A 57,671-nucleotide genomic window follows, 5' to 3' on the forward strand; every position below is an offset into this window, starting at 1 on the left:
GCGGCCAGCCGTATCGGCAGCCGGCAATATGGTCTCAGGGACGTGAGCATCTTTCTCGAGCGCGGCGCCGACCGGCAGAATGATAGCCGGCTAATACAGTCGCTTCGCCCGCGCAGGCCCGGCGAGCAAATTCAGACAGAAGCCGTCGAGCTGGCGCGGATAGACGAGCTCCAGTTTCAATATTGGACGCAGGGCGATGCGTCGCAGGCTCCGGCCGGCGGCGCATGGCGCAGCGAATGGACCCAGACAGATAGATTGCCTGCCTCCGTCGGCATCACGGTTTCAATCACGCGTTCGGGACATAAGGTCTCCGCCGAAAGGATCCTTCATCTGTCCGCCGTGCCGGAATAAGGCTAAAGCTGGTCTGGCGCGCCTATGGGCTGAGATCGGCGTCCTGACCATCGCCGCCCGGCTTCCCGTCCCGCCCGAACGACATCAATGAATAGCCCGACAGACCCTCGGGCCCCTTATACTGGTACGGGTTGCCCCATGGGTCGCGGAGCGCGGCGGTCTGTTTCATGTAGGGACCGTTCCAGGATGTAAATCCGGCTGGGCGCTCCACAAGTGCCGAAAGACCTTCCTCCGTTGTCGGATAGCGACCGGCATCGACGTAGAGAAGTTCAAGCGCGCTTTCCAGGTTCCGCATTTGCGCTTTCGCCGCATCGACGCGCGCCGATCCGAGATATCGCAGCACCTGGGGTGCGGCGATCGCCGCAATGAGGGCGATGATTGCAAGCACGACCAAAAGCTCGACGAGCGTGAAACCATCGTCGTCGGCTCCGGTGTTCTTTTCGGCTATGATGTCTTTTTTCGTCATAGGGAACTCGCAGGTATCAATGAAAACAAGGATGTAACCTCGGATAACCAGGTGAGGACGAGGGCAATTCCGAGAAATGGCCCGAACGGCACCCTGAGATTGCGAAGGGCCGTCGATTTGCCTCGTAGAAAGATGAGCGAAAACAACAGAGCCGTGCTGCTGGCCAGCATGAAAAACAAGGGAAGGTTCCAGGGACTGAACCAGACGGCGGCGCTTCCGATGAGTTTGACGTCACCCAGCCCGAGCCCGATCCGACCGCTTATCCGTCGATGAACCCAGCGTAGGAGCGCAAAGGCCGCCATGGTCGCCAATCCGACCGCGAGTGCACGCAAGGTGTCGAGATCGCCGAATGGAAGCCTGTAAGCAATCCCCAGTCCTGCGAGCAAGACATTCCAATGGTCCGGAATACGCATGATTTTCAGATCGATCCAGGCAATCCGCAGGACCGTTGCGATCATCAGCAGAGCCGCGACCCATTGCTGTAGCGTCAACGGGCCGATCAATATTCCAGCCTCTTCAGGTCCTGCTCCAGCTCGTTGTTGCCGCCGCGTCGCTTCTGAACGGCCGAGCTCAAATTCAGCTGGTTTCGGAACTCTTCCGTCACATCCCTCGCCTGCCGCACGTCTCGAACGATACGAGGCTTGATGAAGATGATCAGCTCGGTCTTGTTGATCGTGTCCTCCTTGTTTTTGAAGGCATTGCCGAAGATCGGCATTTTCCCAAGGATGGGCACTTGCGAGTGGTTCAACGTGTTGCTTTGCTGGATCAGCCCACCGAGTGCAACGCTTTCATTGTCATCGACGATAACCTTGGTGGAGAGCTTTCTCTGCTGGATCGTCGGCGAATCGATACCCGAGGTCGTCGTCTTCACGACGTTCGAAACCTCCTGCTGAATATCGAGCATGACCCGTCCGGAACTGTTGACCCTAGGCAGGACCGTAAGGATCACGCCGGTATCTTTCAGGTCGATCGAGCTGACGATTGCGGTATTGCTGGTCGTCGTGGACGCCGACTGTTGCGTGACGATCGGAACCTGATCTCCGACCTGGAGCGTTGCCTTCTGATTATTCAGGGCCATCAGGGTCGGTGCGGATACGATGTTGACGTTGGTTATGCTCGACAGCGCGTTCAGGGTGGCGCCAACATTGCTGGAGGCAAAAGTCCAGGCAAAACCCGGAAAGCTGGCCCCGGTGCTGCCGTCGGAGAGGTCGGAAAGCCCGACACCGAACTTGCCGTTTTCGAAAAACCAGCGCAGCCCGAATTTCAACTGATCGTTGAGCGTCACCTCGGCGATGACGGCCTCGATGAGAACCTGCGTCGGCATCACATCCAACTGTTTCAAAATCTGCTCAATGTGTTCGTATTCGCGTTGTGTCGTCGATATCAGCAGCGCATTGTTTTCCACGTCGGCGACGACGGATGTGTGCGTTGAATCTCCCGCCGTCGTCGATGACGACGCGGTTGCGGCGGTATTGGTATTTGTAGCGGCAGGCTCAGTGGATGTGGCGTCTCCCGTCAACGTCGTCGGTGCCATGTCGGGCGCGACCGCGTTCGAAGAGCTTGGCGCGCTCTTTTCCTGGCCCGCAATCACGGACTGCAATACCTGCGCCAACTCTTTTGCCGGACGGTTCTGGATATTGTAGACGAAGAGCTGCTTCTCGTTGGTGCTGGCGATGCGATCAAGCTTGTTGATCCAGTCGGCCGCCTGCGACAGGTAGGCACGGCGGGAGGTTATGACCAGCACGGCGTTCAGTCGGTCGTTCGGAACGAATTTGATCAGTTTTGCATTGGGCCCGTCCTGGGTGCCGAATATGGTATTCAGCTCCTTTGCGACATCAGCGGGCTGCGAGGCCTTGAGCGGGTGAAGCGCCACCGACATTCCCTTCATCCAGTCGACGTCGAAGGTGGCGATCGCATCCCGCATGGCGGAGAGGTCCGCATTGGATCCAGCCAGCATCAGGAGATTGCGTGCCGAGTCGGCGCGCAGAATGGATCCCGGACGACTGATCGGCTCCAGAATGCTCTTCATTTCCTCCGCACCGATGAAGCGCAGTTCGATCACCTGAACCCGAACGCCCGGGCCGGACGGTGTCGCTGAAGGCACGGTGACTGCGGGCGTCGTCGAGAATGAATTGCCGATCGGGACGATCTGATAGGAATCGCCTTTGCGAACGATTGCGGCTCCATTGACGGCAAGGGCGGATTCCAGGATGTCGACAAGCGCGTCCCGGGATACCGGCTGGCTCGTTTGCAGCGTAACCTTTCCGTTGACACGCGGGTCCACGACGTAGCTGACTTTGAGAATGTCGCCCAGGATGCTTTTCGCCGCCGCGGAAATGGGGGCATCGACAAGGTTGAGGGTATATCCCTCGCCGCCGGATATTCGCTTTTCAACTGAAAACGCTGGAGCGCCTTGCGAAACGAAGCTCTCGTTCCCCTGCTGGGTCGCTCCGACAAATGCATTTGCGGAGCTCCCGTTGGTGAGCAGGGAGCTGGTTCCGCTCGTCGTCACCGGCAACGGCTTTCCTCGCGCGTCGAGCTGTAGCAGCTTGTCGGAAAAGACGTTGTCGACTGGATCTGAGGAGACACATCCAGCCAGCAAGAGCACAAGTGCTGCGTGAGCAGCCTTTAAAAATTTCATTGGAAAGAACACCTACCGAAAACACATTCTGCGTCTTCCCGCGACGAAGCACGAGCCGATTGAAACGGGCGAAAAACAACCGCCTCCACGGTTTTGGTGGTGCAACCTCCGCATCCGCCAAGATGGCTCGGAAGCAGTCGGCCACAAGGCATCAGCCTTTGTCTTGTTGTTAGGGCACTACCGCCAGGAGGTTACGTCTTTTCGTTTTCTCCTGGCGGGAGCGATACGATGAAGGGTGGATGGGAACGCTTCGGCTAGTCGTCGAAACCGACCGAACTATGCCATCAGGGCGGTGATCCCGGAGGAGTCCAGCGCACCATTGTAGATACGGAAGTCATCGATCAGACCGTTGAAATAAGGATCAGCACTGTATTGTGACCGTCCGATCCAGTTCTGTTTCGTCGGCCCGATATGGAACGGCGCGAAATACATCGCCGTGTTTGTTCCGACTTCGGTGCCGTCGATGTAGAGGGTGCCGGTATGACCGGACAAGGTCACCGCAACATGGGTCCAGCGCCCGGAAGGCATGACGATATTTGCGTCTATCCCCTGCTCACCATTCCCGCTGTTCAGAGTGATGGCGAAACGGGCCTTGCCCGTTGAACCGCGCGGCGTCAGGAACATGTAACGGCCTGTGCCGGTTCCGAAGTCGAAAATGCGCGCCCAGTTCTGATTGCCGTTCCAGAAGACCCAAGCCGCAATGGTGAAGTCGGCCAAAGGAAGCACGAGATTTTCCGGTAGCGAAACATAGGCGCTATTGCTGCTGATCAGCGAGACGGCCGTGCCGGTCTTGCCTGTCGCCCAGCTGGCATTGACGAGGGTGCCGCCGCCTCCGGTGGTGGTGCCGGTCCCCTCATCGAAGGCGAACTGGGTTTGCAGCGTTTTTGTCGTGGAGGCCGTCGCTTCGTTGGAGGCGGCACTTTCGCCCGAAGGCGTCTCTGCCGTGATTACATAATAATAGACACCGTCGGTCGGCCCCGTATCGGTATAGGTCAGCAGGTCGGTAATCCCGGTCTTGAGGGTCGTGTACGGGCCGCCCGATTGCGTCGCGCGCTTGACGCTATAACCCGTTGCATAGGCCGTGCCCCACCATGAGAGGACAATGTCGCCCGCGCTGAGCCTGGCGGTCAGGCCGCTCGGGGGATTGCCGGAGGCAATCGCTTCGCGGCTACAGGTGAGAGTGCCATAACCCAACTGGTCGTAGCCGCCGCTGTTGGGACCGTAATTGCCGCCGCCGCCTTCCGGAGCAATCTGATCCATGAACTTGCCAGTATAGGGCGCCGCCAGGCCCTGGCGGTTTACATAGTGATTGTAGACCAGCGTCCAGCATGGTCGGACCGTCCCCTGACTCGCTGTCGAGAAGCCGCTCTGATTGACCTTGTCGACATTGGTGTAGAACAGGTAAGGCACGGTGTAATAGGTCGTTCCGCTTTCGATCAAATTGCCTTTGGCGACGTATTCCGCCGCGGCGAGAACGCGGTTGTTGTCATAGCTGTAGAGATCGACACCCTGATTCCAGGCCATTTCGCAGATCGCCCCGACCAGGGCGATGCCCAGCGTATTATGACCCTGATCGCGTCCGGTCTCCTGCCATTGGCCCAGATAACCCGGATGGACGTAGTAGACGGCCTGCATGATGCAGCCATTGCCGGCGCCGGATTTGAAATATTCGACCGCTTCGTCGAAATAGGTCTGGTTGTCGCAGAGCACGCCGATGGCCATGATCGATGCCATGTTGCATAGATCCCAATTGGCCCAATAATGCGTGACCTGCGTGTTGTTGTGCCGATTGATGAAGTCGTGATTGATCGGGTAGAAGACGTTGACCATCATGGTCTGGAAACGCGCGAAATCCGCTGCCGCCCAGCCGGAATATGAGCGCATGATTTCCGCCGCATTGGCAAATTCGTAGCCGTAGATGCCCGCCGCCAGTGCGGCATTGGTATCGCCGCCGATGACCGTCAGGACCGCGGACCAGGCATTCATGATCTGAATCGACTTCTCGGCGTAGGCGGTGTCACCCGTTACCTTCCAGCGTAAGGCGTGCGCGTAAGCCGCAGCGATATCGTTGAAAAGCAAGGTGTAGTTTTGCGAATGAACGCCGTCGTTGCCGCGGTAGACCGCCGCCTGCGGACGCGGATTATAGCCCAGGCTGGCATGCGAATTTGCGGTCAGGACGTTCCAGCCGTTGATCCATGGCGACTCTGCCGCCTTGACCTTTGCCGCCATGCGGGTGAAATCGGCTTCGGTGTGCAGCAGGCCCGGATGGACGAACCCATCTTGGGCAGTCGTTGCGTCCGTGGACGAGGATGTGGCACCGTCGGCGCGAGCACCAACGGCAGACAGGCTAAGAGCGGCGAAGCCCATCAGGAAGCTCCGCCTCGAAAATGCATTTGCGATTATCTGGTCGTCAATTTGATCTGAAAATCCAGCCATACTATATTCCACACAGCTAAAATTGTAGACTACGACCAGGTTTGGCCGCGGACGAAATGTCAGTTTTAGAATTGGGTATCCCGCCTGGCGCGTGAAACGGCGCCAGCCCATAGATCTCTTTCGCTATCAAGAAGCGTTCTGCTGCTCTTCGAATCCCTGACCAGGTCTCGAAGATCGGTTCTGCTCGCCCATCGATTTGAGCGACGTTTTTCCGTGTGCAAGGCACCTTCAGTCCTGGGCCGACATCATGTCGCTACCCAAATGACGCACCTTCCGCCGCGATAGTCATATCGACGCAGAATTTACAGGCGGACGGACTTCCAATGAAATCACGCCTTCTATGTCCGTCACCTTTCGGCACTGATCAGCGTAGTATTAGGCACCTGTTCCATGTGGCATTTCCGCTGTCAATTTACCCTGGAGGCTCGACGCCAAAAGATGGCGCAAATTGGATAATCTACAGCGCAGCCGTCATATCCGGATGCCGCCAATCCTCAAAAAGTGGTGTTCTGGAAGCTTGGCTTTAAAGCGCCCTCTCGACGAGGTCAGCCGGCTTGCCCGCCAGGAGAAAATTGACATCGAGGGTGTAAACCGGCACCGAAGGTTGCCTCTCAGTCAAAAGGCAGCAAGTAAATGACTTTGCAAGTAGATTAACAAGCTGCGCGGGGTCGCTATCGGCACCAATCGGGACTCCCTTTGATTTCCATTCCGTACATGTAAATCAAGGCTTTATGCCGCAACGTTAGCAGGCTCAACCTTCGAAGCTGTTTCACAGATCGCGCACAATGCAGGCTCCAACCGTCCGTTCTGCGACGCTGTGCCAATAAGGCATGGGCCTGTTCGGTTTCCGAGATCGATTGGGATGCCCGTGGTTCCCAGGGCACAAAATTCGGATATCTGATCGGGCAGGCGGGCTATTTTCATGATGGTCATAGCGCCGTCGATGGCTGCTTTGCGCTGCTCGATCGAAGTATCGGGGAAAGTGAAGCGCCGTTCACGGAATTGATCCGCATCAGCGGGCAATCATATGTGCGAATTTTCGCCGAGTATGGCCCATATGAGATGAAAAATCATTTGAAGGGCAAGGGATATTGCTGATCTGATGGCAGTGATGGTCGACCGAAGTCCTAGTGGATAGAAGTCGGCGAGCAAGCCTCGTGCGATGAGCTTCATTGTCTGTGCTCAGAGATTTACAGTTGGGAGGTCGCAGCCCCGCGGGTTCAGCATCCGACAGCTTTCGATCGTTTCAAAGCATCACCAGATGCGAGATCAAACAGGGCTTTGCCGGGTGAGGTAAGGAGCATCGCTTGATTTCGATAGTCCAAGGACGACCGTCCGGTGGCGTGCGAAGGAAGTCGATCTTCGCACTCACCCAGGTCCGATGGAAGTCACGCTAGGTTCCGGCCGGCGCTGCGGCAAATCAATGCTTCGATCACAAATCCTTCCCAGCGCAGCATGTTGGGGGGATTGGATAAGCGTTAGACGACGGACTCGGCGGTGTGTCGCCTTTCATCTATTCATTGCAAAAAGATTTTCAAGTTGGGCGACGGGTTTCGTTCGATTGCTCGTTTAACCAACAAAAGCTCTGACGAAAATCCTGAATGACGAGGCTCATTGAGCTTGGAGCACACGATGGTCCGGTACTGGAGAGTGAGAATGGTTGCATTATCAAACATGCTCATGAACCGAAGTCGCAGATGCTCAGGCCCGCCGCACGGTATCGGCTCCTCATCAGCTTGCCGATCGGTAGCAACGTCACTGTAGCCTGGGGTCGAGCGTCTTGTCGGAACGATGACTCTCTTCAAGGACTGTCTGATATGTCAGCAATATTGAATCGCCGCGATGTCTGCTTCGGTCTATCTGCTTTAGCTGTCGGTACGCTCAAACCTAAATTCGTTTTTGCTGAGGAGAAGGCAAACGCGAATGTCACCTCGACGGCTTATTTGTATTTCTCGCAGCAGATTGACGACAAATCCACCCTTGAGCTGACCGGAGGATTGATCAATCTAAGATCTCAAGGTTATAAAACAATATATCTTATGATAAATTCTGCGGGCGGGGATATTTCATCAGGAATATCATTGTATCATTTGTTGTGCTCACTGGATGTAACAATTAATACATACGCGATTTCCAACGTTGAATCCGCGGCAATTCTTCTATTTTTGGCTGGGAAAGAGCGAGTTGCAAATAAAGAATCCATTTTTGCATTTCACTCGGGTCGACTGAGCTTCAATAACGAAAAACTTACCCCCGACGAAATTAATGAGAGATATACCGCGCTCCAAAACGACGATGATCGAATGAAGGAAATATACAAGGAACGGCTTTCAATCAGCGACAAGCAATATGGCGATCTTTTGGGTTCGCAACTTCGATTCGTAAGGGCACCCGAGGCATTGAATATTGGCCTGGTAACACGGATCGGCGAGATAGGCATGCAACCGCATGACGGCCTTTATTTTGTTCAGTCCTCCGCCGGCAAGTAGCTTTTGGTGAAATGAATCTATCGTTCAGCGACTGCATGAACGAGGCCGCTTTCGCTCGGCCGGCGTCCACCGCTTTAAAGAGGGTGCCAGACGTCTCGGCTTGGGGGCGTTGACACCTGTCGCAGGCCCAACGCGGCAAGAGCTTTCAGATAGGTGGGCAGGTCGCCGATATCGACATATCGTCTAATCGGGGAGAGCTGGCAAAGCGACACTGTTCACTTATATCAGGCTCACATACACATGATATTCGACCCGATCGAGATAATCGGGTCGAGCGCGATCCTTAGCGGTAGCGCCATCCACCATGCCACCACTCATGATGAACCCAGTAGCGGTGTCCGTCCCAATATCCACGTCCCGGATAGAAGGCGCCATAGGCCGGGCCGGCTGGTACGACGATAATGCGGGGGCCATCGGGGTGGCAGTAGCCATAGGGGCCTCGATGGAAGCCGATACCGCAGCCATCGCGGGCTTCAGCTGGTGCGACGACAGCAAAGCAAGCGGTGGCAGCCAAGGCCAATAAAGTGATCTTTCTCATATGTACTCTCTATTCTCGAAGAACCTGGTTGGTGTCCCTTCAGTGCTTAAACGGTAGGGATCGGCAAATCCGTCGCTGCTCGCGTTGATATTTGCGCTTGGCTATGAGGGAGGCTGCAGCGTGGATGTATCGATTGGATCGGGCAGGGGATCGGCATCCAGCGTCGCGTTTCTCAAGGGCTTCGATAACTTCGGGCAAATCGCTGACCGATCCCTGCACGATCGGGAACACAATAAACGAGCGGATCGTCCACCAAAATGCTGACACATCTGATCAGCTTTTTGGGGGAAAGCCACTGCACCGCGAAGCTGGTGGATCTTCCACAACCGACTATTGAACCTCGAAGCAAAATGTTTATTTTTCCGCGCTGTAAATGTGGGCGCAAAGTTGAACCCCCAGGATTTTGCGAAGCCTATGCTTCGCCCTTGCTCTGCGGATGCCTACGTAGTCACTCGGAGTTTCAGGCAGACAATGACATTCCCAATGATACAGCTTCCGCAAAGAGCTCTCATGCTTTCTCAGGGCGTAATCTCGGTGCCGAAAGCCCTCTTTTTCTCGCTGCCGATCGTGATCGGCCTCACTGCTTTCATGGCGGTTTCTGAAGCTCCGGGCATCTTGAGGGATTGGACGATCAACCAAAATCCCGTCACACTTGATAGCGGCGATATTCGCGACGGAAAATGCACGACCAGAAAGGGCTTCTTCACCACCTGCTCGGCCGATCTCAACTATACGTACAACGGTCAGAGTTATGACAAGGCCGTCGAGATCATGTTCGTCGACATCCATGACGGTGATTACGACACGAATCTCGTCATTTCCGCGGATCACCCGGATTTGGCAACCCTGAGCCTCGGGATTGAGAAGCTCTGGAACCGGATCATAACGCTCGCCGTGTTCGTCGCTCTTCTTGGCGGCGTCAGCATCGCCGCGATTTTCCAGATCTTGCGTGCCTGGCGCGTCCGCAGCCGATTGCGCCAACCTGCTCAACTCGTGCCGGTCCCGGTGGAAATCACGGCATTCGACCGGCGGCGCAAGCGATTGACGGTGACCTATGCGGACAAGATAGCCGAGAAAAAGACTGGGCGAGTGGGACATACTCGTTTCGAGCCGGGACAGGAACCGCTGCTCATCGGCGAAAATGGTGGCAAAGCCGTGGGGCTTGCCATCTGGCATGGAAATACGTCTCTTCCGGTCCTTCTGGATGAGCGGCTAGAGCGGATCGAGATGACGGCAGAAGAGCGCGCCAAAGCTCTCGCGCCGCTGGCTGCCGAACTGGGCGGGCATCCACCGGAACTCGTTGCGCGAGGGAAGAAAGGACCGTCCATCATGACGCGCCTCGCGAGATTCTTCCTCGTGATAATTCTGATTATCGGCGGCATTTTCGGCTACTGGCTTTGGTATGTGACCAGCGCAAGCTCGCAGTTTACGTCGCCCGCCATGGATATCAACAACATGATGCCGGCTCCTCTCAACCGCTGGGGTTGCGATCAGCTGAAGAAGCGTTTCGGCGATCAACATGCGCCCTTTGGATGCACCGCATCAGATTACACCAGCTGGAAGTGACGCCGAACAATGCGGGTTGAATTCTGATAGACGTGGGTTCCCAGTGGGCTCGCGTCTGTCCATTCGAGCCTCGCAAGGATGATACTTCCCGGAAATAGATGCCGGAGGCAGGCCAGATCTCGGCGGAAGCCAATACGGATTAGCGACAATGCATGGCAATGCGTCGATTATTAAGCGGACAGCGGAGCGCGGTACCGATCCTGATAGGCTCGCGCGCATTCTTTCGAGTTCTTCTTCATCAGTTACGGTCGAACCTACGGGTAAAGGCGGGCTGTCGTTTGACTGTAGCGTAGTCACTCTGGGACAAATGGCTTTCATCAGCGCAGCCTATGAAGGGGAGATGCGAAATCGCCGGCATGCGAGGGGCGACAAGTTGTTGATCGTCTTTCCCCGTCAAGGCATAGCGTTGGAGCGGTAAGGAGTGCCCCGTTTTTTCGCTTGGCGCTGACTAGGCCCGGCTTGAGACAGGACAATGAGAAACATTAGTTTCATGACAGTCGCTGGGTCACGCCAAGATGGCAAGCTGGGTGGGTTTTGCACGGAACTCAACAGACAATATCCGCGGCCGGTTCACAACCAGTGGACTGGTAACGGTTTCACGCGATGGCAATGCCGCCTCAAAGTCAACGCGTTTCGAGTATCCGCATCAACCGGCCGCGATAGCTGTCGAGAATAACGGCCAGCACGATAACGGCACCAATTACAATCGGCTTGATGTTGTCGTCAGCGCCCAGAAGCTGCAGACCGGTGGACAGTACCTGTAGGATGCAGGCGCCGACCAGCGTTCCGATGATCGAGCCCTTACCACCCGAAAGGCTGGTTCCCCCGATGATGACCGCGGCTATGGCATTCAATTCATAGCCGATGCCTGCGACCGGGCTGCCGACGTTCAGCCGGAGCAGATAGACCATGGCCGCGATGCCCGCTGTCAGCCCGGAAATCGTAAAGACCGCGACCTTGTACTTCTTTGGCTCATGCCCGGACAGCCGGACTGCTTCCTCATTGGTGCCGATTGCGAACACGAAGCGTCCGAAAACCGTATAGCGCAAAACGAACCAGCCGATGAGGACGACGATAATCGCGATCAAGAAGATCGAAGGGAATACGCCCCAGAAGATCAGATTGCCGAAATCGACGAAGGGTTGCGGCAGTCCGGTGATGGTGGAATTGTCACTGACAACGCGCGCCAGGCCACTTGCGACATTCAGCATGCCGAGTGTAACGATGAAGGACGGAAGCTTCCATTTTTCGCATACCCACCCGTTGACCGCGCCAAGGATAGCCCCTGTTCCCATCGATGCGAACGATGCCAGAACAATCGCCTGCCATGGGGAAAGGCGGGGATCGATCATGATGGTTGCGCCGATGACCGTGCAAAGGGCGAGCAGCGAACCGACGGACAGATCAATACCGCCGACAAGAATGACGAAGGTCATGCCGGAGGCAAGCACTGTGTTGATGGCGATCTGGACAAAGATTTTGAGGAAGTTCTCCGGCGTCGCGAAATAGGGTGCCGTCGCCGAGAAGAATGCGAGGATCAGAATGAGGGCGATGGCTACGCCGGCCTCTTTCATCGAGATCCGAATGAGCTTGTCCCAAAAGCGGCTCTCTTTCGGCTCGGTCTTGTTTTCAACGTTCCCGGACACGACTGTACTCCTTGTAAGCAAGTGAGAGGATCTTGCCCTCTTCGAATTGTTCCCGAGATATTTCGCCGGCTATCTTGCCATCCGACAACACGATGATGCGATGGCAGATGCTGATGAGCTCCGGCAGATCGGACGACACGACCAGAACGCCTTTGCCTTCAGCGGCAAATTTCGACAGGAGTTCATAGATTTCGGCCTTCGCGCCCACATCGATCCCGCGGGTCGGTTCATCGAAAATCAGCACCTTGGGGCCACGGAACAGCCATTTGGCAATGACCACCTTTTGTTGATTGCCCCCTGAAAACGTTCGAACCGCCTGACGGATCGAGGGGGTCTTGATATGCAGCTCGCGCACGAGACGCTGCGAATGATCATCCTCCGCCTTTCGGATGATCAAGCCGTTGCGGGAGACTTTGGCAAGGTCCGTTATGGTGGTGTTCTGCGCGCAGCTCATGTCGAGCATCAGGCCCTGCATCTTGCGGTCTTCCGTTGCCAGGCACAGGCCGGCGGCAACGGCGTCCTTGGGTGATCTGATCTCAACCGGTTTGCCATTGATGCGAATTTCGCCGGCAGCCTTGACGTCGGCGCCGAATATCGCCCGAACCGCCTCCGTTCGACCACTGCCCACAAGGCCGGCAATACCGACGATTTCTCCCTTGGAGACGGAGAAGGACAATTCCGGGCTATTGCGCGTCACCTTCAGACCGGAAACGCCAAGCGCCTCGCCAGGAACCACGCTGTCACCGCGAAAAAAGCCATGATCCGAGAGCGTTCGTCCGACCATGAGTTCGACTATTTGCGGGATGCCCAGTCCTGCAAGCGGGCGAGTGATCACATGCTGGCCGTCGCGCAGGACCGTCACATCGTCGCCGACCTCAAAGATCTCCTCAAGCCTATGCGAGATGTACAGGGTCGTAACCCCACGGCCCTTCAGCCGCTTCAGAATTTCAAACAGGCGGTCGACTTCCTTGGAGGTCAAGGTTGCTGTTGGTTCGTCAAGAACCAATAGCTTGCTTTCGTAGCAAAGTGCCTTGGCGATCTCGAGCAGCTGGAGCTGCGCGATGCTGAGCCGGCTGGCGAGCGTCGTCGGAGCAACGTCAAGGCCCACTTCAGCCAGGAGTTCGGCCGCCCTGTGGTTCAATTCCTTGTAGTTCACGAGGCCGTATCGGCGCGGAAGATGCTCAAAGAGCAGGTTTTCGGCAACCGTGAGATTGGAAAGAGGGTGCAGTTCCTGGTGAATGACACGGATTCCTGCCTTGAAGGCTTCCAGCGGCGACGCCGGATTGTAAGGCTTGCCGTCGAACACGATGTGACCGTCATCCGGCCTGAACAGGCCGCCGAGCAGATTGATCAGGGTGGATTTTCCGGCGCCGTTTTCGCCAAGTAGGACGTGCCCCTTACCGCGACCGATCTTTATGGAAACATCCTTGAGCGCGACGACGCCGGGGAAGCGTTTGCCTATGCCTTCCAGCTTCAAGATGAAGTCATCTGGTGTGCCTGACACGTCCACCTCATGCCTGTTTCAGTTTGTTTTGTATGGAGACAGCACCGCCCACGGCGCCGCAGGACCGGTTTGGATACGCCGCCCGCGAAGCGATCGACGAGAAAATCGGTTGGGCAGCGGATAGCGCCGGTCATGAACCGGCGCTTCCTTTAGCCTTGCAGTCGGTAATCCCGACTACTTGAGGTCCTTGGCGGCGATGAGTGTGACGTCCGTCTTGACCCAGCCGGTGAATTTCTCACCAGCAAGTTCGCGAAGGCCGTACTTGATGCCCATGGCCGCCATTTCCGCGCCATACTGTTCGACGGTGGCAAGCATCTTGCCGTCCTTGATCAAAGGCTTGACGGACGGAATATTATCGAAGCCGACGACCTTGATCTTGCCGCTCTGGCCGGACGCATCGAGAGCCTTGACGACGCCGAGAGCCATGGAGTCGTTTGCAGCCATGACGCCCTGAATATCCTTATATTTGGTCAGGAAATTCGTCATGACGGTATTGGCTTCCTCCGTTTCCCAATGCGCGGTTTTGCTGTCGAGAAGCTCGAGCTTGCCGCTCTTGATGGAGTCCATGAAGCCTACCTTACGCTCCTTGGCGTTGTCGGCCTCAGGATTGCCTTCCAGGATCACGACCTTCGCACCCGGGCCTAGATCCTTGGCAAGAGCATCGCCCGCGAGCTTGGCGCCCTCGGTGTTGTCAGGTCCGAAGAAAGCAAGGTCGATACCAGCTGCCTTCTTGGCGTCTGCATCGAGCGGCACGTCGATATTGATGACCTTGACGCCTGCCTTAACCGCTTTTGCAAGCGGAGTGGCCATGGCCTTTGAATCAGCAGGCGCGACAACGATGATGTCGTATTTCTGCGTCACGAAGTTTTCGACGGCATCGACCTGCGAGGCGAAGTCACGCTCGTCCTTCATGCCGACGGCCTTGAAGTCGAACTTGTCCTTGTTCTCCGCCGCGTATTTGTCGGCGCCTGCCTTCATTTGCTTGAAGAACTCATTGGACAGGGACTTCATGATCAGACCGACTTTGGGCTTGCTGGCCGCAAAGGCGGGCGAAACGCCACAGGACAGCGCAAGCATCAACGTGCCCGCAAGCCCGATCTTCAGCGCCGCGCGTCGCGGCATATTGGTCAAGACAGAACTAGGCTCTTTGGAATTCGACATTTCTTATCCTCCCGATAAACGGCTCAACGCTCAGCTCCACCTGAGTTGTCGACGACAATGAACCGTTTCCACAGCTATTGGGTATCAATGGCCCCAAAAAATGTCAAGGCGCCGTTTAAATGCCTAATATTAATCAGATTTGCTGCTTTGCAGCATGATCGTTTCTGCTCGTAATGAACCGTTTCCATTGCAAATTTCATTGCTTTCACGCTATAAAACATCAGCGATCACATTTGAGTGCGCCCCTTTGACTAAGGCGATAGAGACCGTTAGCTGAAATCCGGATCAGTGCCTTTGGTTTGTCGTTGAAGGCGAAATGAGAGGACATCAATTTTTGCCATGCCAAAGGTCGGAATTCGGGACGTTGCCAAGCTCGCAGGTGTTTCCACCGGGACCGTCTCAAGGGTTTTGAATGATCATCCTTCGGTCACGAAGGAATCGAGGGAGCGGGTCCGAGGGATCATAAAGGAACTCGGCTATACACCCGACCCGTCCGCAAGAAGCATGCGCAGCAAGGTCAGCCGTCTGATCGGCATCGTCATTCCGGATTTGACCAATCCCTTCTTCGCGGAGCTCGTTCAATCCGCCGAACAGGCGGCAGCAAATCACGGCTACAATATCATCGTCATGACGTCCTTTGATCAGGCGACGAAGGAAGTGAACCGGATTGGGCAGCTGACGAGCCGAAAGGTGGATGGCATTATTCTCGTTCCCAGCAACGATTTTCATACGATAACGCCGCCAAAGGGAGTGCCGATCGTCGTTGTCGACCGCCTCATGCCGGGATATTCCGGGATCGCCGCCGACCACCGCAATGGTGCCAGGCTTGGCGTCGAATATCTTTTGAAACTCGGGCATCGACGCATTGGCTTCATCTCCGGTCCCAAGCAGTCGGTTCCCGCCAATGATCGCCTGAGGGGCTATCTGGATGCGATGGAGCATGTTGAGGGTAGCAGACAGAGCGCAGGATCGCCCCTGATTGCCGAGGCGGCTTTTGACTATGAGAGCGGTCGCTCCGCCGGGAACTATCTCCTGGCGCGTGCCCGCAATGAGCGTCCGACAGCCATATTTACGAGCTCGGATCAGCAAGCGATCGGCTGCATGAGGGCAGCTCATGATCTCGGCATCCCGATACCCGCGGCCCTTTCCATCGTGGGCTTTGACGGCATCCCGCTTTCAAGCATGACGACGCCGCGCCTGACAACGGTAAAGCAGCCGATTCAAAAGATCGCCGCGGCGGCGGTGGCGGCTTTGTTGGATAAGCAACCGGCACCCAGCGCTGATAGCCCGGTCCTGTTCGCTTGCGAGCTTTCGGAGGGCGAAACAACCTCCGCCCCTCAACCCGACTAGGTTCTGTCGCAAACTTTCCGTTTTGCCGCGCCGATCAGATAGTCGTTCCGGACAGCGTGCTGCAGGCGACCCTGTTGCGGCCATTTTCTTTGGCGCGATAAAGCGCGCGGTCGGCATTGTGCAGAAGCGTTGCAGGCTCGGTGACCGCCCCTTCAGTCAATGCCGCGGCGCCTACGCTGATGGTGGCGACCTGGTTCGGGCTAACCCTGTGTTCGATTGCAAGCTCGAGCACAGCCTGCCGAATCTGTTCGGCGATCGCCGCGGCTGCCGGCTCGTCCGTATCTGGCAGCAGTGCGGCAAATTCCTCTCCGCCATAACGTGCGGCAACATCGCCAGGCCTACTGACTATTTTTTGGATTGTCCCGCCAATTCTCTTTAGGCATTCGTCGCCGGCCGGATGGCCATAGCAATCATTGAAAGCCTTGAACCAATCGACGTCGATCATCAGCAGTCCGAGGCTCGTCTTGTCCTGGCAGGCCCGACCAGCTTCGCGCAAGAGCGCGTTATCGAAAAATCGTCGGTTGGCCAAGCCGGTCAATCCATCCTGTTCAGCAAGCGCTTGCAGACGCCGATTGGCGTCCTGCAACTCGTCCTCGATAGCCTTTCGCGCCGAAACGTCTCTCAGCGTTCCGATGATGCCCGTCGGTTTTCCTGTCTTCGGGTCCTTCAGCGTCTTTAGCTGTGCCTCGACCCAAATCCAGTGTCCGTCGCGGTGGCGAAAACGATTGATGACCGACCGGCGCTCCACGCTACCGTTCAGCAATGCTTGAAAAGCAAGAATTATTTGCGGGCGCTCGTCCGGATGGGCCAAGTTCATGGGCTTGTTCCCTATCAACTCCTCCGGCTCGTAACCCAAAATTTCGCGACAAGCTGGCGAAACATAACGGCGCACCAAATCGCGATCGAGTTGAAACACCATGTCGGAACCGTGATCCGCCAACAGACGATAGCGTGCCTCGCTCTCCTTGAGACGCTGCTCTGCTGCCACGCGGTCATCAATATCGCGAGCGACCGAATGAATAGCCACGACGTGTCCGTCGGCGTCGGTGAGCGCTCTGTTTCTCCAAGCCATCCAGCGGGTTTGGCCGTTTGGCAGAATGACCTGGTTTTCGTCTTCTACACTATGATCGACGCTGCATACGTACCGAAGATGTGCAGCTACTGCGGCGCGGCTGTCTTCCGGCACGAAATCGAAGAGACTTCTGCCGATCATTTCATCCGGCTGCAGCCCATAGTGACGCGCGTAGGCATGATTGACGAATCGCAGCACGCCTTCAGGGCTGGCAAGGGAGATCAGCTCTGATTGGTCTTCTACCAGGCCTCTATAGCGCGTCTCGCTGGCAGCCAATTGCCGTTCGACGGTCTTAAGCGCGGTCACATCCGTGACGACAGCCAGAGAGACACCGCCGATTTCAGGAGAGCTATCGTCCAGCACGGCTGACAACAGGACGTCGATGATCCGTCCGTTCTTGCACACCATCTGATATTCCGCATCATCGATGTGACCGGTTTCGAAGAAGGCCGGCAGGACTTCATTGATCGCGTGAGCGCGGGATTCGGGCGTCAGAAAATCCGAAGACGGCCTGCCAATCACTTCTTCGCGCGTATAGCCAAGTTTGGCGAGCCAGGCATCGCTGACCGATATCAGCCGGCCTTCCTTGTTGATCGAATGGAGCATGGCGGGGGTGACTTTGGTGCGATGTTCGAGTTCCGCCCATAGTCTGATGACATTGCTGTCGGTTTCTACGTGTTTTGGCGAGGCGTTGGTCACTCGGGAAACCTACCTTAAAGCACGTCATCGTACTTGCGATTCGTTATAATACGGTTGCCATATTCTGACATCGTGGCAAGTCCATGAATGCTGCCTTATCGAAATCTCGTCGCGGAGCTTTCTGCCGCCGTCGATCGCAGCTAGCCCCGATCATTCACTATGATTTGGATGGAGAGCAAGCCGTAAATCGGTAAGACCGCGATTCCCGTCCTTGCTGCCGGTCGCGGCCACGGCGGTGAATATGCGCTCGGCATCGTCGTACATCTTGAGATTGAGATAACAATAACCGCGAAGCACCATCAAATCCAACCGCTCCTGCTGGAGTTGCGCGCGTTGATCAAGATAGATCAGGGTCTCCTGATAGCGCTTGGCGGTGAATGCGGAAAGCGCGCGGTTGGCCAGGATCGCCACCTGCAGCTCGGCGGCGCGCTGATGGCTGAGAGGTGCCTTGGTTGCGGCAACGGCTGCATTGTTGGTGAGCCCGGCACGCAGATAGGCAAGACTTTGCCCGTAAGCGGCATCCTCCCGCATTTTGCCGACCGGAGCATTCATCGCCGTTTCGAAGGCTGCAATCGCTTCCATTGGCCGGTTGAGATCCATCAGGCACCAGCCGCGCGATAGAGCATCCCCCGGCGTGAGAAGCTGGGAATTGATCGTCGTGGAGCAGCCGCGAGGCTGGCGCGCGTTGCGCCGTACCGGCGGCGTTCGCCTTTCCGATTGACCATATTCAATTCGTGGAGAAGAGCCTCCGCCTGCGATCACGTCGGTCTCGAATTTTGCGGGCGGTGTGGCAAGGGCCGGTGGCGAGGCCGCGGCCGTTTGCGATGCCGTTTGGTTTGGCGAAGGCAGTGGTGCGGAGCCGACAGGAACTTGAGGCTTGACCTCGTTGAGCCTGGCAATGCGCTCGGATCGTCCCGCCCAAAGTCTTTGGACCTCCGCCACGCCTTGCCGGTCGTTCAGCTGATTGCGGGTAACGGCCAGCCCATAGGCCGACGGTTCGTCATCAGGCTTCCAGTTGAGTGCCGTCTCAAACCAGCGTAGCGCGGTTTGCGGCTGGTTCAGAGAGCGTGCAAACCAGCCGAACTGCTGTGCGGTCGGCACGTATTTCTGCGCGATGACTTCTGTGGCGATACGGCTAAGCACATTTTCGCCAAGAGCGGCCGGCGGCTGCAACGCCATCAGATTGGCTGTCGCCGCGAGGTAGGTCGCCGTCGCGTCCTTGGAGACACCGCGCCATTTATACATGACGTCTTCTGCCTCTTGGGGCTTGCCGTCGGCAATCAGGACCAGCGCAAAGCCTTGCGATGCTGTTGCCGAGTCTCCTTTGTCATGCGCGATCCGGAACCATTTTTCCGCGTCGCCATAGTTCTGGCGGCGTAGATAGTACCAGCCGAGAAGAACGGCGTCGGAAGCAAGGCCCTGGCTTTGGCCGACGCGTTCGACCTCCGTCAGATAATTCGGCGCGATGTCCAGCTTCGGATCGTCGTTGCCCTCGGCGAGAAACCGTCGCGCGAGGTCGGTGCGGATGCTGTCGAATTCACGCCCGTTATTGCCGTCCGGCTTCTCAAGCGCCAGGATATCCTGCATGGGTTGGTAGGGCAGCAGGGCTGCGGCCTTCTGCACCGTCGCAAGCCTCTCTTGAGGGGCGACACAATTCTTCAGAATATAGGCATAGGTGTCCTGGCCGCGGTTGGCCCGATCCGTTCGGATAAAGGCTTCCGCGACGCGCCATAGAATATCGATGTCGCTGCAGGTGAGCAGGCTTGGCGTGCTGGCGCCAATCTCGACGACGGTCGCGTATTGCTTGAGATCGGAGGCATTGATCAGGCGGGTGCGGGCTTCGGCGACATCCAGGCGCTCCAGCAGATCCGAAGGCGGCTGCCATCCGGATTCCGCTGCCTGCCTATCCGTGATCGCCTTGCGCAGCTCGGCATAGCGGCCTTCGGAATAAAGCTGCCACATGGCTTCAAGTTGCTTGTCGCTATTCTGCGGTATGGCCAGTGGATCGGTGGGCGGCACCCAGTTCGGATAAAGCGCCTGAAGTCGGGATATCTCGGCTTGAAGCCGCGCCTTGTCGCCACGACCGGCGAAATAGCGCAGCGCACTTTCGTCGACCTTCGGTGCCGCGGCGGGTTGCGGCGCGCCGGACTGGGGAGTGGCCTGGGCAACGGCAGCTGGCGTATCGGTGGTGGTTTGGATCGCTGTCGGAGCGTTGGGCAGGACTGCGGAAGGCGCGCTTGCCTGGATGCGATCGGCAATAGTTCCCATCTCGCCGGCTGATGCATCGAACGCCATATCGGCTTGCTTGATGCGTGAGGTTGGTCCCGACGGCATGTCGGAATGATGCACCGCTGATACTCGCAGCTTGTCCTCCATCGTCTCACGGTCTCTCACCGTCATGACAACTCCTGTTGCCGCGACTGCCAAGGAAACCGTAATCAGAGAGGATTTTATAAACACTCCGGATGCTTCTCCTCGATGAAAGCCAGGCCCAGCAATTGTAGGGTCGACGGGTAATAGAGGGACGGTGCGAATTGGCGAACCGACGCGGGTAATTTCGTCCCACTCGTCACACACGCCACAACATCGTTAACAATTCGATAACCGGGCTCCGTCAGCGGCTGCTTCGATCTGCCAGTCGCAAGGTCGATTATGGCTGGGGCATCGCCGTCGCCGGTTATGCCCGCTTGCAATCGTGTCAGCAGCGCTTTGTCCGTTATACCCGCGCGCACGAGATAAAGCGGGATGCGGATGGCATTGTAACCGAATTCTGCGTCAAAACCTTCCGCCGGGCTTGGCTTGGCATGCAGGCTCACCCAGTCCGCCGGCAGCTTTCGTGGTCCGAACTGCATTGACCGCAGTAGCGAGAGACCGTCGTCCTTCAGCTTTTGCCAATTGTCGGAAGGCGCCAGGACCGCCATGACGGGGAGTGCCTCATAAACCCAGTATGACGGGTTGATCACCGGGCCGTCGTCACGATCGGTGGCTCCAAAGCCTTCGGCGCCAGGAAGGAGGACAGTCCGGCCCCCGACCTGGACGACGGCATGGGAAAGCAGCGCCTGCGCCATATGCGATGCCTCGCTCAGATAATCCTTTTTGCTCCAGGCCGATCCCGCCAGCGCCAATGCATAGGCGATCAGTATGTCACCGTCGGACGCATTGTTGGTGTCAGCGACGTGAGGCGTCGTCGCAGGGTCCCATTTCCAAGCCGCAAGACCATCGTCGCGCAGGAGCAGCTCCGTTCGCGTGAAATACCAGATCTGTTCGAAGTCGGCCGGACTGTTTGAAAGGTAGGCGAGCAACAGGCCGTAGCCTTGCCCTTCGCTATGGCTGATGTTGCCGTTTCCATTGTCGACAATCCGGCCACTTGCGTCGAGGAATTTTGCTTTGTAGGCCTCCCAGGCCTGTGGATCGATTGCGGCATGTTGAGCCGCAAGCGGCTGGCTCATTGCCAAGAAAACAATGCTGCTTAAAGCGGCCATGATGCGCCAGTGCCTCATCCGCGCCTGCCGATCTTTGCGAGAATGCCCGCCGTCGTTATGCCGATCAGCAATGAGGACGCAATCAGCAGCAGCGCATAGGACAGGATATTGCTGGAAAGCCAGTTCGCGGCGATCAGACGATAGTTGGTAAACGACCAGGGTTGCGTCGTCACAAAATCGAAACGGCTTACGGGCACGGTATCGATCTTTCCGGTCTTGGCGGAATAAACGGTAACATGACCGGCAATCTGCGACCATTCGCCCAGCGAGGTGATGGCGTTGGCGCCTGCGCGCAGATCCTTTGCCGAGGGCGCCGCCACGATCGTCCATGTGGAGTTTGCCGTCGCGCCTTCCCCCTGGGCAATCATGAAGCTGTTGAGATTCGAAGGTGTGAAGATCTGCTCGGCCCCTGGAATGAACTGCAGCGAGCTCCAGGAGATGTCGAAATTGCGATGCATCCAGTCCTGGAACGACTGGAGCTGCAGCTGCAACAGGCCGCCTCCAATTCGCGAACGCCATTCGTCGACGGTGGCAGCACTCTCCTGCTGGGCCACTTGTCCGGGCAGGGGAGGACGCCAGGATGCCTGGCTCGCTGCCGCGATGTTCATTTGCGATAATGTCGTGACCGGTATTTGCGAGATGGGACCGATAAAGATCGCGTTGCGGTCCCCGGCGCTGCCCGGTGATGCGATAAGGTCGACCGCGATTGGATGTCCCGCGACGATTGCCATCTGGCCCAACAGCGTTGCCGTTGCGGACAGGGTATCGGTGTCGGTTCGGTCGATGAACAATGCGGTGGAGGTACTGCTGCGGCCATAGGGATAACCCGTGCCGGCGAAAGCCGCGAGATTCGGGCGCTGGGCGACCCTGGCGAAATCCGGAATCTGAAACGTACTTGTGTCGAACAGCGCGAAACGCGCTGTTTTGTCTGCCGTCGTGCCGGGCGTGCAGACGTCGTCGTCATTGGTCAGCAGCATGGCTTCCAATGTTACCGTGTTGAGGCCAGGCTTGAAGTGACGCATCGTCACGCGAATGGGCAGCTTCCGGAAAATACCGCCGCCAGGCGAGGTAATCGGCTTGGTCGTGGCAATGCTGCCGTTGACATAGACATCGATATGACTGCCGGGCCGCACATTCTTGGCATAGGCTGCATCGAGATAGATGGTCGCCTCTCCATAGGCATTGGCATAGAAGTCCGCCGGGATCGCCACATTGAAACTCGTATGGAAACGGCGACCTGAAAACTCCGTCGTCTCTATGCCCAATTGCGAGAATGAAAGGTTCGTGTCCGACAAGATCAACGGTGCATCCGGAGCGGACCATCGCTGGGTCACCAGCAAGTCGCGGCGGATACCTGGATCCCGGTCGGTCGGTGACACGACGATATCGATCGCAGCCGCGACCGACTGCCACGACGGCCCGCTGATGAGAAGGACTGTCGAACCGGTGCGTGGATCCCGCACGAAGGTTGCAAGGGCCGCATTTTGCGCGGCGGCGGGCGTTGGAAATAACGGTTGCAGTTCGGCGGGCGTACCGACGACGACAGTCATCTTTCCGGGGCCTGGTGGCGGCAATGAATCCGTGCTGAAGGAGAAGGTCTCATTCGGCATTCCGCTGAGTACCGAAAGACCTTGTGCCAGCCTGAGCAGGGGCTTTGTGGTGCCGGGCTGGGCCAACGCCGGTACCACAAGATTGAATTCCGTCTTGCCAGCGCCATCGACGCCGATGGCGCGGATGGCGTCCGTGCCCGACAGCTTTTGCGAATTCTCTTCGGTAAAACTCAAATAGGTCCTTGCGGGATCGATATCGGACCAGAGTTCATAGGTCGATTGAATATTGCAGTCGGTGCGATGACGCTGCGTCGCTTCGAACGACACCAGGTTGGCTCCCGGTTGCAACAGACCGCGTGGAACGTCGAAGCTGACCGTCGACGGATTGTCCGATGATCCGATTTGCTGCTGGCCGATCGGGCGGTTGTTGAGAAAGATCGTCAGTTGTGACGCCTCGGGCGCGACGACCACAGCATTTTGATAGGCGAAATTGAATTTAGCCGCCGCCGCCGCCTGTTCGGGGGTAAGATAGATCGACCATGACTTTCGATCATATTCGCCTTCCAGCCGAAATTTTGCGAAGGGTACGACATATCGCTGAAAACTGCTGTTGGCGGTTGTCGCGGCTGCCGTACTAGGCGCGGGTGTGTTTTGCGCCGGCGCCGGCAGGACTGCCTGCGGTACGGTCGGCGCCGATGTTTGCGGCCGCTCTCGCGACATGTCGAAAGGCAGGGTCTGCGCGGAAGCGAGCGTGGCGGCACCAATCGCCAAAATGACAGCTGAAAGGATCGCTTTCATCTGTTACCTGCCTTTGCCTTTTGTTGCTCTGCCTCGCGCTCCGGACGCATACTGCGGAAGAAATAAAGCAGGCCGCGGCTCGTCTGGTAGAGCGACAATCCCAGGAACCAGATCGTCCCGCGGATAATGCCGGGATTGCGGCGGCGGCCCTTCTGGAATTGCGTCCATTGATCGGAATTTGCAAATACCAGATCCGCGATCAAACGGTGATCTGATGCGCCTTTGGGCACATACTGGCACCCGATCGTCGTGATGTCGCCGGACGGATGGATATTGCGCACCACGACCGGCAACGTTTGCACCTCGCCACCGCCATAGGGGTGGAAGCGGAGTGTCGCCTCCGCACTGACAACCAACGCATCAAGCTCCTTGTTGAATACATTCAGCCGCGCACCATGGACTGAAACGTCCTCGATTGAGGCGGAATGCCACTTGCCGTTGACGCCAAGTTCGCTGCGACGGTCGACCCTGATGCGACGGGAGGAGGATCGTTCGCCACGTTCCGACACAACGCCCAATGCACAACCGGCCAGGATCAGGTTGATGAGGTTCCAGGCACCAACGACAAGCGTCACATCGGCCTTATAGGGCTCGGCATAGATGCGATATATCGTGATCGCAAGCGCGATGACCTGTACCGCAAAAATGACGAAGAAGGGACGGCTGATCTCGGAAAGGCGGCTGACCGCAATCGATTCATCCTTGGCGGTGACCTTGAAGGTGGGTTTTCTCGGATTGAAGATGACGGAGATGACGGCAGGCAGCAAATGCACCATCTGCACATATTCGTAGAGTTCCGAAATCCACGGCCAGCGGAAGGATCCGTAGAGATAGTTCTGCATCATCAGGTTCACGAGCATGTAGGCAAGTGTGTAGGCGAGGAATTCGCTGCCCGACGCGGTAAAGATCTCCAGATCGAAGAACAGGTAGCAGAGAGGGGCAAACAGAAAGATGGCGCGTGGAAAGGGGAAAAGCCAGAACAGCGTCGAGGACATATAGCAAAGACGCTGTGGCAGGGTGAGGCCTCGCTTCAGCAGCGGGAAGCGAAAACGCAGGATTTGCATCATGCCTTGCGCCCAGCGACTGCGCTGGCCGATGAAGCTTGCGAAAGTGGCGGGTTGCAAACCGGCAATGAGCGGCTTGTCGACATAGATGCTGTTCCAGCCGGCGCCATGCAGCGCAAGCGCGGTCTCGCAATCCTCGGTGATGCTGATGCCGCTGAAGCCGCTTTGGGACTCAAGCGCCTTGCGGCTCAACACCGCCGCTGAACCGCAAAAGAAGGCCGCATTCCATTTGTCCAGGCCGCGCTGAATGATGCCGTAAAACATCTCATTCTCGCTCGGCATGTTGTCGAAGGTTCGCAGATTGCGTTCAAGCGGGTCCGGATTGATGAAGAAATGCGGCGTCTGGACGAGAAAGAGCTTCGGGTCGTCTTCAAAATAACCGACGGTTTCGAGCAGAAAATCGCGAGCCGGCGCGTGGTCCGCGTCGAAGACGGCAATCAGGTCGCCGTTCGAATGCTGAAGGCCGTTGTTGAGGTTTCCGGCCTTGGCGTGTTCGTTGCGTTCACGCGTCAGATATTTGACATCGAGCTCCTGGCAAAGCTGTTGGAGCTCGTTATGACGCGCAATTGCCGCCTGCGATTCCAGGACCTTGGTGGAGTTGCGTTTCTGCAGTGTGCCGCCATCGTCGAGCAACCAGACTGTGAGCTTGTCGGCCGGATAGTCCATCGCCTTGGCGGACGCCAATGTATTGGCCAGAAGGTTGATGTCTTCATTATAGGACGGGACGAAAACGTCGACGGAAGGAAACTGCTGTACCCTTGCTGCGCGGGCGGGGCGTGAAGGTAGGGGCGTTGCAACGATGAACAAGCTGAGCATCAGCATCGCCACGTTGTACATTTCCGCAAGATAAAGCAGCAGGCCGGGGATGAAGTTTTCGGGCTGGTTGACCGGCGGCAGGGTGCTGGTCGTGCGCCAATAGACATAGCGGAGCACGATCGAAGTGCCTAAGGCGAGCGCAACCAGCCGCCAGGTGCCCTGGCGCTTCAGGACTTTGATCACGGCCATGAAGGTGACGGCAAAGACGCTGGCAATCAGTTGGGTTTGCAGGTTGACCGGCAATGTGATCAGCACGATGCCGCATAGGGAAACGGCAGCCCATATCAAGATGCTTCGTGCTGTCTGCATCGGTGTTCCTTCAAAAGGTATTCGCCAAGCGCCATCCTGGCGCTCCAAATGATTAAAAAATCTATTTCATACAGGCAGCGTTGGCCACTGCACCAATACAATCCGGTGAGGGTACGATCGTGCTATAGGTTTGTGTCGCTGCTGGCTGCGCTTGTCCTGTTGTCGTTGTCGGCATTGGGACCGCGTTCGCCTGGCCCTGGTCGTATTGTTCCCCCGGGAATGGCACTCGTGGCCCAATTGCCTGCGGAAGGGTCGCGGCTGGTAAGGCTTGCGGTGAGGCGACGACCTGGCGGCGCACGACCACGGTACGCACAGCAGGAGGGGCGGCTTCATAACCGATCGGCGTCGCGTTGCTGCGATAGCCGCTTGTGTCCGGATAGACGGGATCTCCGGGGCGAACAAGCACCGCGTCGGCTCCGCGCACCGTTCCGTATGGATTGAGTGCTTCGTTCACAAATCCCCCGGCAATTGTATAGCCATAGACTGTACTCAGAAGCTGACGCTCGTTTGCGTGGGCGTCGCATAGTCGGACCCGAACCTGAACCATGCTGAAGTTTTGCAATTGTGCCTGCGTGGAGTGACCGGCCCGAATTTGCTGCCAGGCGTAGAGGCAGGTATCGCCAGCGCGGCTTTGACCGGAAGCATAACCGAACGGACCATAGGTATTCTGCACAAAGGTCGCCGAGCGGGCGAGCCTGACGCCCGGTGTCGCCGCCGCCAGTTCGCGCGCTATCGCATTTTCGCTGACAGCTTTGTAAGGCGTGCTGCCCAGCCCAGGGCTGCCTCCGGATACACCAAGGAACTGTATTTTCAGAAAATTCTGGCCGACCACCGACGAGGACGTGGCAAGTGAAATCGTCTGCTCCACATCGTCCTTGTGCTTCCGCTCGATCACATTGACGATGGCGGGACCGCCTGGCGGCAGAAATGCCAGCGCTTTTTCGTTAGCAACCGTTTCCGGACCCGTCGATTGCCGTACGCCGCCCGTCGTTGTGCAACTGGTCGCCAGACCGGCCAACGTCAGCAGCGCTATTATTTTGAATAGGTGCATCTTTGTAATCGCGGTCGTCGTCTATCGTCATATTGGCGGGAAAGTTACCCGATGGATTTGAACAGGGCCTTCATCAGAATTGAGATAAGCGCTATTATGGTTAACCATTGGTTAATGGATCGGAAATCCCAGAAATCTAGGCATAAGAGGGGGACTCCGTTGTAGGGAATGACAGTGGATGCGGGACGGAGTTGCTGTTTAATTTCGCATGCTTTTCGCCCAAACAGGATCACGATGCTGCTCCCTCCCCAGAAGCTTTTTCTTTACATGCATGTCAGCAAGGAAGCTGTTCTATCGTCGCCGATCGAAGGAACACAATCGGCGTTCTCTGAGCTCCTTCGTTTTGAGACGAAAGCGCAGACAGCATCCGCAACCGCATAGAAAACTAGGCATGGAAGTCCGCTATGCAAGAGCAGCGGGCGATTTCGTGGATGATTCGTAGGGGGCGTTGCCTCGGGCTAGCCTCGCTTTCGAGTCAGAGTTTACGGTATTTATATACCGTCATATGTTTTGCCGGTAATCTCTTTGTAGACATCCAGCAATATCCGACCTTGGCTGTTCTTTACGCTTTTATCAGCGCCGTGGGCGATCAGTATTTTCGCCATCTCAATCGTTGCGCCTTGATCTTTACTGGCGAGGGCAAAGGCAAATGGGGTTGCGCCCTCGGCGTCTTTGGCATTCGTATCGGAACCAGCTTCTATCAGTCTCTGCAGGATTTCCACGAAACCATACAGTGCAGCGGCATGAAGTGCCGTCAAACCTTTTGGACCACGGCTATCCACGTCTGCCTGCTGACCAATCAGGAAGTTTATCATATCAAGATCGCGTGTAACCGCCGCGCGTAGGATGATTGGACTTCCGTCTCTCCTATCTGCGGAGTTTGGGCTGGAACCTGCGAGAATAAGCTTCTTCATCGTGTCAAAATCTTCGACGACGAAAGCGTCCTGCATTTCATCACCGATGTCGTTGCTCATGCGGACGCTTTCTCTGATAATGCGTTAGATGCCATCCGCCAGTTGCTGGAACAGGCCCGCAACGACCTGCGGATTGATGATCTTGCGTTCGTCGATCGTATATTCCTTGCGCAGTGTCCGGATCTTCAGCTTGCGATAATCATCGCCATTGTCGGTACCGTCGATGAAATGAAAATCCGCAATGGTCGTCAGCGGCAAGGATCGGCGTCCGATGTGGATTGATGTCCTGTCCAGCGCCAGCTTTCGGCCAAATGTGACGCGCTTGCTGGAGAAACGTAAGACGCCATTTTCATAACCTGTCAGCAGAGACCATCGGTCAGTTATCTTTGGTTGTAGGCGTTTTTTCATGCGGTCGAGCAACTTGTCAATCGACGTGAATTTTCCTCCATGATTCTACTGCTGAAGGAACGCCCGCCTGCCTTTGCGTTTGCAGTTGGCATTGAGCAGCCGGAACGTCTGAGAAAGCCGCTCCTTAAAACCACCGCGGAATGATAGTTTTCATAGACCGGCAATCCGGCGCAGATCATCGATCGCGCCGGGTGCTGCGGCCAGGACGACCGACCCCTTGGTCAATCTTTCGCCTTCGGTCGGGAAGGGGTGATACCAGCCGCCGGCCTCCTTGACGAGGCAGTATCCGGCCATGCAATCCCAGGCGTGCATATAGGGCTCGTAGTAGCCGACGAGACGGCCGGCGGCGACATAGGCCAGCATCAGGGCGCCGGAACCGTTGCGGATGAAATTGCCGCCCGCTTCCAGCAAGTTTTCGACCATTTTACCTACAAAAGCCGGGGTGACGTAGTTGTTGGCGCCAATGCCTGTTACAGCGTTGCGAATGTTGCGAGCGGCGTCCAGCGTGAGCGTCTTGCCGTTCAGGGTCGCGCCCATGCCAAGTGCGGCGGCATAGAGTTCATTGTGGCACGGCGCGGAGATGACGCCGATGACGGGGACACCGTCATGCAGCAATGCGATGGAAACGCACCAGTTCGGCATGCCATTGACGAAGGGACTTGTCCCATCGATGGGATCGATAACCCAGGTAAAGCCGGACGTACCGGTCTCCAACCCATATTCCTCGCCCAGGATGCCGTCATTCGGATAGGTCTCGTGAAACCGGTTGCGAATGAGGTTTTCGACATCCCGGTCGGCGATCGACACCACATCCTGCAGGTCACGCTTGGTTTCGATGATCAGCGTTTCGCGGCGGTTGAAATAATCGATCGCCAGCGCTCCCGCTTCACGTCCAACCTCTTTTGCCCGCGCAAGACGCGCTTCCAGGCCGGCGACAACATGCTCTGTCATGCAAGTTCCTCTTTAGAAATGGCAGCTTTCAACCGCCGATGATGGCGATCCCGCGATCCTTGAAGCGGATTGCAACGTCGGTCGAAGGCTCAAACGGTGTCTCCACCGCGGGATCGACGACGAAGAGCGTGCCGCTGTTGATTTTGACTTCATATTCCACATGGTCGCCGAGATAGGCGGCATGGGTGATCCGGCCGTTAAACGAGCTTTCCGGCGCGTAGGGAGCCAAGGTTACGGCATTGGGGCGGATCGCCAGTTGCGCCGGCCCCATGCGCAGATTGCGGCCGGGCACGCGATGCTCCAGGCCCTCAATATTGATGGTGGCTCGGCCGTCTTCTATGCCGATGATGTCGCAGGGCACGACATTGGCCTCACCCATGAAGTCCGCGATGAAGGCGGATGCCGGCGTGTCATACAGTTCCCGCGGCGTACCTTGCTGGGCAATCTTGCCTTCCTTCATGATGATGATGCGATCGGAAACGGCGAGAGCTTCGTCCTGATCATGGGTAACGTAGACCGCGGTGAAGCCGAGGCGTTGCTGCAACTCGCGGATCTCAGTGCGGACGCGCCGGCGCAGGCGGGCGTCAAGGTTGGAGAGCGGCTCGTCGAGAAGCAGCACCTGCGGTTCCAGCACAAGCGCGCGGGCGACCGCGACGCGCTGCTGTTGGCCGCCGGATAGCTCGGCGGGAAGGCGCTGCCCCATTCCGGACAGGCCCACGAGCTTGAGCCCGTCTTCGGCCCGCTCGCGGGCCTCCTTGCGTCTGATCCCTGAGGATTCCAGCCCGTAGGCGACATTGTCCAACGCCGTCATATGCGGAAAGAGCGCGTAGGACTGAAAGACCATCGACACATCGCGCTCGTTGGCCGGCAACATGGTGACGTCCTTGCCGCCGATCAGGATGCGGCCGGCGGAGGGATGTTCGAGGCCTGCAAGCATGCGCAGCGTCGTCGTCTTGCCGCAACCCGAAGGACCGAGCAGCGTCACGAGAGTACCCGGCTCGATGGTCAGGGACAGGTCCGGTATGGCGGTGAATGCCCCGAAAGTCTTGGCGACGCTCTCAAAGACGACGGAACCGGAGGAGTTCATGTTCATGCGGTTTTCTCCTGACGGATAGGTGCGGACGATACGGCGGTCGCCGTGGTCGCGACGCGGTTCTCGCGCCGCAGACGCCGTTCGCCGACCAGAAGCTGGAAGCTTGCGATAATGACGATCATCACGACGATGAGCGCGGAGGAGTAGGCGATGGCAACGCCGTATTCGCCGTTTTCGACAAGGCCCACGATATAGGCGGTCGACATGTTGTATTGCGCGCTGACCAGGAAGATGACCGCGCTGATCGAGGTAATTGCCCGCACGAATGAATAGACCAGCGCAGCGGTGATCGCCGGTCGCAACAGCGGCAGGATCACTTTCCGGATCGTCCGGAAGCTGTCCGCGCCGAGCGTCAGCGATGCTTCATCCAGGCTTTTGTCGAGCTGGCTCATGGCCGCGACGCCACCGCGCACGCCGACGGGCATGTTCCGGAACACGAAGCAGGCAACTAGGATCAGCGCCGTTCCCGTCATCTCCAGCGGCGGCAGGTTGAAGGCCATGATGTAGCTGATGCCGATGACGGTGCCGGGGATGGCAAAGCTCATCATCAGCGCGAATTCGAAAAGATTGCGGCCGACGAATTTCTGGCGGACGATCAGATAGGCGGTGAGCAGGCCAACGGCGGCCGTCAGCGGCGCGGAGATCAAGGCGATTTCCATCGTCGTCCAGAAGGAATTCCAAGCAACGCCCGTCCAGGCAATGCCGCCGTCATCGCGCCAGCCGATCGAGAACGCCTTGACGTAGTGCTGGATCGTCAAGCTGTTATCCAGACCCCAGGTCCGCACGAACCCGCCAAAAAGGATCATCGTATAGACGATGACGGTGAAGAGCATCCAGGGGATGACGATCGCATGGACCGCGATGGAGAGACCGCGAGGCAGGGCGATATGGGCACCGGAATCGCCCTTGCCGGTGACTGTTGCGAAGCTCTTGCCCGCCAGCCAGAAGCGTTGGGCGATGAAGGCCGACATGGTGAAGAACAGCAGGATCATGGCCAGGACGGCTGCCCGCGACGGATCGTTCTGCGAGCCGACGACAGCGAAGAATATCTCCGTCGACAGCACGCCATGGCTGCCGCCGAGAACCATGGGATTGCCGAAGTCGGCCATGCTTTCGATGAAGGCGATCAGGAAGGCGTTTGCGAGGCCGGGCTTCATCAACGGCAGGGAGACGCGCCAGAACGTGCGCCAGCGATCGGCCCTGAGCGTTTGCGATGCCTCCTCCATGGACGGGCTGACACCTTCGACGACGCCGATCAAGACAAGGAAGGAGATCGGAGTGAAGGACAGGACCTGGGCGATCCAGATGCCGGTCAGGCCGTAGAGCCAACGGCCAGGCTCCGTTCCAAAGACAGAGGCGAGGGTTTGCGTGACGACACCGGCACGCCCGAAAAGCAGGGTAAGGGCAAGGCCGACAACGAAGGGCGGCGTGATGATGGGAAGGATCGTCAGGAGCCGAAGCCCCTTCTTGAACGGAAAACGGGTCCGCGTCGCGACCAGCGCAAAGCAAAGACCCAGCAGGGTCGCGCCGCTGGCCGTCATGATCGCGAGCCAGAGCGTACGCCAGGCGACGCCGCAGCGGTCGCCGCCGACGAGACAACTTAAGCTCCAGACCGAGGGATCCTGGATGTTGGTAATGAAGCCATCCGGGTTGAACGATCCATCGAAAGCCTGGAAGGCGCCGACGAACATGCTGCCGACCGGGTAGAAAACGAAGATCGCGACCAGGATGATCAGCATGGCAATCGCGCTGACGACGAAGGCATCGCCCTTCATGACGCCGCGTTCGGCAAGGCCAAAAGAGAACAGCAGGACGAAGACGATGCCGGTGAGGACAGCGCCCGCGCCCATCGGCGGCTGCCCATCCGCAAGGGCGCCGAACAGCGTTTCACTGATCGTCCAGCTCCAGCCGGAGGTGACGATTGCAAGGCCCTGCAGCGTCAGAAAGAAAATACCGAGGCCCCCCGCCCAGGCAAGCAGCGCACCGCGGTGCATCGGATTGGACAGGAAGCGCGCGACGCCGCCAAGCAGAAGCAGCACAACGGCTGCCGCGAGCCACCACCGACCGTGCTGGACGATTTCCAATAGTCCGGGTGCTGTGGAGGGGTCGCCCGGAAAACTGGAAAGCCAGCCAAAGCCGAAGAAGCCGCCTTCTATCCGATACCATGGGAGTAGTATCAGGGCGGCTATACCGAGGAGAAGCACGATATCCAGCCGGCGATTGCTTTTGGTCATGGTTGGATCCCGCGTCCCGTTCTCTGTCCGTTGGAATTGACGCCGGCCGGAGGAGTTTCGCTCCGGCCGCGCAAATGGTCGAAACAGGGCGTCAATTCGCCTTTGCACCGATTTCCTTGTCCCAACGTCCAAGAAGAGCCTTGCGAACCGTGGGGTCGCCATACTTCTTGAAGTCGTAATCGATGAGCTTGATGTCCTCGAACTTCGGCGCCTCCTTCGGAATTGCCGCCGATTTGTTCGATGGCAGCTGGTAGGACTTTGCGTCCTTCATGTGCGACTGCGCATCGGCGCCGAGCGCCCAGTCGTACCATTTCTTGGCGTTCTCAAGGTTTCTGGCACCCTTGATGATCGACATCGAGCCGATCTCGTAGCCGGTGCCTTCGCAAGGCGCGACAGCCTTGATCGGGAAGCCCTCGACCGTCTGTGCGACGGCATCGTGCATGAAGACGACGCCGATCGTCGCTTCACCGCGCGCGGCTGCCTTCACAGGTGCCGAGCCCGACTTGGTGTATTGCGAGATGTTGGCGTTGAGTTTTGCCAGATAATCGAAGGCCTTGTCTTCGCCCATGATCTGCACCAGCGTTGCCAGCGTATTATAGGACGTGCCCGAGGAGTTCGGATTGGCGATCTGGATCTCGCCCTTGTAGGAGGGGTCGAGCAGGTCGGCCCAGCATTTCGGCTCCTTCAGACCCTTCTTCTGCAGGATCGCGGTATTGTAGCCCCAGCCGAGTGCGCCGGCGTAGACGCCGACTGTCCGGTAATTGGCGCTTTCGGCCTGCTTCTTCGCCCAGTCCTGAAGCTGGTCGAAGAGTGGCGATTTATACTCCTGGGTCAGGCCTTCGGTCGCGGCCTGCAGGTGAGGGTCGCCCGTACCGGCCCACCAGATATCTGTCTTCGGATTGCGCGCCTCGGCGCGGATCTTCGCATAGGTCTCGCCTGCCGAGAGGCGGACCATGTTGACCTTGATGTCGGACTGTTTCTCGAACAATCCCTTCATCAGATCGCAGACCTCGGGATCAGCAGAGCAGATGACGTTGAGATCGCCTGCGGCATGAGCGGAATAGGCAGCAAAAGATACCCCCGCGGCAAGCAATGCCGCGGCCAATTTAACCGATCGCATAATGTCCTCCTGGTGACGACGGCGCCTCCACGCCATCCGCTTTTGCAAGCGTGTGCAAATGCTGCACGAGCTAGTTATCCGTGTCAACCACTAATGTCCTAAAGCTGTCACATATGATAACTCACAAAACTTGCACACGATTGCAAATCGTGCACAATCGCGATCGATATGTTGAGGACAGCTTGTGTCGGATAAGGTCTTTGTAAGCGCCGATGAGGTCGCCAGGAAAGCGGGCGTTTCGCGCTCGGCCGTCTCCCGTACCTTTACTCCGGGGGCGAGTGTTTCGGAAAAGACCCGGCAGAAGGTGATGGAGGCCGCCGAAGAGCTCGGCTATCACGTCAACCAACTTGCACGCGGTTTGATGCGCAATGAAAGCGGTATCGTCTGTCTCATCGTTTCAGATGTCGCTACGCCCTATCGCTCCGCCCTACTGCGCGAATTGACGCTACAGTTGCAGGCCGCCGGCAAGGTTGCCATGCTCGTCAATACTGACCGTTCCGATGGCAGTGTCGATCGCGCACTGCATCAGGCCATACGGTATCGGGCCGATGCCTCGATTATCCTGTCCGGCCTGCCGGACAAATCCATCACTCAGCTTTGTTTGCGCAATGGTCAGCGGCTGGTTCTGATCAACCGCGACGATGATCAGCCGGGACCGCTGCGCATCAATCTCGATGACCATGAGGCGGCAGGACGCGTGGTGACTGCCTTTGTCCGCGCCGGCTGCACCCGGCTTGCATTTGCCAATTCCGAAGCGGGTACGCCCAGTTTGATGGCCCGGGAGACGGGCTTCATAGCGGCGGCCAAAGCACATGGTCTTGATGTGATCGTAGAGCGCCATGGTTGGACGGGATATGAGGCCGGGAAGGTCGTTGCACAGCGGATGCTGACCAGGAAGGAAAGACCCGACGCGGTATTTTGCGCGACCGATCTGCTTGCATGCGGGTTCATGGACGCAGCGCGCCACCAGTTTTCTCTGTCGATCCCGGATCAGCTTTGTATCGTCGGCTTCGACGACATCGAGCAGGCATCGTGGACGTCATACCATCTGACGACGTTTGCGCAGCCGGTCGACACGATCGCGCGTGAAGCCGTCACATGGCTCGTGGACGGACGAAAGGATGCGCCCGATGGCCAATCGTTGAAACTGCATGCTGATTTGGTCTGGCGTGGCTCGGTGCGGGGAGGATGAGCCTTGCCTGTGGATACAGGGCGTATTGTTGCCGCGCGGGATGACGAAACCGCATAATCGGTGTCATGGGAACCAATGTCTGGGAAGAAGAGCAGAACATATCTGGGGCAATTGGCGAGCGAGGCCGCGAAGCTTTTCAGCGGGCGAACGATCGAGCAATATGCCGCGCTCTGCTATCGGAGGCAGCCTTCAGGCGATAGCATCGAAGTCCTGCTGATCACGTCACGCGACAGCGGCAGATGGATCATCCCCAAGGGATGGCCGATGGACAAAAAGCTTGCGCATCAGGTTGCCGAGCGGGAGGCCTGGGAGGAAGCAGGCATCAAGGGAAAGGCGAAGAAGAAGCCTTTTGGTTACTATACCTATCTCAAGCTGTTGGATTCCGGCGAAAGGATACCATCGCTTGTGCAGGTCCATCTTCTTGAAGTCTCGGGGGTCTATGCTGAATTTCCGGAAAAGGACCAGCGATCAATCGCCTGGTATCGGCCATATGAGGCGGCAGCTCTTGTACGGGAGCCGGAACTCAAAAGCCTTTTGCGCATGATGGAGGATGGATTTCATAAATCCCTTCAAGCGCACAAGAAGATTTGCTGACATCGGCGACCTTTTTACTGAAACTCCCATGGCGTCGACAGCTGAACTACATTGCAGAGCAGTGGCTTATGCGATGATGTCTGAAATCGAATGCAAGTTCGATTTTTTCAAGAGCGACAATGGTATCTCTAGCAGGCTTCAAAAGGGCTTCCCAATCTCGTCGCTAATCCGAGTCTGATTATTGAGATAAGTGGGACTTTGGGGTTGCGCCCCGTCGGGTGCGTGGAACTGGCGCCTCGCTTCGCAAGTTTAAGGTCGGATTTCGAACCAGCCTCTCGTGGCACGAATAATGTTCCAGAGCTTGCCTGGAAGTACAATCGCCGAAGCCATGGACGGGCTCAACGCAACAGCGATTTCATGATCTCGTTCGCTTTGCGCCAGCTCAACCCATTCCGGATTCATCACCAGCCCCTGTCCGACGGCGATCAGGGAGAGACCTAACTCCAGGGCTCTTTGGGCCTGTTCAGGTGCTCTGACTTGGCCTGCGGCGATGACGGGTATAGCGCTGAAGACATGTGGTCAGGCTATAACGGCAAACAGGGCGGCGATCCTGCGAAGCTGGCTGATGTCCTTGTAACGTTCGTCGGCTTGGAAAATCCGCCAAAGCAGTTCGTCGCTGGAAGCGATACTCTTGCGGCCTACAAACCGGTGCTTGAAGGACGGTTAGATGAACTGCGCGCATACGAGGAGTTGTCCAAGTCGACAGACGGTTCTTTCTGAAGATCGAGTGACTGGCCCACTGCGAGTGGCACATCGCTTCAAGGCGTTGTCGTAATGATTATGATTTAAAACTCGTTTTCGATCGATAAGCTTGCCCGGTTGCGAATTTCCGTTCACGCAACCGAAGCGGTGCCGATTGAGGTGTCAGAAAACCAATATCGTTGCAACAACCCCAGATATGCCTTCGGCAACCACGGTGGGTCCATGAGCAACGTCCGTCCAATGTGTCGTATTTGAGTGATAGAGGAAATTATCATCTATATATCCCAGTCGCCCGACGCATAGGAATCGTGGGGTCACATCCGTTCAAGACCCCTACAGAATGTCTCTCATGCGAGATAGTCCTCAAGCAATGGCTTCGCCAGTCGACCTGCGGTAAGATGCGCCGGAGGGGCCATCGCGGTCAGCGGGGAGGGGGCATGGAGCGCCGTCTTGCAGCAATTCTGATCGCTGACGTCGCAGGCTACAGCCGCCTGAGCCAGATCGACGAGGAAGCAACGCGCCGCAGCTTCAAGACTGACCTGGATGATCTCATCGAGCCCAGAATCGCTGAACATCACGGCCGGCTGGTCAAGACCATGGGCGACGGCCTGCTCGTCGAGTTTCATAGCGTCGTCGACGCCCTGCACTGCGCGATCGCAATCCAGCGGGAGAAGGCGAAACAGAAGCAGAACCTGGCCTCCGGCGATGCTGTACCGCTGCGGTTCCGCATCGGGGTTAATCTCGGCGACATTATCGTCGAGGACGAGGATATTCATGGCGATGGCGTAAACATCGCCGATCGCATGCAGACGCTAGCCGAACCGGGCGGCATCGCCATCTCCGGCACGACATATGATCAGGTAAAGACGAAGATCGATGCCGGTTTCATTTCGCTCGGGCGGCAGAAAGTCAGGAGCATCGTCGAGCCAATCCGGGTCTACCAAGTCGTTTTCGATCCGGCGGCTGCCCGCCGGTTTCCGCGATGGTCCAAGCGCGTCCGACGCGGCGCCATCCTGGCCATCGTACTATCTCTGATTGCCGGCGGCGGCGCTTATCTCTGGCAGAGGCTGGACATCGGTGAGACGCCGGCACTCGTCCGCCGCTTCGCCTATCCTCTGCCAGATAAGCCTTCGGTTGCCGTCCTTCCTTTCATCAACGTCAGCGGCGATTCAGAACAAGATCATCTGGCCGAGGGGCTGACGGACGATCTGATTACCGAACTTTCCAAAGTGTCGGGCCTTTTTGTCATTGCTAGGCATTCGGTCTTTGCGTTGAACGCCACGGGCAAGACTACGGAGGTAGCAGCTGAGCTCGGCGTGCACTACTTGCTCGAAGGCACGCTGCAGCGGGCGGGGCCACAGTTGCGGATTAACGTCAAACTGATCGACGCGCTGACAGGGCTCTCCATGTGGGCGGAACGCTACGACCGGCAATATGCGGATCTCTTTGCAATTCAAGACGACGTGACGGGCAAGATCATCTCGGCTCTGAAGGTGGAGCTTAGCGAAGGCGAGCGCACGCAGATCGAGAAGATCCCGAGCGACAACCTCGAGGCTTACGACTATTACATGCGCGCGGAGCACGAAGGGTTGCTCTACAGCGACGTGGAGACCTATCGCCGAACGCTTTCCTATTACCAGAAGGCGATCGATCTCGATCCGAATTTTGCCGACGCGCATGCGGGGATCGCACGTGTTGCAGTCGATGTCTGGCGCAACGATTACAATTTTCTCTGGTCGGCGGCGGTGGCGCGCAAGATCGCCTATGACGCGGCGGGGCAGGCGCTGAAGCTCGACCCGAACAATGCGCGCGCTCATACCGTGCTCGCCTTGTTGCAACTGGTCGACGGGAGGGAGGCCGAAGCCCGAGAGTCGGCAAACCGGGCTGTGGCGGCCCAGCCGAACAGTGCTGAAGCTGCAGGTAACTTGGCACTGATCCTGTCCCATACGGGAAACCATGACGAGGCCATTGCCGAAATCGACCGGGCGCTCAGGCTCGATCCGTCGCCATCGCCGAGCTTCCAGCTGCTGGCGGGCATCGTTCTCTACACGGCGCGAGACAATGGCCGTGCCGTCCCTCTAATAGAAGCGGCGCGCGACGCATTGCCGAACGTCGAACCGGCGCGCGAATATCTGACGGCGGCTTATGGCTTTGATGGCGACCGGGTGCGGAGCGCGGCGGAGAAGACTAAGCTTCTGGAACTCTTTCCGGAAAGCAATCTCGCCTATTACGGGTATCTCTACGACTACTGGCGTCCAGCCGAACTGGAACATCACCTGACCGGGCTGAAGGCTGCGGGCATTCCGGTATGGCCTTTCGGATTTGTTGGGAACGATGCCGATCAGCTCGACGAGAAGGCGCTGCGCGATCTCATCGACGGAAAGACCTGGGCCGGAAAACACAAGAACGGAACGGCCTTTGTCCAGTATTTCGACAAGGCAGGCAACACCGCCTACAGGAGCGCCAATACCAATATTACCGGCACGGTCGACGTGAAGGGAAACAGGCTGTGCGAGAGGTTTAGCGGGTACTTCCTGGATCGCATGGTCTGTGGGCAGGTCTACCGGAACAGGGACGTCGGACAGCTCGACGCCCAATATGTTCACGTGACCCCTCAGGCACTAAGCTTCTTTTCGCCGGCGCCATGAGGGTCAGTCTGCCGGCATGTGCTGCCAGTCCTTTTGCATTTTGTCCGAAATCAGCGTGTTCTGGACTTCCGACCAGTGTTGCTTGGAGTCGACGACCTTTGTCGGCTTTTTCTCGAAGCCGTCGGCGGCGCCCGGATCGTAGCTCAGGTACAGCTTGCCATCGATGATGCGCCAGGCATTCGGATCGATATTGGTGGTCACCGTGCCGAACGAAACGCCGTCTGCACAATAGCCGCCGTATTGCGGCGCGTATTTGCCGGGATCGGCGATGAACAGGTCACGATTCCTGGCGCTGGCGAAATGCCACTCGGCACCAAGCCAGCGGTGCGAATAGGCCGCGGAACCTTCGATGGCCTTGTTTTCAGTGAAATATGCCACCGGATCGTATCCCTTGATCGCGACGTCACCGAAATAGCCGGTGTTGACCGGCTCCTCGGCACAGACCGGCGCGGCAAAGGCGATTGCCAGGCCTGCGAGGATCAGCGCGGCGGGTCCTGTCTGTTTGCGAGACATGTTTCGGTCCTCCCTTTTTGGGCAGTGAATATGGCGCTATTGACGCTTGGTGCATTCGGCAAAGAGCCATTCGCCGACGAGATCAGCCTTCTGGCAGACCGCTCCGGCTTTCAGCAGTAGTCCGACCGCATCCCAATGGGACCGCCATCCGGCCTGGGTCAACGGCGTGTAGCCGTTCCGTTCCTTGGCTTCTAGGTCGGCCTTGTGCGCCACCAGGAAGGCCACCACATCGGCGTGTCCTTCCTCCGCAGCAGCATGCAGCGGCGACATATGATAGAAGTTCTTATCATCATTGACTTTCGCACCTTTCGACACGAGCAGCTCGACCACGTCGAGATGCCCGCCGTAGGCGGCGGCGTGCAGTGCGGTAAGGCCGCCCTTGTTGCGGCATTCGATATCGGCACCGTTTTCCAGCAGTAGTGCGACGATATCCTTCTGCCCGGCGAGCGCAGCAATTAGCAGGGGCGGCTCGCCGGACTCGTTTGGTGCGGCGATATCAATGCCGGTCGCGATCAATCGGGTCACGCTTTCCCGATCGCCGGTCCGGGCGGCGTCATGCAGCGGCCCTGCGTAGACGAGCGGCGTCCAGAGCAGAAGGCATGCTATAAATCCGCTGACGACCCTCATCGCATACCTCGTCCAATAGAATGGAACTCACCGGCGCGAAAGAGTACGCAACGTATCACGAATACGGGCTCTGTCGCAAACTCGAAGTTGAGACGGGGAAATGCTTCTGCTCAGCTTTTACGCGGCCAAGATTTCAAACTGATCGACAAGTGACGGTGCGGAATTGTCTGCGTACCTGGCTTGTCATTTCCGCATCATGTGAACCATTTCAATGCCGCACAGGATAGTTGTTGCGCAGGTGATCGATTTGATGCCGAACATAGACCGGATCCGGCGCTTGATTCGGCGATGGTCCTGCTCAATCCGGTTATCGAGGTATTGGCTCTGCTGGATGCGGAGCGGCTTTAGTAGCCGTTGCGATTGGTCTCGAAGCCAGCTCTCGCCATCGCAGGCAAGATCGCGATGGCTGCGATGAGAGATTTGAAACGCACGGTTTTCCCTTTCGGTCGCTCCGGTTAAAATTTAATCCGGAGGCCGATATTGCCCTCGAGTATCCGTGTTTTCTCATCACCAAGATTTGTCGTATAGTCCGCTGTTGCGAAGATGCTTACCTTTTCCGTCAGATTTGCGGTGATACCGCCGCCGACTTCCAAAGATGTCCCATCGAGTGTCGTTACAATGGGATTCCCTCCGAAGCTGACTGTCTGATCGGAGGAGAAATTGTGCCAAAGGTTCGCCTTCAAATAAGGCTGCAGCGTTCCCGACGCCGTCTGATAACTGCCCTGAAGCCGCAGGCCAATTCGTCCAGTCACAGCGTTATCGGCGTCGAATGAGACCGGCGAAAATCGATCGGATTGATCATCAAGCGACAGGTGTTGCAAGATCAGCTGTGCTTGCGGTTCGAGTGCCCACTGTTCCGTGAGGATGACGGGGTAACCGCCTTCAAGGGATGCGGAGACGGCCGTTCCGTCGATACGAATGCTTTCACCAGCATTCGAGCTGGCATCACCGCTGAACCAGGTGCCCATCACAGCACCATCAATGTACCAGCCTTCCGGCGCGACATGAGTCCAATAGCCGCCGAAACTCGTCCCGTTGACATGCACATCGCCGACCGCAAGATCGTTCCAGCCGAGAGCTCGTCCTTTGACATCACCCTTCATGTTCGCATAGCCGAAGAACAGGCCGAGGCGATCGACATGGCCACTGTCCGATTCATGGCCAAAGAGATCCTGTCCGGCTTGGAGGCCGAACAGATGACCGTCGAAGTTCGGATCGACCGTCCCTTCCCATTTCGTGTCGACAGACTGGCCGAAAACACGTCCCCACGCCGCCGGCAGGTAGCCGCCGCCTTGAAGCAGCATCTGTTCTCCCCGCCGCTCGTGAAACGTTCCGAGCGTCGATAGCGCCAAGTGGTACGCGGCAGGCGCGACGACGGAATAGGTCGGCACTTCGACACGATAAAGAGGAACCACATCTCCGGTCACAGGCGTTGCTCCCGGTGTGGGCGGAGCGACCGTAGTGCCCGGAACCGGCACAGGCGCCGCCTGGGTTGACAGCACAGACGATTGTGCGGGGGGATCAGCCGGTGCTGCAGACGGCGGTGCAGGAGGAGCCTGCGCGGCGGGATCGGTTTCCTGCACGCCCGATGACGTATCCTCGGGTTCAGGATCGTCAGGATCGACAGGAAGAGGCGGTACGGGTCGCGTTTGTGGTGGTGGCGATGCCGCTGTTTCCGGTATTTGCGGCTCGGGTCCTGTGAGCTGGGGAGACAACGGATTGGGGGCCGGAGCAGGTATCGGTGATGGGCCGGCGAGAGGTGTTGTGATCGCTGAGCGCAGATACCAGTTGTCCTGCGTGTTGGCGGAAATGCCGCCCTTGAACAGGTAGTATTCGTAGGCGCCGGCGGCGACGCGGCCATCAAGCGAGAAGGCACCGCTTTCTGTACGGCCGCCGTTCACCGCTTCAATGACCATAATGCCGTCTCGGGTCGTGGCGGCGCCGGTTCCGCCGACGTTCACAATCCCCATGCCAGTTGTTCCTGAGGCAGTGCCTCCGCTGATCACCAGCTTGTCGGACGCCGACGCATCATTGCCAAGGACGGTGTTCAGAAAAATAGTACCGTTATTGCCGGCATAATTGCCGGCGATTGTGAATGTGTCGGTAGCGCCGTTGCCCGCATTCGTCAAATCGATGCGGCCGGCATTTAGAACATTGGCAAGCTGTCCGGCGGTGAAGGCGGCAATCCCTCCATTGGAGCCGCCGCCAAACAATGTGCTCGATGAATCTACAGTCAAGGTGCCGCTGGTCGTATCGGCGTCGCCAAGCGTCAGAGTACCGTCAAAGGTAAGCTCTGTATCATTGGTGAGATCGATCGTTTCCCAGCTGTCGAAGCGGGCAACTTCACCAGTGGAGACGTTGTCGAAAGTCAATCGATCGATGCCGAGGCCACCGGTAATTCGCGTGGAGGCACCAATATTTGAATTCGTAAGATTTCTAAGCGTGGCCGTGTCGTTATCACCGCCGAGATCGACGGCGCCATAAATGATACCGCCGCCGTCCCAGGTGAATGTATCGGTGCCAAAGCTCATGGTCACGTTGCCACCAACCGAACCCCCCGTTACCGTCACGCTGTCGGCGCCGCCGCTGACGCTGACATTGCCGCCTATCGCCCCGCCCGAAAGAATGACAGTGTCGTTGCCGAATCCGGTTACGAGATTGCGATCGATGGTCCCGCCTGACATGTCGAAAAGGTTGTCATCAAGCTTCATGTTGACGCGCCCGATGCGGCCACCGGTCATGACAGCGCGATCGCCATCATCGAAAGCGTCGATGATGCGTCCGTCGGACATGAAGAACGTGTCGAGATTGTCACCCTGATTGAGCGACCCAACCTCGCCGCTCGTCATTCGGAAATCGTCGACGCCGCTGCCTTGCTGGACATTGCCAGTAACTTTGCCGCCGGAGATAATGAAGAGGTCGGCTCCATTGCCTTGGTCGACGCTTCCACTGATCGTTCCGGAATGAAGCTCTATGATATCGGAACCGGCGCCGAACGAGACATTGCCATTGATGGTGCCGGTCCCGCCTTGAGGCATGAGCAGCGAGTTATTGCCCCCCGAATCGGCAAGGCCGCCAATCGATATTCCACTGTCGCAGACGTAGGTATCATCACCGGTCGGCGCTGCAAAAGTGCACGCCGCGTTCACGGAACTGGAAAAGAAAATGACGGTCCCAAACGTCAGTGTCGTCCCGGACAAAAGGATTGCCCGCGATTTGGCCGCGATACGATATTGCATTGCCCCCTCCCGTCTTTCCACAGCACTGCCATGGAAAGTTATTTTGCCCCTCTAAAACAGTATTAATCTATTCAACTACTGGTGGGCAACCCGGAAAGTATCAGGTGGAAATTGCTCGATTAAACGCAAGTCCGTCAGGTGAACGCGGGCGACAGCGGCGTGGTTTGCGTCGCGATCTCACTCAGTTTTACATTTCGTCGTGACCCTACTTCGATATCGAAATAGCAGATTCATCAATGGGTTAATGGCGACTGGATGGATCAACGTCAAATGGAAATGCGGGTCGGAACGTTATGAAACTCGACACTCCGCCCGTGGAGGCATTGGTGTCCTTGGTCTTCCCAAAGAGAAGGTCGTGCTGACGGGCGACCAGGAATGCATCAACCGGCTTGAGAAGAACAACGTAAGTTCGCAGGCCTATCTCGGCACGCTCGCTTCGGTTCTGGGGCATCCGATATACGGCGTTCTCTTCCGATATACGGCATTCGATATCAGTTTGCCGCCGGACGCCAAAAGGATTGACGAAGACTGGCAGGCGAATAGGAAGACGAATGCGGAGTTCACCCTGAACGACTTGCCCTCACGGGAGGGCGTGGAAGCCTTCCCGCAGACGCTTTCTTTGCTGAGGCGATTCAACCCCGGTGGTATCGCCAACATCGATCCGAAACAGGTGATCGCATCGGGAGCCGCGGAACGGCACCAGATCCTTCCGCAAGAGGCCGGGCTGTTGAATTCCGCCGTTATTTGACCCGTCTTTCCACTTGGCGCTGACCCTGCTAGGCGGAGACAGACCCATGAAGGGCTTCACTATTTTGAACTAATTGTGGACTATCGTGAAATGGCAAACGAGGTGAGTTTCGTATGGAATTCAACATCCCGCGCACAGGTCTCATAACTGCGGTGGTAATCCCCCGTTTCTAACGGGGGATTACAATGAGAGGGAGAACCAGGCTCGGCTTCTCGTCGAAAGTAGTTGCAGGTTGGTGATGAACTCGCCATATAATTGAAATATGAGCGGCCGGAAGTCAGTGTGGCAAAGTGGATACACTTGTCGCTGGCTAAGCAGAAAGCCGTAATTTCCTAAAAATAGTCCGTAATTTTCTAAAATACCGCTGTCACGAATGGAGCGATGCTCGCCATCGTAACCATTCGGTGCGCTATGGACACTCAATTCTCAGGTTTTGAAATCTTTGCTCCGAAAGTCGAGGTAGCCCGGACTGCCTTGCAACGGCAATACGCCGACCGCCTACCTGCGCTGAACTTGATCATTTATTTGCCTGCCTTGCCTATGGGTTGACCTCCCCGGCCTATGCCGAACGGGAACCGGCCCTTCATTTCGATATCTGCCGCGCTCTGGTTGCGGAATGGAGTTGTTTGTCCGGTTTCCAGCATGCTGGCAAAGCCAGGACCAAACAGGATCAGATCTGACAGGACTTCTATCGCGTGATGGATTTCGCCGCCGGCATCGAATGTGCCCGAGGCATCGATCACCCGTGACTTGAGTGTAGTGCCATACAGCTAACCCTTACGAATTCGGCGATGCCGATGCTTCAATCGATCGGGAGAGTCCGCATGAACACTGACAAGATTATTATCTTTGACACCACATTGCGTGACGGCGAGCAAAGCCCCGGGATCAACCTTGACGCCAGTGAAAAGGTCGAGATCGCGCTCATGCTTGAAGGGTTGAAGGTCGACGTAATCGAGGCCGGCTTTGCCGTCTCCAGTCCCGGCGAGTTCGACGCGATCAAAGCCGTGGCGCGCGTCGTCAAGGACAGTACGATTTGCAGCCTGAGCCGCGCGGTCGAGCGCGATATCGACCTGACGGCGGAAGCTGTTTCCGGTGCGGCGTCGTCCCGCATCCATATCGTGCTGGCGACCTCACCTATTCACATGAAATACAAGTTGCAGATGACACCGGAAAACGTGCTCGAACATGCCGTTCGCGCGGTGCTCCACGCGCGGCGCTATTCTGAGGATATCGAGTTTTCCTGCGAGGACGCGAGCCGGTCGGAACCGGAGTTTCTCGCGCGCTTCGTGGAACAGGTGATCAAAGCCGGTGCGACCACGGTCAGCCTGCCGGACACGGTCGGCTACGCGACGCCGCACGAATATGGCAAGCTGTTCACCTATTTGCGTAATGTCGTGCCGAATGCTGACAAGGCCGTGTTCTCCGCGCATTGTCACAATGATCTGGGCATGGCTGTTTCCAACTCGCTTGAAGCGACCCGGCAGGGCGCGCGCCAGATCGAATGTACGATCAACGGCATCGGCGAGCGCGCTGGTAACGCGTCGCTGGAAGAGATCGTCATGGCGCTGCATACACGCGAGGATTTCTTCCGATGTCAGACGTCGATCGAAACTCGCCGGTTGACCGCTGCATCCCGGCTCGTCTCGGAGATCACGGGCTTCGTTGTGCAGCCGAACAAAGCGATCGTCGGTAAGAACGCCTTTTCGCACCAATCCGGCATTCACCAGGATGGCATGCTGAAGAACCCGTTGACCTACCAGATCATGACAGCCGCGGAGGTCGGCGCCGACGAGTATCGGCTGGTGCTCGGAAAGAATTCGGGCCGCAACGGTTTTCGCATGTGCATGCGCGCTCTGGGCGTCGAGTTCGGCTCGGATGCTGATCTTGATCTCGCTTTCTCCCGCTTCAAGGATATCGCCGATCATAAGGCATCGCTTTGTGATGAAGATCTTCTGGCGACGGTTGCGGGTATGGAGGCGCTCTCCAGGGAAAAAAGCATCGCATAATGCTGCTTCCAGAACATGGCATCGGGAATGGCTGTGTGTCGGAACCGTGTTTGCTTCGGATCCGGGGAAGCGGGCGTCAATGTTGCGCAGAATTGAGGAACAGGGGTCATAGCGGAGAGGCGAGCAAATGACGGTGAATCTTCCGGTCGAAACGACAAGCGATGTTCGGGCCATCAAACTGAAAACAGGATATGAATTCCTGATCGACACACTCAGGACCTGGCATGTGCATCACTATGCCGGCGTCACGGGGGGAGGGGTCATCCATTTGCTCAAACATCTCGAGCCGATGCGTATCCCCGACGACGGTGCCGAAACCCCGGTTTTCTTCAATATCGGAGAATATGTCGCCGGCTTCATTCCCCTTGGATACTATCTCGCAAGCGGGAAGATCAGCGCGGCTATTGCAACGACGGGAGCCGCAACGCGGTTGCTGACCTGCGGCCTGAGTGACGCGAAGCTGCACAATATTCCCGCAATCTACCTCATTCCCCTCAGTCCAGCAGATACGCGACATCGCGCACCGCTGCAGGACACGAGCCCGGAGGGGGCCGGCGTTGTGGCTCAGTTGAAGGCCGAGCTGCCGTCCGGCACGTTCGTTCTGGACGACCCAGACCGTATCGAAGAACAACTTGAGCAGGCGCGCAGGCATCTCGATCAGGGCTCGCCCATCGCACTCCTGATGCCGCCGGAAGCACTCGGACAGATGGTGCCTGAGCCGGTCTATGAGCTCCGGCATGGCAATTATGCCAATAAGCCTGATGACATCGACCAAGCGTCTCTTACCCATTTTCTGGCCGAGTTCCCGCGGCAATCGGCCGGGCGTCGGGTGATCGTGCTCGCCGGGGAAGAGGCGGCCATGTATCCGCACATGCCTGTCCTCACCACACGTTTGTGCAAAGCATTACAGGCACCGATCGTCTGGAGCATAAACGGGGCGAATGCGGTGGCGCGCAATAACACCTTCGGTTTCGGCTATCTGGGCTTCGGCGGGAATGATCGCGCGATGCAGCTCTGGAGAAGCCTCGGTCCCGACGATATCGTCATTACCATCGGGTTTTGCCCTGACGAGTATACCTTGAATTTTTCTGACATACCTGCCCATACGACATGGAATTTCACCAACCTGACCGCCCCATACGGCAGCGTTGGGGGCGAGTTTCGGCATCGTGTGCGCGGCGAATATTTCGATGTTCGAGGGCCAATCGATCAGGTTCTGAGCGAAGCGATCGGTCGGCTCGAGGATATCCGACCGTTGCGGCCTCCGGTACCGGCCTTTGTGGCCGATCTCAATAATCGCGAGATCAAGCCGCCGCGCGCCGGGACAATCGATATTGCCCGATTTTACCGGGAGCTCGATCGTCAATGGCAACCGGGAAGCATTGCATTCGATGATGTGTGCCTTGCCTACAAAGATCGTCAGTATGTCACGCAGCGCCCGCATCCAAACGTCCGCTTCCATTCGCTTTATCGCGGTTCGGCAATGGGCGGGGCATTCGGGACGGCAATCGGCGCAAAGCTTGCAAAACCGGACGCGACGGTCTTTGCTTTTACGGGCGACGGATGCTTCCGGTTGATTGCCGGTTGCCTGGCCGAAGCCCGATCATTGGGGATCGTCTTGTTCGTGCTGGACAATGGTGCACTCGGCATCATGGTGCAGGGCCTGCCCGTGGTCATTCCGGACTATTCATCCTCCCGCTATCACAGCGATCTGCACCGCATCGACTTTGGATCGATGGCGCGCGCATGCGGCTGGGAAAGCCGCAAGCTGATGCCGGATCTAAGCAATCTGGCTGAGATTATGCGCGAAAGCTACAGTCCGGGTCATCCATCCATATTGGTTGAGGTCCCGGTCGACGCAGAGCAGGTGGTTGGACAAAATCCGCGGGCGAACAATTTATAGCATTACCCCTTTCATACATATCGCCGGTCGCGCGAAAAGCATTTCCATTACGGGGAGCGCCATGAACACGGGCACTGATCTGGATTTCTTCAATCTTCTTTCGGAGAGCTATTTCAGGTTCACAAAGAAATCGCTGGTGCCCGAAGAGCGGGATGCTTCCATTGCTGCACGCTGGCTTTATGAAGATGCGCCCTTCTGTCTGCTGGCCCACAATACCGATGCCGATCCCCGTTTCATCTATGCGAACAGGACGGCGCAGGCATGTTTCGAATACGACTGGAATGAGTTTGTAGAACTTCGCTCGCGCTTTTCCGCCGAAACACCGGATCGCGAAGAGCGTCAGCGCCTGCTCGATGCCGCCAAACGGGATGGTTACATCACAGAATATCGCGGGTTGCGCGTGGCAAAGTCAGGAAAGCGATTCTGGGTCGATCATGTGACCCTCTGGCAATTGATCGATGAGAACGGCAGTCTGCACGGACAGGCGGCTCTTGTTCCTTATTGGCATGATGTTTGAGCCGAGAAACAGGCTTCCTGTGCCTTCTGCACTTTCAGGCTCATTTGCGAAGTCTGGCGGTAAACTGCCGATGATGGAGAGCAGCATTCAGGCTGGAGCACAGACAGACTTTTAGGGGGTGATCTTACCTTCCGCAAACTAGCCCAGTGTTGCTCGATACCGGGCATCGACGGTTCTCGATCGGTTGGCGCGCCGGGTTCCCTTTGCACAGCATTATCGCAAATCGATAAGCCGATGTCGAAGACCGCAAGCGAGGATGGAACCTAATGTTGTTTTCTTGGTTGGGATTTGTGAGTCCAAACCAATGGAGGACGTCATGCAAGACAGGCCCAAGGAACACGGCACCTCGCAGCAGCGAGCGGATGCGGAGATACGCCAGGAAATCCATGAGAGACTAGACGAGGATCCGTTGCTGGATGCCGGTGGCATCTTCATTTCCGTCATCGGCGGCCGTGTCCTCATCGAGGGCTCGGTCGAAAACGACGAGGCCAAGCACCGGGCCGAAACTCATTCCCGACAGGTGAGCGGCATCAGCGGTCACGATAGCAATCTTTGTATCCGCAAGCCGCAGTAGGATGCGAGGCCAACATGCGCGCTTTGTTGTTCGTCATTCTGGGACTGATGGTGGCGTCGATCCTCAGCATTATCGTCATCAAACCGTTCGTGACCGGTACCAACCAAGATTCGACTGTCGACCAGAAGACCATCGAGCAACCGGCACCAAAACCGTAACGCTTTGACAAATTACTGGTTCTTGGGCGTGTCGTTTCCATGTTCCTCCGGTACATGGTTGGGCGGGATGACCGGCGTGTTGCCGACGGGCGGCGCTGGCTTTTCCAATTCGCTGTCCCCGGTTGCCGGCGGTTTCAGCACGCCGCCGCATTCCGAGAGCTTCGAGTTTTCGCTCCTCGGATTTGGTGTCGCCTGGCCATCCATTGTCTGGCCGCTTGTATCGGGTGCCTGGCAACGCTCTTTGCTCGGCGTCTGTTGTGCTGAGATTCCCGCCGGTATCGCCGCCATCAGCGAGGCGGATACAAGGAAGACCACTCCGTGATTGGACGGAAACCGCCCATTCCGCCGCTTATCCATGATTTTCTCCATCGTTGAAAGGACGGAGGTTGCAGGCCGGATGGATAGGAAGCTCGGCTGCCGTTTCGTTGGCCATGGAGAGAAAACGGAAAAATCTCCCTGTTCTTCAGCACCATCATGTCCGTTTGACACGGCCTACAGCCTCATAAAACTAACGCATGGCTATGTGCATGGTTCCGCTCGAAACAGGTCGGTTTTGCGGATTACAAGAGGTCACGGTCGAGCGCCCTTCCATCAATTGCAGGGCCATGCTTCGGCTTCCTTCAGGGCGGAGAAGTCCCGCATAGTTAATCTAGGGGCTATTCAAGCCTTTGGTTCGAAGTGGCCGGCCATTCGCTCCGCCGTGTGACGTCCCCGACTGCTTACGCCAAAGCTCCAACCAGGCCCGTTAACGTGACTGTGCCGGCAATTGACATGCCTCGTTCGTTCTGTATTCTTTTATAATTCTTTTATAAAAATACTTATAACATAATTACGGAACAATGAACCGGGAGACTTGTATGAAGAACCTCGTCGCATTGCTGCTCGGCACGGCACTCCTTGCTTTGCCTTCGATCCTTCTCGCCCAGGAAAGGGGAGGGGTGATCAACGTCGCCACGATCGGCGAGCCGCCGACCCTCGACCCAATGTCGTCTACGGCAGATCTCGTCGGCATCGTTACCCAGCACATTTTCGAGACGCTTTACACGTTCGACAAGAGCTGGAAGGTAACCCCGCTTCTGGCTGAAAGCCTTCCGCAGATCAGCGCTGACGGTAAGACCTATACGATCAAGCTGCGCACCGGCATCAAGTTTCACAACAACACGGATATGACATCCAAAGACGTCGTCGCATCGCTCAACCGATGGGAAAAGGTCGCCTCTCGCGGCAAGCAGGTGGCAGGCTTCATCGAGGCGATTGCGGCCGTCGATCCCACGACCGTCAAGATCACGCTCAAGCAGCCCTATGCGCCACTGACCTCATTGCTCGCCTTCAACAATTCCGCGGCAATCATCATTCCGGCCGACAAGCAGGATGAGCCGATGAAGGAGTTCATTGGCACCGGCCCCTATATGCTCAAGGAGCGCAAGGCTGATCAATATATTCAGCTCGTGCGTTTCGATGGCTACAAGTCGCGGGATGGCGAAAGCGACGGTTATGGTGGCGCCCGTCATCAGTATCTCGACGAGATCCGTTTCGTGCCGGTCCCCGACGCAAACACCCGCGTCGAGGCGGCGGTTTCCGGCCAATACGATTATGTCGATTCCATTCCTGTCGAATCCTTCGACAAGTTGAAGGCATCGACGGCTTCGCAGCCGGTCATTCTGAAGCCATTCGGCTATCCGGTGTTCGTATTCAACACCAAGGACGGCATCGCCAAGAACATCGAAATCCGCAAGGCGATCCGCCAGGCGCTCAACATGGAAGACATGTTGGCGGCGGCGTTCGGTAGCCCGGATTTTTATGCGCTGAACGGAGATATCTATCCGAAAGCCTATGTATGGCACACGGATGCCGGCGTCGACGGGGCGTATAACATCGGGAAGCCGGAAGAGGCCGCGCAAGCGCTGAAGAAGGCGGGCTACAATGGCGAGCCCTTGCGTATCCTGACCAGCCGCCAGTATGAATTTCACTACAAGATGGCGCAGGTTGCGGCGGAATATCTCAAGCTTGCCGGCTTCACCGTCGACTTGCAGGTCGTCGATTGGGCGACGCTCACCCAGCGCCGTACCGATCCGAAGCTGTGGGATATCTACATCACCCATAGCCCCTTCCTGCCCGAGCCCGGCTTGATCGGCTCGCTGTCGACGAGTTCGCCGGGCTGGTGGGATACGCCGGCGCGCCAAGCCGCTGTCGATGCCTTCACAACGGAAGTGAATCCCGACAAGCGTGTCGCGCTGTTCGCGAATCTGCAGAAGGCGATTTACGACGATGTCCCCTTCATGAAGATCGGCGATTTCAACGCGGTGTCCGCCGTATCCACAAAGCTCGAGGGCGTCACTCCCGCTCCCTGGCCGTACTTCTGGAACGCTTCGATCAAGAAGTAGCCTGACCAACACGGGCGGCCGGCCCTTTTGGCCTGCCGCCTCTTGATCATCCCCTGGTCGTTGGCCGGAAGGATCAGCCAACCATGATACGTTACGTTCTACAGCGCCTCTTCGGCATGATCGTCGTCATGTTTCTGGTCGTCACGATCGTCTTCATCATTGTCCGTGTCACACCGGGCGATCCGGCGGCCGTGATGCTCGGACCGGATGCGACACCGCAGGATATCGCTGATCTTCGCGCCCGACTGGGTCTCGACCAATCTCTGGGGATCCAATATCTCTACTATATAGGAAAGCTTCTGCAGGGTGATCTTGGCCAGTCGATCTTCCTGAATATGCCGGTGACCTCGGCGCTGCTCGATCGCGCCGAGCCGACGTTTTTCCTGACGCTGTTCTCCCTGGCCATCGCCTGCATCATCGCGCTGCCGATCGGAATTTACGCGGCATACCGGCGTGGGTCATTCGTTGATCAGGCGGCGACCGCCGTGGCGATGTTTGTCGCGAGCATACCGAGCTTCTGGCTCGGCCTCATCCTCATGCAGTTCTTCGCAGTGCGCCTCAATCTCTTTCCTGTTTCAGGCTATGGCGGCCCCGGCTCGAGCTTCGTCGACCGCATGTATCATCTGATGCTGCCGGCCTTCGCGCTCGGTGTCGTTTCATCGGCACTGATCCTTCGCTTTACGCGGGCCTCGATGCTGGATGTGCTTGGCGATGATTATATCCGCACCGCCCGCGCCAAGGGCCTCGTCGAGCGCCGGGTCATCCTGAAGCATGCACTCAAGAATGCCCTGATTCCGATCCTCACCGTCATCGGCCTCACAGCCGCGGTGCTGATTTCAGGCGCCGTGGTGACGGAGACCGTCTTTGGCCTCCCGGGCGTTGGCAACCTGGTCGTCTCCGCAGTGCTCAGGCGCGACTATCCGGTGATCCAGGGCGCGCTGCTGGTCATCGCGGCCCTCTACGTGCTGATCAATTTTGCTATCGACATGCTGTATCTGCTGATCGATCCGAGGGTGCGTTACTGATGACGGATATTGCCATCAAGCCTGCTCAAAGCGAGCGCAGTAAATTCTTCCGCCGGCTTTTCAGGAGAAAGACGGTCGCCATCGGCGTCCTGATCCTCACGATCTTCGCGCTGCTTGTAATCTTTGCACCCTTGATCGCTCCTTATTCGCCCTCGAAGCTTTCCATCGTCAATCGCCTGAAGCCGCCGAGCGGCACGTTCTTCTTCGGCACCGACGAGTTCGGACGCGACATCTTTTCGCGCACCATCTTTGCCGGCCGCCTGTCGCTGCTGGTGGGCGTCGCCGTGGTCACATTGTCGGCGGTGATTGGTGTGACGCTTGGATTGTTAGCCGGCTTCTTCCAGCAGCTTGACACCCCGATCGCTCGCCTGATCGACGCGATGATGGCCTTTCCGGATATTCTGCTGGCAATCGCGCTGGTCGCCGCACTTGGTCCCTCGCTGACCACCGTGATCATCGCCCTTTCGGTTGTCTACGCTCCGCGTCTTGCCCGCATCGTGCGCGCATCGACGCTGGTTCTCCGCGAACTGCCCTATGTCGAAGCCGCAAAGGCGCTTGGAATATCGACCTTTCACATCATGACACGACACGTATTGCGCAATCTGCTGTCGCCGATCCTCGTCCAGGGCACCTTCCTCTTTGCCAATGCGATGCTGGCCGAAGCGGGGCTTTCTTTCCTTGGGCTCGGCGTCAGCCCGGAAATACCGACCTGGGGAACGATGATCGCGGCCGGCCGGCAATATATCGGTCAGGCCGACTGGATGACGCTGTTCCCCGGTATTGCCATCATTCTCTCCGTGCTCTCGCTGCAGATGGTCGGCGACGGACTGCGCGATACTCTCGATCCAAGACTGCGAAAGGACCTGTAATCATGTCATCCGGGGATCAGGCGAGAAAGCCGCTTCTGCTCACCAACGTCAAGCCCATGGCCTTCGGCAATGCCGCGCCGCAAGGGATGATCGATATTCACGTTGGCGCCGATGGTCATATCGCCACGATCGGACCCTCGTTGTCCGTTGCCGACGATGTTACGCGTATCGATGCAAATGGAGCATGGATCTCGCCCGGCTGGGTCGACCTACATGTGCATATATGGCATGGCGGCACCGATATCTCCATCCGCCCATCGGAATGCGGTGCCGAACGCGGCGTAACCACGCTGGTCGATGCCGGATCGGCTGGCGAGGCGAATTTCCACGGCTTCCGTGAATATATCATCGAGCCATCCCGAGAGCGGATCAAGGCCTTCCTCAATCTCGGCTCCATCGGCCTGGTCGCATGCAACCGCGTAAGCGAGCTGATGGATATCCGCTCCATCAATCTCGACCGGATCCTGGAGGTCTATGCCGAGAATAGTGAGCATATCGTCGGCATCAAGGTTCGTGCGAGCCATGTCATTACCGGTTCGTGGGGCGTAACGCCGGTCAAGCTCGGCAAGAAGATCGCCAAGATCCTGAATGTGCCGATGATGGTGCATGTTGGCGAGCCGCCGGCGCTCTATGATGAGGTTCTTGAAATTCTCGGTCCTGGAGACGTCGTTACCCATTGCTTCAACGGCAAGGCGGGTTCGAGCATCCTGGAAGACGAGGATCTCTTCAACCTCGCCGAACGGTGTGCGGGCGAGGGCATTCGCCTGGATATCGGTCACGGTGGCGCCTCCTTCTCGTTCCAGGTGGCCGAGGCCGCGATCAAGCGCGGCCTGTTGCCGTTCTCGATCTCGACAGACCTGCATGGCCATTCGATGAACTTCCCGGTCTGGGATCTGGCCACGACGATGTCGAAGCTGCTTTCGGTCGGCATGCCGTTCGACAAGGTCGTGGAGGCCGTCACCCATGCTCCGGCATCCGTCATCAAGTTGTCGATGGAGAACCGCCTGTCGGTTGGGCAACGTGCCGACTTCACGATCTTTGACCTGGTCGACTCCGAGGTGGAAGCAACCGACTCCAACGGCGATGTCTCGGTGCTCAAGAAGCTCTTCGAGCCGCGCTACGCCATCATCGGCAGTGAGGCGATCGCAGCCAGCCGCTACATTCCAAGAGCCCGCAAGCTCGTGCGCCACAGCCACGGCTATTCCTATCGGTAACCACGGCGCCAACTACGATTTCAGACAGGAATTTGCGTGAACAGGTCCCCAGCAATGACAACAACCATCGGTTCTCCCTATGAACGGCTAGCCGCGCTCGGCATTGAGCTGCCGCCCTCGCCGCCGCCGATAGCCAATTTTGTTACGCATGTGCAGGAAGGGAATATCCTCTATCTTTCGGGACAGGGCCCGCGCGAGGCAGACGGTTTCATGCATTCCGGCAAGGTCGGAACTGATGTCGCCGTCGACGACGCCTACAGGCACGCGCGCCTGACCGGCATCAATCTGCTCGCGGTCATGCATGAGGCGCTCGGGGACCTGTCCCGCGTCAAGCGCGTCGTCAAGCTGCTCGGCATGGTCAATGCGGTTCCGGGCTTCGAAGACCATCCAAGCGTCATCAACGGATGCTCGGATCTCTTCATTGCTGTTTTCGGCGAGGCTGGTCAGCATGCGCGCTCGGCTGTCGGGTTCGGCTCGTTGCCTGGCAACATCACGGTCGAGATCGAAGCGATCATCGCCCTGAACGACTGAAGGAGAGTGTCCTAGTGGTTGCGCCAGCCCATCACTTTTTCTATCCGTTCAGCCGAAGCACGGACATGTGCGGTGTAGTGGTTCTCGTCGGAAAAGGCCTTCTGTTCCGGCAGGACGATGGAGATGGTGGCAACGCATTGGCCATCCCGATCGCAGATCGGCGAGGCGATGCAGGCAACGGCATAATCGGACTCGCCGGCCTGGATCGACAGGCGGTCACCGAAAGCCTTGACGGCTGCTTCCGAAAGGGCCGCGGGATCGACCTCGGCGCGTCCCGTCGGCGAGGAGCGCGCGCATCGCCTGAAAAGCTCGATACGCTCGTCCGTGGCCAGATGGCCGACCAGAAGGCGACCGGAGGCGGTCCAGTTGAGCGGCACGCGGGTTCCGACGCGAGAGGCGACCTGAAAATGGCTCGGCCCGTCGGCCATGGCAAGCACCAGCATGTGATCGCCGTCGCGCCCGCATACCTGCACCGTCTCGCCTACCTCCCGGCAAAGATCATGCATTTCGTGCGTCGCCACGCTCATGAAATCCAGCGAGCGAGCATAGGCGAGCCCATAATGGTAGAGCCTCGGACCAAGCCAAAGGGCACCGTCCGCGTTGCGCGTCAGCATGTTCTTTTCGACGAGATCGTCGACAATCACGTAGATCGTGGAAAGCGGCGCCTTGACGGCTTTGGCAATCGCGTAAACTCCGAGAGGAGAACCAGTTTCGTAAAGATAATCAATCACCTGAAGCGCACGATCAATGCCGCTGACGCGGGAGCGACGAGCAACCTTGGTGCTTTCGCCGTCGGTCGGATCCGCGCCGTCGGGATCGTCCGGAGATGATATCTTTGCGTCCAATTCCATGCTCCTCGAGCAGTTTTAGAGCCTATTACATTATTATGGCATAGTTGTCGATGAGGCAATCGAAGCGATCCTCGTCGTCGAACAGAGAGACAGGAGAAATAAATGTCCGATGATATCCGTGCATCGATCGGTCTTCGCCCGGTCATCAATGTGTCCGGTACGATGACAAGCCTTGGCGCTTCTATCGTCGTTCCGGAAGCAGTCAGGGCGATGTCGTCGATCTCGCCGCAATTCGTCGAGATCAACGATCTTCAGCGCAAGGCAAGTGCCGTGATAGCGCGCCTGACCGGAGGCGAGGCGGGTTTCGTAACGGCATCGTGCTCGGCCGGCATCAGCCTTGCCGTTGCAGGCGCCATCACCGGCAACGATCTGCTGGCCATCGAGAGACTGCCGGATGTCGTGCCGGAGAAAAACGAAGTCCTCGTTCAGATGGGGCATGTGGTCAGTTACGGCGCGCCTGTCGATCAGGCCATAAGGCTTGCGGGCGGCAAGGTCGTTTTGGTTGGCCAGGCGACCTCCACACACCGGTTCCACATGGAAAATGCCATTACCGAGAAGACCGCCGCCGCTGTCTATGTCGTCTCGCATCATGTGGTCGACCACGGGCTCTTGAACCTCAAGGAATTCGTCGAGATCGCCCATGCCAAGGGTGTGCCGGTGATTGTCGATGCCGCTTCGGAATATGACCTTAAGGTTTTCCTTGAGCAGGAGGCGGACGTGGCATTGTATTCAGGCCACAAGTTCCTCGGAGGACCGACGTCGGGCATTGTCGCGGGCAGGAAGGAACTGGTCCGGCATGCATTCCTTCAAAACATGGGCATTGGCCGCGGCATGAAAGTCGGCAAGGAAAGCATCTTCGGCGTGATGGTCGCGCTCGAAGCTTGGGAAAAGCGCGATCACGCCGGTATCCGTGAACGTGAAACCGGCTATCTCAATCTTTGGAAGCAGACGCTGGATGGCCGCCCGGGTGTTACGGCCCTGATCGAACCCGATCCCACCAACAACCCACTGGATCGACTGCGCGTCATTCTGAATCCGCAGGAGGCCCATATTACCGCCTGGGATCTGTCAGATGCCTTGGCGCGGGGTGCGCCTCCGATCATCGTCCGTGACCACAAGGTGGAGCATCAATATTTCTATCTCGATCCCTGCAACCTGCACCCGGGCGAGGAGATGATCGTGGCGGGACGTCTGTCCGAGGAGCTCGACAAGGCACGCGTTTCCAACGAGATCATCGCGACGCCCATCGAAAATCGCAGCAAGCATCGCTTCGACGGAATGTTGCGCTGGCCGGATTGATACGCCACGCCTGCCCGAAACGACAAGGAGCCAAGCATGGACGCGCAGACGGTCGACGCCGCTGAACCGGTTCTCTCGGTCGAGAACCTCACGACCTCGTTTCTGATCGATGGGGATTGGAAACCGGTTGTCCGCGACATTTCCTTTACGGTTGCGCCGGGAGAGACCGTCGCGATCGTCGGGGAGTCCGGATCGGGAAAGAGCGTGACGTCGCTCTCGATCATGCGGCTGCTGCAGAGAGACATGAGCCGCATCGAAGGCAGGATCATGCTGGGTGGTGATAACCTTCTGGCGCTGCCGGAACATGCCATGCGCCGCGTTCGTGGCAACGAGGTTGCCATGATCTTTCAAGAGCCGATGACCAG

The 57,671-nt window shown here is 57.6% G+C and carries 47 protein-coding genes and 3 pseudogenes (1 of these 50 running past the window's edge); 23 read left to right on the forward strand and 27 right to left on the reverse strand.

From position 1 onward, the window contains the following. Positions 1 to 351, forward strand: a 351-nt coding sequence (locus tag PMI03_RS15165) for a hypothetical protein (protein ID WP_007694729.1), incomplete at its 5' end; no start/stop codon positions are given. A 22-nt stretch (positions 352 to 373) separates the two neighbouring features. Here the strand turns inward: PMI03_RS15165 and gspG are convergent. The 4 genes from gspG to PMI03_RS15185 all read right to left on the reverse strand — a co-directional run bounded on the left by gspG (position 374) and on the right by PMI03_RS15185 (position 5,825). Then, positions 374 to 817, reverse strand: a complete 444-nt coding sequence (gene gspG / locus PMI03_RS15170) for a type II secretion system major pseudopilin GspG (protein WP_007694731.1) — start codon at positions 815 to 817, stop codon at positions 374 to 376. Beyond that, positions 814 to 1,320: an A24 family peptidase gene (locus PMI03_RS15175; protein ID WP_007694733.1), complete on the reverse strand. Its 507-nt coding sequence runs from the start codon at positions 1,318 to 1,320 to the stop codon at positions 814 to 816. The genes gspG and PMI03_RS15175 overlap by 4 nt, the downstream gene beginning before the upstream one ends. Next, entirely contained in the window at positions 1,317 to 3,458 is a 2,142-nt protein-coding gene (gene gspD, locus PMI03_RS15180) for a type II secretion system secretin GspD (RefSeq protein WP_007694735.1), read from the reverse strand. The genes PMI03_RS15175 and gspD overlap by 4 nt, the downstream gene beginning before the upstream one ends. Positions 3,459 to 3,734: 276 nt before the next feature. Next, positions 3,735 to 5,825 (reverse strand): LamG-like jellyroll fold domain-containing protein, encoded by a 2,091-nt coding sequence (locus PMI03_RS15185; protein ID WP_007694739.1) that lies wholly within the window; start codon positions 5,823 to 5,825, stop codon positions 3,735 to 3,737. Positions 5,826 to 6,669: 844 nt separating this feature from the next. Between PMI03_RS15185 and PMI03_RS31020 the strand changes: the two are divergent. Both PMI03_RS31020 and PMI03_RS15195 read left to right on the forward strand, forming a co-directional pair. Beyond that, a pseudogene (locus PMI03_RS31020) lies at positions 6,670 to 7,205 on the forward strand (hypothetical protein); the annotation flags it as partial. A gap of 290 nt (positions 7,206 to 7,495) precedes the next feature. Continuing rightward, positions 7,496 to 8,383, forward strand: a complete 888-nt coding sequence (locus PMI03_RS15195) for an ATP-dependent Clp protease proteolytic subunit (protein ID WP_007694741.1) — start codon at positions 7,496 to 7,498, stop codon at positions 8,381 to 8,383. A gap of 283 nt (positions 8,384 to 8,666) precedes the next feature. Here PMI03_RS15195 and PMI03_RS15200 read toward each other — a convergent pair whose 3' ends face one another. Beyond that, on the reverse strand, positions 8,667 to 8,921 hold the full coding sequence (locus PMI03_RS15200) for a GCG_CRPN prefix-to-repeats domain-containing protein (RefSeq protein ID WP_007694743.1): 255 nt from the start codon (positions 8,919 to 8,921) through the stop codon (positions 8,667 to 8,669). Between the two features lie 471 nt (positions 8,922 to 9,392). On the opposite strand from PMI03_RS15200, the gene PMI03_RS15205 reads away from it, so the two are divergent. Beyond that, complete coding sequence (locus PMI03_RS15205) at positions 9,393 to 10,487, forward strand: hypothetical protein (RefSeq protein ID WP_039974100.1); 1,095 nt, start codon at positions 9,393 to 9,395, stop codon at positions 10,485 to 10,487. Positions 10,488 to 11,110: 623 nt separating this feature from the next. On the opposite strand, the gene PMI03_RS15215 is transcribed toward PMI03_RS15205, so the two are convergent. From PMI03_RS15215 to PMI03_RS15225, 3 genes are all read right to left on the reverse strand, one after another. Beyond that, on the reverse strand, positions 11,111 to 12,133 hold the full coding sequence (locus PMI03_RS15215; RefSeq protein WP_007694746.1) for an ABC transporter permease: 1,023 nt from the start codon (positions 12,131 to 12,133) through the stop codon (positions 11,111 to 11,113). Beyond that, the gene (locus tag PMI03_RS15220; RefSeq protein WP_007694747.1) at positions 12,117 to 13,637 is read right to left on the reverse strand and encodes a sugar ABC transporter ATP-binding protein; all 1,521 of its coding nucleotides are present in this window, start codon (positions 13,635 to 13,637) and stop codon (positions 12,117 to 12,119) included. The genes PMI03_RS15215 and PMI03_RS15220 overlap by 17 nt, the downstream gene beginning before the upstream one ends. 174 nt (positions 13,638 to 13,811) lie before the next feature. Then, positions 13,812 to 14,798 carry a sugar ABC transporter substrate-binding protein gene (locus PMI03_RS15225; protein ID WP_007694749.1) on the reverse strand — a complete coding sequence of 329 codons (987 nt, stop codon included), beginning with the start codon at positions 14,796 to 14,798 and terminating at the stop codon, positions 13,812 to 13,814. 339 nt (positions 14,799 to 15,137) lie between these two features. Between PMI03_RS15225 and PMI03_RS15230 the strand changes: the two genes are divergently transcribed. Further along, positions 15,138 to 16,148, forward strand: coding sequence for a LacI family DNA-binding transcriptional regulator (locus PMI03_RS15230; protein WP_007694751.1), 1,011 nt, complete (start codon positions 15,138 to 15,140; stop codon positions 16,146 to 16,148). Between the two features lie 34 nt (positions 16,149 to 16,182). Here PMI03_RS15230 and PMI03_RS15235 read toward each other — a convergent pair whose 3' ends face one another. The 6 genes from PMI03_RS15235 to bcsN all read right to left on the reverse strand — a co-directional run bounded on the left by PMI03_RS15235 (position 16,183) and on the right by bcsN (position 26,989). Then, on the reverse strand, positions 16,183 to 17,919 hold the full coding sequence (locus PMI03_RS15235; protein WP_007694753.1) for a GGDEF domain-containing protein: 1,737 nt from the start codon (positions 17,917 to 17,919) through the stop codon (positions 16,183 to 16,185). Between the two features lie 150 nt (positions 17,920 to 18,069). Continuing rightward, on the reverse strand, positions 18,070 to 20,319 hold the full coding sequence (locus PMI03_RS15240) for a hypothetical protein (protein WP_007694755.1): 2,250 nt from the start codon (positions 20,317 to 20,319) through the stop codon (positions 18,070 to 18,072). Between the two features lie 50 nt (positions 20,320 to 20,369). After that, entirely contained in the window at positions 20,370 to 21,419 is a 1,050-nt protein-coding gene (locus PMI03_RS15245) for a glycosyl hydrolase family 8 (RefSeq protein ID WP_039974105.1), read from the reverse strand. Further along, positions 21,416 to 23,749 (reverse strand): cellulose biosynthesis cyclic di-GMP-binding regulatory protein BcsB, encoded by a 2,334-nt coding sequence (locus tag PMI03_RS15250; RefSeq protein ID WP_007694759.1) that lies wholly within the window; start codon positions 23,747 to 23,749, stop codon positions 21,416 to 21,418. The genes PMI03_RS15245 and PMI03_RS15250 overlap by 4 nt, the downstream gene beginning before the upstream one ends. Continuing rightward, positions 23,746 to 25,938 (reverse strand): UDP-forming cellulose synthase catalytic subunit, encoded by a 2,193-nt coding sequence (bcsA, locus tag PMI03_RS15255; RefSeq protein WP_007694761.1) that lies wholly within the window; start codon positions 25,936 to 25,938, stop codon positions 23,746 to 23,748. Before bcsA ends, PMI03_RS15250 begins: the two co-directional genes overlap by 4 nt. Before the next feature lie 61 nt (positions 25,939 to 25,999). Next, complete coding sequence (gene bcsN / locus PMI03_RS15260; protein ID WP_007694765.1) at positions 26,000 to 26,989, reverse strand: cellulose biosynthesis protein BcsN; 990 nt, start codon at positions 26,987 to 26,989, stop codon at positions 26,000 to 26,002. Between the two features lie 234 nt (positions 26,990 to 27,223). Between bcsN and PMI03_RS31025 the strand changes: the two are divergent. Then, positions 27,224 to 27,346: pseudogene (locus PMI03_RS31025) on the forward strand (Fic/DOC family N-terminal domain-containing protein); the annotation flags it as partial. A gap of 134 nt (positions 27,347 to 27,480) precedes the next feature. Here the strand turns inward: PMI03_RS31025 and PMI03_RS30720 are convergent. The 6 genes from PMI03_RS30720 to PMI03_RS15290 all read right to left on the reverse strand — a co-directional run bounded on the left by PMI03_RS30720 (position 27,481) and on the right by PMI03_RS15290 (position 33,709). Next, positions 27,481 to 27,963 carry an ankyrin repeat domain-containing protein gene (locus tag PMI03_RS30720; RefSeq protein ID WP_052034278.1) on the reverse strand — a complete coding sequence of 161 codons (483 nt, stop codon included), beginning with the start codon at positions 27,961 to 27,963 and terminating at the stop codon, positions 27,481 to 27,483. Between the two features lie 24 nt (positions 27,964 to 27,987). Next, entirely contained in the window at positions 27,988 to 28,161 is a 174-nt protein-coding gene (locus PMI03_RS31715) for a hypothetical protein (RefSeq protein WP_007694768.1), read from the reverse strand. Between the two features lie 300 nt (positions 28,162 to 28,461). Beyond that, positions 28,462 to 29,262 (reverse strand): inositol monophosphatase family protein, encoded by an 801-nt coding sequence (locus tag PMI03_RS15275; RefSeq protein ID WP_007694770.1) that lies wholly within the window; start codon positions 29,260 to 29,262, stop codon positions 28,462 to 28,464. A 28-nt stretch (positions 29,263 to 29,290) separates the two neighbouring features. Further along, complete coding sequence (locus PMI03_RS15280) at positions 29,291 to 30,355, reverse strand: ABC transporter ATP-binding protein (RefSeq protein ID WP_007694773.1); 1,065 nt, start codon at positions 30,353 to 30,355, stop codon at positions 29,291 to 29,293. Beyond that, positions 30,352 to 32,589 carry an iron ABC transporter permease gene (locus PMI03_RS15285; RefSeq protein WP_007694774.1) on the reverse strand — a complete coding sequence of 746 codons (2,238 nt, stop codon included), beginning with the start codon at positions 32,587 to 32,589 and terminating at the stop codon, positions 30,352 to 30,354. The genes PMI03_RS15280 and PMI03_RS15285 overlap by 4 nt, the downstream gene beginning before the upstream one ends. Positions 32,590 to 32,680: 91 nt before the next feature. Continuing rightward, a complete protein-coding gene (locus tag PMI03_RS15290) occupies positions 32,681 to 33,709 on the reverse strand; it encodes an ABC transporter substrate-binding protein (RefSeq protein ID WP_007694776.1) in 1,029 nt (342 codons plus the stop codon). Between the two features lie 184 nt (positions 33,710 to 33,893). Between PMI03_RS15290 and PMI03_RS15295 the strand changes: the two genes are divergently transcribed. From PMI03_RS15295 to PMI03_RS15310, 4 genes are all read left to right on the forward strand, one after another. Continuing rightward, positions 33,894 to 34,901: a LacI family DNA-binding transcriptional regulator gene (locus tag PMI03_RS15295; RefSeq protein ID WP_007694779.1), complete on the forward strand. Its 1,008-nt coding sequence runs from the start codon at positions 33,894 to 33,896 to the stop codon at positions 34,899 to 34,901. Positions 34,902 to 34,976: 75 nt separating this feature from the next. Continuing rightward, positions 34,977 to 35,495: an NUDIX hydrolase gene (locus tag PMI03_RS15300; RefSeq protein ID WP_007694781.1), complete on the forward strand. Its 519-nt coding sequence runs from the start codon at positions 34,977 to 34,979 to the stop codon at positions 35,493 to 35,495. Between the two features lie 477 nt (positions 35,496 to 35,972). After that, entirely contained in the window at positions 35,973 to 36,215 is a 243-nt protein-coding gene (locus tag PMI03_RS15305) for a hypothetical protein (protein WP_309574382.1), read from the forward strand. A gap of 419 nt (positions 36,216 to 36,634) precedes the next feature. Then, a complete protein-coding gene (locus PMI03_RS15310; RefSeq protein WP_007694782.1) occupies positions 36,635 to 38,845 on the forward strand; it encodes an adenylate/guanylate cyclase domain-containing protein in 2,211 nt (736 codons plus the stop codon). 3 nt (positions 38,846 to 38,848) lie between these two features. Here PMI03_RS15310 and PMI03_RS15315 read toward each other — a convergent pair whose 3' ends face one another. The 4 genes and pseudogenes from PMI03_RS15315 to PMI03_RS15325 form a co-directional block, all read right to left on the reverse strand. Continuing rightward, entirely contained in the window at positions 38,849 to 39,358 is a 510-nt protein-coding gene (locus PMI03_RS15315; RefSeq protein WP_007694784.1) for a YHS domain-containing (seleno)protein, read from the reverse strand. Positions 39,359 to 39,394: 36 nt separating this feature from the next. Then, positions 39,395 to 39,985, reverse strand: a complete 591-nt coding sequence (locus PMI03_RS15320) for an ankyrin repeat domain-containing protein (RefSeq protein ID WP_007694786.1) — start codon at positions 39,983 to 39,985, stop codon at positions 39,395 to 39,397. Between the two features lie 117 nt (positions 39,986 to 40,102). Continuing rightward, a pseudogene (locus PMI03_RS31035) lies at positions 40,103 to 40,339 on the reverse strand (DDE-type integrase/transposase/recombinase); the annotation flags it as partial. 101 nt (positions 40,340 to 40,440) lie between these two features. Then, on the reverse strand, positions 40,441 to 43,224 hold the full coding sequence (locus PMI03_RS15325; RefSeq protein ID WP_007694789.1) for an autotransporter outer membrane beta-barrel domain-containing protein: 2,784 nt from the start codon (positions 43,222 to 43,224) through the stop codon (positions 40,441 to 40,443). Between the two features lie 199 nt (positions 43,225 to 43,423). Here PMI03_RS15325 and PMI03_RS15330 point away from each other — a divergent pair, with 199 nt between their 5' ends. After that, entirely contained in the window at positions 43,424 to 43,972 is a 549-nt protein-coding gene (locus PMI03_RS15330) for a hypothetical protein (RefSeq protein WP_309574383.1), read from the forward strand. Positions 43,973 to 44,493: 521 nt separating this feature from the next. Here the strand turns inward: PMI03_RS15330 and PMI03_RS31720 are convergent. Then, the gene (locus PMI03_RS31720; protein ID WP_034515639.1) at positions 44,494 to 44,715 is read right to left on the reverse strand and encodes a hypothetical protein; all 222 of its coding nucleotides are present in this window, start codon (positions 44,713 to 44,715) and stop codon (positions 44,494 to 44,496) included. 81 nt (positions 44,716 to 44,796) lie between these two features. On the opposite strand from PMI03_RS31720, the gene PMI03_RS15340 reads away from it, so the two are divergent. The 5 genes from PMI03_RS15340 to PMI03_RS31725 all read left to right on the forward strand — a co-directional run bounded on the left by PMI03_RS15340 (position 44,797) and on the right by PMI03_RS31725 (position 49,133). Then, positions 44,797 to 45,981 (forward strand): 2-isopropylmalate synthase, encoded by a 1,185-nt coding sequence (locus PMI03_RS15340; RefSeq protein WP_007694792.1) that lies wholly within the window; start codon positions 44,797 to 44,799, stop codon positions 45,979 to 45,981. Between the two features lie 127 nt (positions 45,982 to 46,108). After that, positions 46,109 to 47,884 (forward strand): thiamine pyrophosphate-dependent enzyme, encoded by a 1,776-nt coding sequence (locus PMI03_RS15345; protein ID WP_007694793.1) that lies wholly within the window; start codon positions 46,109 to 46,111, stop codon positions 47,882 to 47,884. Positions 47,885 to 47,945: 61 nt separating this feature from the next. Further along, entirely contained in the window at positions 47,946 to 48,401 is a 456-nt protein-coding gene (locus PMI03_RS15350) for an MEKHLA domain-containing protein (RefSeq protein ID WP_007694795.1), read from the forward strand. A gap of 316 nt (positions 48,402 to 48,717) precedes the next feature. After that, positions 48,718 to 48,975: a BON domain-containing protein gene (locus tag PMI03_RS15355; RefSeq protein WP_007694797.1), complete on the forward strand. Its 258-nt coding sequence runs from the start codon at positions 48,718 to 48,720 to the stop codon at positions 48,973 to 48,975. Positions 48,976 to 48,989: 14 nt separating this feature from the next. After that, the gene (locus PMI03_RS31725; protein ID WP_007694799.1) at positions 48,990 to 49,133 is read left to right on the forward strand and encodes a hypothetical protein; all 144 of its coding nucleotides are present in this window, start codon (positions 48,990 to 48,992) and stop codon (positions 49,131 to 49,133) included. Between the two features lie 12 nt (positions 49,134 to 49,145). Here PMI03_RS31725 and PMI03_RS31045 read toward each other — a convergent pair whose 3' ends face one another. After that, positions 49,146 to 49,490 (reverse strand): hypothetical protein, encoded by a 345-nt coding sequence (locus PMI03_RS31045; protein ID WP_007694801.1) that lies wholly within the window; start codon positions 49,488 to 49,490, stop codon positions 49,146 to 49,148. Between the two features lie 500 nt (positions 49,491 to 49,990). On the opposite strand from PMI03_RS31045, the gene PMI03_RS15365 reads away from it, so the two are divergent. From PMI03_RS15365 to PMI03_RS15385, 5 genes are all read left to right on the forward strand, one after another. Further along, positions 49,991 to 51,517 (forward strand): ABC transporter substrate-binding protein, encoded by a 1,527-nt coding sequence (locus tag PMI03_RS15365; RefSeq protein ID WP_007694803.1) that lies wholly within the window; start codon positions 49,991 to 49,993, stop codon positions 51,515 to 51,517. 83 nt (positions 51,518 to 51,600) lie between these two features. After that, on the forward strand, positions 51,601 to 52,542 hold the full coding sequence (locus tag PMI03_RS15370) for an ABC transporter permease (protein ID WP_007694806.1): 942 nt from the start codon (positions 51,601 to 51,603) through the stop codon (positions 52,540 to 52,542). Continuing rightward, entirely contained in the window at positions 52,542 to 53,411 is an 870-nt protein-coding gene (locus PMI03_RS15375; protein WP_007694808.1) for an ABC transporter permease, read from the forward strand. Before PMI03_RS15370 ends, PMI03_RS15375 begins: the two co-directional genes overlap by 1 nt. 2 nt (positions 53,412 to 53,413) lie before the next feature. Continuing rightward, positions 53,414 to 54,625, forward strand: coding sequence for an amidohydrolase/deacetylase family metallohydrolase (locus PMI03_RS15380; RefSeq protein WP_007694811.1), 1,212 nt, complete (start codon positions 53,414 to 53,416; stop codon positions 54,623 to 54,625). Between the two features lie 54 nt (positions 54,626 to 54,679). Then, positions 54,680 to 55,156: a RidA family protein gene (locus tag PMI03_RS15385; protein WP_007694813.1), complete on the forward strand. Its 477-nt coding sequence runs from the start codon at positions 54,680 to 54,682 to the stop codon at positions 55,154 to 55,156. An 11-nt stretch (positions 55,157 to 55,167) separates the two neighbouring features. On the opposite strand, the gene PMI03_RS15390 is transcribed toward PMI03_RS15385, so the two are convergent. Further along, positions 55,168 to 56,007 carry an IclR family transcriptional regulator gene (locus PMI03_RS15390; RefSeq protein WP_034515633.1) on the reverse strand — a complete coding sequence of 280 codons (840 nt, stop codon included), beginning with the start codon at positions 56,005 to 56,007 and terminating at the stop codon, positions 55,168 to 55,170. A gap of 102 nt (positions 56,008 to 56,109) precedes the next feature. On the opposite strand from PMI03_RS15390, the gene PMI03_RS15395 reads away from it, so the two are divergent. Beyond that, complete coding sequence (locus PMI03_RS15395) at positions 56,110 to 57,306, forward strand: aminotransferase class V-fold PLP-dependent enzyme (protein ID WP_007694817.1); 1,197 nt, start codon at positions 56,110 to 56,112, stop codon at positions 57,304 to 57,306. 36 nt (positions 57,307 to 57,342) lie between these two features. Then, positions 57,343 to 57,671 carry the 5' end (the start) of an ABC transporter ATP-binding protein gene (locus PMI03_RS15400; RefSeq protein ID WP_007694818.1) on the forward strand. 1,504 nt of this gene lie beyond the right edge of the window, so only the first 329 of its 1,833 coding nucleotides appear in the window; it begins with the start codon at positions 57,343 to 57,345; the stop codon falls past the right edge of the window.

The sequence above is a fragment of the Rhizobium sp. AP16 genome (assembly GCF_000281735.1).
In the GTDB taxonomy this organism is placed as follows: domain Bacteria; phylum Pseudomonadota; class Alphaproteobacteria; order Rhizobiales; family Rhizobiaceae; genus Rhizobium; species Rhizobium rhizogenes.

Bases quoted from the DNA above. Each gene is read 5' to 3' on its own strand.
- gspG (WP_007694731.1), bottom strand. From the start codon at position 817: ATGACGAAAAAAGACATCATAGCCGAAAAGAACACCGGAGCCGACGAC.
- gspD (WP_007694735.1), bottom strand. From the start codon at position 3,458: ATGAAATTTTTAAAGGCTGCTCACGCAGCACTTGTGCTCTTGCTGGCT.
- PMI03_RS15185 (WP_007694739.1), bottom strand. From the start codon at position 5,825: ATGGGCTTCGCCGCTCTTAGCCTGTCTGCCGTTGGTGCTCGCGCCGAC.
- PMI03_RS15195 (WP_007694741.1), top strand. From the start codon at position 7,496: ATGACGAGGCTCATTGAGCTTGGAGCACACGATGGTCCGGTACTGGAG.
- PMI03_RS15200 (WP_007694743.1), bottom strand. From the start codon at position 8,921: ATGAGAAAGATCACTTTATTGGCCTTGGCTGCCACCGCTTGCTTTGCT.
- PMI03_RS15205 (WP_039974100.1), top strand. From the start codon at position 9,393: ATGACATTCCCAATGATACAGCTTCCGCAAAGAGCTCTCATGCTTTCT.
- PMI03_RS15225 (WP_007694749.1), bottom strand. From the start codon at position 14,798: ATGTCGAATTCCAAAGAGCCTAGTTCTGTCTTGACCAATATGCCGCGA.
- PMI03_RS15230 (WP_007694751.1), top strand. From the start codon at position 15,138: ATGCCAAAGGTCGGAATTCGGGACGTTGCCAAGCTCGCAGGTGTTTCC.
- PMI03_RS15240 (WP_007694755.1), bottom strand. From the start codon at position 20,319: ATGACGGTGAGAGACCGTGAGACGATGGAGGACAAGCTGCGAGTATCA.
- PMI03_RS15245 (WP_039974105.1), bottom strand. From the start codon at position 21,419: ATGAGGCACTGGCGCATCATGGCCGCTTTAAGCAGCATTGTTTTCTTG.
- PMI03_RS15250 (WP_007694759.1), bottom strand. From the start codon at position 23,749: ATGAAAGCGATCCTTTCAGCTGTCATTTTGGCGATTGGTGCCGCCACG.
- bcsA (WP_007694761.1), bottom strand. From the start codon at position 25,938: ATGCAGACAGCACGAAGCATCTTGATATGGGCTGCCGTTTCCCTATGC.
- bcsN (WP_007694765.1), bottom strand. From the start codon at position 26,989: ATGCACCTATTCAAAATAATAGCGCTGCTGACGTTGGCCGGTCTGGCG.
- PMI03_RS30720 (WP_052034278.1), bottom strand. From the start codon at position 27,963: ATGAGCAACGACATCGGTGATGAAATGCAGGACGCTTTCGTCGTCGAA.
- PMI03_RS15275 (WP_007694770.1), bottom strand. From the start codon at position 29,262: ATGACAGAGCATGTTGTCGCCGGCCTGGAAGCGCGTCTTGCGCGGGCA.
- PMI03_RS15280 (WP_007694773.1), bottom strand. From the start codon at position 30,355: ATGAACATGAACTCCTCCGGTTCCGTCGTCTTTGAGAGCGTCGCCAAG.
- PMI03_RS15285 (WP_007694774.1), bottom strand. From the start codon at position 32,589: ATGACCAAAAGCAATCGCCGGCTGGATATCGTGCTTCTCCTCGGTATA.
- PMI03_RS15290 (WP_007694776.1), bottom strand. From the start codon at position 33,709: ATGCGATCGGTTAAATTGGCCGCGGCATTGCTTGCCGCGGGGGTATCT.
- PMI03_RS15300 (WP_007694781.1), top strand. From the start codon at position 34,977: ATGTCTGGGAAGAAGAGCAGAACATATCTGGGGCAATTGGCGAGCGAG.
- PMI03_RS15310 (WP_007694782.1), top strand. From the start codon at position 36,635: ATGGAGCGCCGTCTTGCAGCAATTCTGATCGCTGACGTCGCAGGCTAC.
- PMI03_RS15315 (WP_007694784.1), bottom strand. From the start codon at position 39,358: ATGTCTCGCAAACAGACAGGACCCGCCGCGCTGATCCTCGCAGGCCTG.
- PMI03_RS15320 (WP_007694786.1), bottom strand. From the start codon at position 39,985: ATGAGGGTCGTCAGCGGATTTATAGCATGCCTTCTGCTCTGGACGCCG.
- PMI03_RS15325 (WP_007694789.1), bottom strand. From the start codon at position 43,224: ATGCAATATCGTATCGCGGCCAAATCGCGGGCAATCCTTTTGTCCGGG.
- PMI03_RS15340 (WP_007694792.1), top strand. From the start codon at position 44,797: ATGAACACTGACAAGATTATTATCTTTGACACCACATTGCGTGACGGC.
- PMI03_RS15345 (WP_007694793.1), top strand. From the start codon at position 46,109: ATGACGGTGAATCTTCCGGTCGAAACGACAAGCGATGTTCGGGCCATC.
- PMI03_RS15350 (WP_007694795.1), top strand. From the start codon at position 47,946: ATGAACACGGGCACTGATCTGGATTTCTTCAATCTTCTTTCGGAGAGC.
- PMI03_RS15355 (WP_007694797.1), top strand. From the start codon at position 48,718: ATGCAAGACAGGCCCAAGGAACACGGCACCTCGCAGCAGCGAGCGGAT.
- PMI03_RS31725 (WP_007694799.1), top strand. From the start codon at position 48,990: ATGCGCGCTTTGTTGTTCGTCATTCTGGGACTGATGGTGGCGTCGATC.
- PMI03_RS31045 (WP_007694801.1), bottom strand. From the start codon at position 49,490: ATGGATAAGCGGCGGAATGGGCGGTTTCCGTCCAATCACGGAGTGGTC.
- PMI03_RS15365 (WP_007694803.1), top strand. From the start codon at position 49,991: ATGAAGAACCTCGTCGCATTGCTGCTCGGCACGGCACTCCTTGCTTTG.
- PMI03_RS15370 (WP_007694806.1), top strand. From the start codon at position 51,601: ATGATACGTTACGTTCTACAGCGCCTCTTCGGCATGATCGTCGTCATG.
- PMI03_RS15375 (WP_007694808.1), top strand. From the start codon at position 52,542: ATGACGGATATTGCCATCAAGCCTGCTCAAAGCGAGCGCAGTAAATTC.
- PMI03_RS15380 (WP_007694811.1), top strand. From the start codon at position 53,414: ATGTCATCCGGGGATCAGGCGAGAAAGCCGCTTCTGCTCACCAACGTC.
- PMI03_RS15385 (WP_007694813.1), top strand. From the start codon at position 54,680: ATGACAACAACCATCGGTTCTCCCTATGAACGGCTAGCCGCGCTCGGC.
- PMI03_RS15390 (WP_034515633.1), bottom strand. From the start codon at position 56,007: ATGGAATTGGACGCAAAGATATCATCTCCGGACGATCCCGACGGCGCG.
- PMI03_RS15395 (WP_007694817.1), top strand. From the start codon at position 56,110: ATGTCCGATGATATCCGTGCATCGATCGGTCTTCGCCCGGTCATCAAT.